Below are 53,876 nucleotides of genomic sequence, written 5' to 3'. Positions count from 1 at the left end.
GCAGGTTGCGACAATGGGGTCGACGTACAGGCTTCGTTGGATAGCAAGCCAACCGGGCAGCTTACAGGAACCTATCACGTTGAGCGGCGGTGTAACGGCTTAGGTGCTGCAGCGGTGGATTTCACCCCGCGTGGTCAGGGCGGTACCTATTATCTTCTGATTCGTGGTGGTGACGGCGACTCCAGTTATGCCGCAATCGACCACCTTGAGCTGTCTCCCTTCTGGAATAGCGATAACAGCGATATAAAGACCACCAATGACGGTCTCCTTAAATATCGCTGGGTAGCTCGTCTAACCAAAGAATCTGGTTGGCTTGACAATGCCACTGGCGTCGCGGAATTGCCAAATAGAACCAGCGTTATCTATGACGCTGAAAAGAACCGTTTTTTCCTGGAAAAAGATTGCGGTGATCATGGCCGCGACCTGGAGCACGCCTACCTTCACGTAGAAAACCGTTTAGTCCTGCATGACCTCAATCTGGCCATGGCCAAAGCCCGTAAGCGTATGCTCCATGACGCTAATCAGCGCTACATTGATCAGCGTGGTAATTATCAGGGAGCTTCTGGTGCCAACGGGCTCTCCAAAGGTCATCCCGATCGCAATCAGCATCTTCTCAATGTCGCCGCATTGATGATAAAGGATGCCGAAGAAAAAGTGCCAGAGCTCGCACCACTGGTCGCCGGGCAGCGACCGGCGGGTGCCAGGGGACAATACTATAAACAGGAACTTCCAGCGTACTTACAGGCCGCCGCAAGGGCTCATGCGCGTTGGTATATCGATGCAGCGGATATCCGTTTGGACTGGTTTCACGGGGCGTATCCAGAGGGAGAAGCTGCAATTCGTGAAGGCATGAAAAATTTACAAATCGCTTACCTTCGCCTTGCAAGTGAATAAGGCCACAGTGGCGCTTTGATTCCGTTTCCACTGCCGCTTAGCCGGTAATTAGCAACAATACGATATAGAGAGGGGATTATGAAAATTCGCAACCGCCAACTCGGACAGGGCATGACCGAATACATCATTATCGTAGCATTGATCGCAGTCGCTGCCATCGGTGTTTATCGTCTTTTCGGCGATACTCTGCGTAACCAGACTGCTGGTCTGGCCCAGGAAATGTCCGGTCAGGACAGCAGCCAGCAAGTCAGTAACGCTCAGCAAGCCGCCGGCAATGCTGCCTCCCAGGCTGGCGCAGAGAAAGACCTGAGCAACTACGGCGACGGTAACCGTAAGTAAGGGGAACCGCTAGCGTACCCGGTCTCGGGTGCGCTCTTTTCATTGTCGCTGGGGGAATCATGAAGCGCCTTCATCAGCGTGGACAGATGACTGTCTATGTGCTCGTGATGTTGTTCGCGGTGACTGCCGCAGTCTACTTCGTCTACGACGCCTATAATGTAAGTAACGAAAAAACCCGTCTTCAATCCACTGCAGACGCGGCAGCCTACAGTGTGGCGGCGGTAGAAGCTCGTAATCTCAATATCCAAGCCTATGGCAACCGCGCCATGATCGCCAATCACGTGGCGGTGGCACAAAGCGTGACTCTGGTTAGCTGGACGCGCTGGCTGCATAACACCACGCGTAATATCTCGCTGGTGACCAAATGGATTCCCTACCTGGGGCAAGCCATGACCGCCGTGGAAAGGATCCTTGATCGTAGCGCCAGTGCCATCGAGCGGGCCATGCGTTTCTCTGTGGCCGGGCTGGATTCCTTCATCGGGCTGATCTCAGGACTACAGGATTTCTACCATGTGCAGACATTGGCCATGGCCAAGCAGGTGTTCGAAGAGGTGGTTAGAGATAACGATCCCCAAGTGGACACCGCCTACACCATCTCGTCGCTGGCCTCGTTCGCTCACGCCCACGCCAACCTGGTAGGGCGCTATAACCCGGACCGGGCCTATCGGAACGGTCGCCGGCGCGCGGACCCGGACTCCCGGGCACGCAGCGACGAATTCCGCAATATCCTGCTCGACAGCCGCGACAACTTCACCACCCGCCGCAACAGTAACCTAGATGTGGTGAACTTCTTCGGACTGTTCGGTGTGGAGATTCGCAAACGCGGTGGCACCGAACTGGCGCGTAGCCGGGATAAGCGTGGCCCCTATTACACCTGGTCTGCCGTGGACACGCTGTCTGTGCACACCTGGGCGTTGACGCTATGGGGCAAGGAGCACGAGGAGATTCCTGTGGGCTGGGCGGGATCGCAGAGTGCGCCGTCCAACACCGGCCAACTCTATAAATTCCGTGATATTCATGGCGGCAAAGGCTATTGGAATGACAACAGCCGGGCCTCGCGTATCGCCGCCTGGGAGTATCGCCGCTCACGGGTGCAGCATGATTACAACGGTATGCGCCGCTTCAGCGCGCTGAAGAAGGACGGCGTGCTCAACGAGGGCCCCGGCATCATCATCACCCTCACCAAACCTGGCGGCGATGAAGGCGTGAAGACCGCTTCCGATGTGAGTGGCGCCCAGGATCGCATGAAGTTCGGCGGCGAGGAGGACTTCCTAAATGGCCGCATGGCCTCGATCTCCAAGGCCCGCGTGGAATTCCATTACCCCAACGATCTGTTTCCGCGCAGTGATGGCCGCCGTGAATACGGAAGCCTGTACAACCCGTACTGGCAGCCGTCGCTGGCGGCACTGTCGACCGCGGAAAGAATGTTGGCACTGGGAGAGCTGGGGCTATGAGGGCGGCGCGTCAAACGGGCCAGTCCATGGTCGGGTTCCTGGTCGCTTCCATGTTCATCCTGATACCGGCCTTTATCGGTCTGAGTTTTCTCGCAAAAACCGGTGACATGAAGTTCCGTGCCGATGAGGCCTCGCGCTATTCCGCTTGGGAAAAAACCGTCTGGGACGGTGGTGAGGGGCACGCAAAGGGGGACCTGGAGCTGGGCTGGGAGGTGCGCAACCGGGTGTTCGGCCGTGCCGAAGGGTTGGTCGATTCCCGGCATGACAAAACCCGCCAGGAAAACCAGGGTCTCGATGCCATGGCCTACACCACCTATGCCGAGCGGCGCGGGCGGGAAGTCATGCTTGCCGATCTTGCTGAAAGCAATTCCGGAGTGCAGGTAAATACCAGCCACCTTGCCTATGGCGGTGTGCTGGCGAGACTCAACAATCGTGCGGCGGATGTGCTTAAGTTGCGCGACGACGGCTACCAGAAAGCCTCGGTGGAGGTGGCGTTGACCAAGCCGAGCGCTGAATACCTGCCGGTGGAATCCTTCACCCTGAAGACCCGTTATGTGCTGCTCGATGACGCCTGGAGCGCGGCGGCGCCGGACATAGCTACGGAAAACATTCGCCGTACGGTGCCCACCTCCCTGCTCGACAACGACGTGATCCGCACCATGCAGAGTATCGTCGGTTTTGTTTTTGACGATCTCGATCCCAGAAACTTTGAACTGGGCAAGGTGGACGTGAGCGTTGCCCCCTGTCAGCGCCTCGCGCCCTACGAACGCGGCAACACTGACGCCCCGGATGCCTGTTAGGAGCCACCATGAAAGGTTTTCTGTTCGTGATGACGCTGTTGCTCACCGGCCCGGCCGCCGCCTCCGACTGGCCCGATGTGCCGGTCCCGGACGGCGTGAAGCGGGAATGGGTGGCTGACCAGATGGTGTTCAATGGCGTGGCGATGCGCATCTTCACTTTTAACTATCCGCACGACCTGGAAACGCTGAAGCATTTTTACGCCGACGCCTGGGATGCTAGAGGGCGTGATCACAAGCAAGCAAGCCAGGGAAAATGGTGGGTGCTGAGCAGCCTGCAGGGTGACTATTACACCACGGTGCAGATTACCGATCTGGGTGGTACCACCTATGCGCAGGTCGGGGTGAGCAGGATCGCCGATCTGCGCACTTCGGCCCCGCCTGGGGAAGGGGTGCCGGCGCTGCCCCGCAGTGAAGTGATCAACGACATTACCGCCGAGGATGCCGGGCGGCCATCACGCACCGTGATCCTGCGGAACCAGCACTCGGTGGGCAGCAACTACAACTACTATCTGAATCACTACCGTAGCCATCACTGGACGGCGGTGCACAAGAACCTGGATCAGTCGCGCCGTGGCGCGCGCATCAGCCTCGTCAAGGAAGACCGTGAAATGGATATCGTGATCAAGCGCCAGGGACGGGACGTCAACATCATGACCGTGGAGGTACATCGATGAAAAAACGTCAGCATGGCCAGGCCTATGTGGAGTACGTGGTGGGTGCGGTATTCGTGGTGGGCGCGTTGTTCGCGCCGGTGTTCGGTGGCGACAGTGCCATCGGACTGCTGATGCAGGCTTTCCAGGCCAATCAAGAGTCGTACATCTGGGCCATGTCGGTCCCTGGCTAACAGGTTTGTGAACGAATGAAGAAATACACCGCAATCATCATGCTGGTGGTGGCCATCGGTCTGGCGGTTCTCGCCGGCTGGTTGGGTCTCACCTATCTGGAGAACCGTGAAGCCTCGATCCGTAGTGAATTGGCCCGCCAAAAGGCGCCGGTAGAGATCGTGGTGGCGTCCAGGGATTTGTACCCCGGCGATCCTGTGGACGGTAACACCATGGCGATCCGTGAGATTCCACGCGAGTTCGTGCCGTCTGGCGCTATCAGCGTCAGTCAGTACGACAGCGTTTCCGGGCTGCGTCTGAAAATTCCGATGAAGGAAGGCACTGCGCTGATCTCCGCGTTCATTGCCGGCATGCAGGGCGTGGGCTCCTTCTCGGAACTGCTGCGCCCCGGCGAGCGCGCTATTACCGTCGACGCCAGCCCGGTGGCTTCATCGGAAAACCTGCTGCAGGCCGGTGACCACATCGACCTGCTCAGCGTGGTGGAAGAAGGCGATGTTTTCTACATGGAGGAGCTGCTCGACAACGTCACGGTGCTGGCCACCGGGCCGCGCACCATGGCGGACATGGGAGTCGGCGATGACGGCCAGCCTTATTCGTCGATCACCGTGGGGGTGCCGGTTGAGGACGTGGCGAAAATGCTGCGCGCTCGCGCCGCCGGTGAACTGAGTTTTCTGTTGCGGCATCCGGAGGACGAGAAGGCAGCCAACTATGGTCAGGATCAAGGTCGTTACGGCATTGAGGTGCTGGCTGGTGGTAAGGCCAACAACGGGCAGCTGAATGCCAACACCTACCGTGCCGGCGACCAGGAGCGCCGATACTGGAACAGACAGTCCGCCGGCCAGGGTCGGGTCTATCAGCTGGCGGAAGGCGCATGGGATACGGAGACGGTGAGTGATAGCAATGAGAACTAGCATCGTACTGGCACTGCTGATTGCCAGCCTGTGGGCGTCGCCGGCAGTTGCCGGCCCTAGTTATATGGACCTGTACGCCGGCGAAGCTCGCACCTTTTCCATGGGGACCATTACCCGCGTGGCGGTGGGTAACCCCGGCGTGCTCAATTACAAAGTGCTTGACGATGGCTCCCTGCTCCTGATCGGCGTTGCCGAAGGCGTGTCCAACGTATCGGTCTGGAAGCGTGGCGGCCGCAAGGACATCCTGGAGGTCACGGTCTCCAGCTTGCCGGTGGATCGTCAGCTCAGTGTCTCCAGGAAACTCGCCCACCTGTTCCAGGGCCTGGAGGTGGAACAGGTGGGAAGGTACGTGGTGTTCAAGGGGCGAGTGGAGCCGCAGTTCATCGATATCATCAAGGAAATCACTGACGAGATGCCAAACTCTATCAACATCGTGCGCGGCGACGGCTTCGAAGTTTCCGAGATGGTGCGCATGGATGTGAAAATCGTGGAGATTGGTCGCCAGGATCTGCAGCGCCTGGGTATCCGCTGGGATGATCAAATCGGTGGTCCGGCCTATGGCGTGCACTCCGCCGCCACGACCAACCCGATCTTCGGTGTCTACAGCAATGCCGAGAACGAGTTGCCCAGTCAGATTTCCGAAGCGCTGGAGAACGCCAACTACAACTTCGACAGTTACGACACCCTGCAGTACTTCGGCATCACCACCGGTATCGGCTCTACCATCGAAGCGTTGGCGGAGGTAGGTGATGCACGCATTCTATCGGCACCGCAGTTGGTAGCGCGCAGCGGCGAGGAGGCTGAATTTCGCTCCGGCGGTGATTATCCCATCCCGGTGATCAACCAGGACGGTTTTATCGATGTGACCTTCCGTGAGTACGGCATCATCCTGAATATCCTGCCGGTGGTATCTGGCGATGATATCAAAGCCTCGGTGGAAGCGGAGGTCAGTAACATTGATCTGTCTACCCAGGTGAATGGTGTACCGGGCGTACTGGTGCGCCGTGCCCTGACGACCATCAATGTGAAGGATCAGGACACCATCGTTATTTCCGGTCTGGTGTCCGGCAACCTGGCCAAGCAAACCCAGAAGGTGCCCTTCCTCGGTGACATCCCCATCCTTGGCAAGCTGTTCAGTTCCACCGAGGACCGGATCGATGAAAGCGAGGTGTTGATAATGGTGACCCCCCGCATCGTTGATGCCCAGGAAGAAAGCAACCAGGAACTGGTAAAGCGGGTGCGCGGTGAAGTGGAGTCGATTCGCAAGGATATGGAAATCGACTCTCTGTTGATGGAGTAAATGATGTTCAGCGTTCTGGTCAAAACCAAGAAGGGCACTTTAGTGGGCAGTTACACCTGCGAACAAGCGGAGTGCTTGCTCGGCAAGACCAAGGAAAGCCTGGTGGCTATGGCCGGCTGGAAGGTGGCTGATGTGCACGCACGACTGCAGTGTCGCGAGAACGGCCTTTACGTCGTCGATCAGGGCCATCGCACCGGCACCGGTGTTAACGGCCGTAAGGTGCAAGAGTACGGTCCTCTGGCCGAAGAGGATGTGGTCGAGATCAGCGATTACCGGCTTCACTGCCGACTGCTCAATACGCCTTCCGAGCTGCGCAAGCCGGCGGTCGGAGATACCCCGGCGGCGCTGGAATCGGTGTGCGCTGACAATATCTCGCAGCGTTACGAGCCGGATGAGACACCGCGTTCCCGGGAGTACGAGGCCCGAGTGACATATTGGCGTGAACGCATCCGCCGATCCCTGGTGGACTACATGGATCTGCGCCGCGTCAACGTGGCGGATATGAGTGACCAGGAATTGCGCAACTTCACCGCCGGTGCCATCGACAAGATCATCCGTGACCAGAACGATATCGACGCGGAAATCGATCAGGAAGAACTGGCCAGACAAGTGCTCGCCGAGGCCGTGGGGTTAGGGCCGCTGGAACCACTGCTTGCCGATGAAAGTATCTCCGAAATTATGGTCAACGCCCGAGATGAAATCTATTACGAACGCAACGGTCGGCTTAATCAGTCCCGCGTGACCTTCACCGATGACACCTCCGTCATCTCCGCTATCGAGCGGATCGTTTCGCCGCTGGGCCGGCGCATCGACGAAAGCTCGCCGATGGTGGATGCGCGATTGAAGGACGGGTCCCGGGTCAACGCGGTGATTCCACCGCTGGCGCTCAAGGGCCCGAATATCACCATCCGGAAGTTCATGAAGGAACGTCTCACGGCGCAACATATGCGTCAGTTCGGTTCCCTGAGCGCCGAGATGGTCGATTTCCTGGAGCTGGCGGTACGAAATCGCAAGAACGTGGTGATCTCCGGAGGGACCGGCTCGGGCAAGACTACCTTGCTCAACGTGTTGTCCAACTTCATTCCCGACAGCGAGCGCATCATCACCGTGGAAGACGCTGCGGAACTGAAGCTCTATCAACCTAACCTGGTCTCCCTGGAGGCGCGCCCCGCCAATCAGGAAGGGCGGGGCGCCATCAATATTCGTGATCTGGTGAGGAACTGCTTGCGGATGCGCCCGGACCGCATCGTGGTGGGCGAGTGCCGTGGCGGCGAGGCACTGGACATGCTTCAGGCCATGAACACCGGCCACGATGGCTCGCTGACCACCATTCACTCCAATTCGCCGCGCGACTGCATTTCGCGCCTGGAAGTGCTGGTGCTGATGTCCGGCATGGACTTGCCGGTACACGCCATCCGTGAACAGATCGCCTCGGCGGTGGACATTATTGTCCAGCAGACCCGTTTCGCCTGTGGCAGTCGCAAGGTCACCAGCATCGCCGAGGTTACCGGGCTGGAGGGCGGTGTAATCCAGCTTTCCGAGATCTACCGCTTCCAGCAGAAGGGCTACGACCAGGAAGGCCGGGTGCGCGGTGACTTCACCGCCACCGGCGCGATCCCGGATTTCGTCGAGGAGCTGCGCGAGCGCCACATCGACGTGGATATGAACCTGTTCCATAACCAGGCAGAGGCGCATGGCTTTTAGCATCCTTCTGTTTGCACTACTGCTGGCCGCCAGCGTTTTCCTGTTCGCGCTGATGGGCTACCGCCTGTTCACGCAGGCGGCGGTGCGTTATCAGGAGCGTTTCCGGGAAAATGCCGAGGCCAATCTCAAGGACCTTTTTATCTTCATTGATCCTCATAAGCTGTTCCTATTCAACCTGGGCATTTTGGTGGTGTCTGCGTTCCTGATCTGGGCGGTGTCCGGCAACCTACTGGTCAGTGTGCTGGTGGCGGCGGTTCTCGCCGCCTGCCCGCGCATGGTGTATTCCGTGCTGCGCGCCCGTCGCGAACGCAGCTTCAGCTATACCTTGCCCGACAGCATGGCTGCGGTGGCCTCGATGCTGCGCGCCGGCTCTAACTTGCAATCCGCTTTGGAGTTGATGGTCAAGGAGTCCTCCGGGCCGATTCGCCAGGAATTCGGCCTGCTGTTGAGGGAGCTGAAAATGGGGGTCGATTTCAATGAAGCCCTGGACAACATGCTCGAACGCATGCCCGGTGAGGACCTGCGCATGCTCACCGCCGGCATGAAAATCGCCAGGGAGGTGGGTGGCAGTCTGGCGGACGTACTGGCCCGTCTGGCCGAGACGCTGCGCCGGAAGCTGGAAATCGAAGGCAAGATCAAGGCTCTCACCGCCATGGGCAAGGCACAGGGCTATGTGATGGCGCTGCTGCCGCTGGCGGTGGGGTTCGCCATCGCGCAAATCGAACCGGAGGCCATGGACAAGCTGTTTACCACCATGGCCGGCTGGGCAGTATGCGCGGTGGTCGTGGTGCTTGAGCTGCTCGGGTTCTGGTTCATCAAGAAGATAGTGTCCATCGATGTTTGAGTCTGGAGCGCTTTACGCCATGGTCGCCGTGGGCCTCCTGCCGGTGGCCTTCCTCCTCTGCTTTCTGGCGATCAGGCGGGCACACAGCGAGGTGGAACGCGATGGCCGCGAATTCATGGACCCGTTGCCTTTGTCGTTGCGTTTGGTGTGGCCGCTGGTGGAATTCTTCGCCCATTATCTGGGTAGCCTGATGCGAGTGGAACAGATCGCGCGCTGCAACCGTTTGCTGGCGCAGTCCGGCCAGGGCTTCATGCTGAACGCTCAGCAGTTCCTCGGGGTGCAGATCGTCGCTAGTCTGGTTTTCATGTTCGATACCTGGTTGTGCCTGCTGATGCTCGACATCAGCGATCCGCTCTGGGTTTGTCTGGCGGGTTTGCTGGGCTTCGCGCTTCCCTATCTGAACGTTAGGGAACGACGCAAGAAGCGGCGCGTGGAAATCCTACGCCAACTGCCGGTGTTTCTGGATTACCTGGCCATGAGCATTCAGGCCGGCGCCAATTTCACCGGTGCAATCCGCCACTCCGTGGAGAAGGGCCCGACCGGCCCCATGAAGGCAGAGCTGAACAAGGTCATGCGTGATATTCGCGCCGGCATGGGCCGCTTCGACGCCCTGCGGCTAATGGCTGAACGGGTCGAGGTGGATGCGGTGCAGACCTTCGTCAATGCCGTGGTTCAGGCGGAGCGCACCGGTGCCAGTGTCGGCGACGTACTCAAGGGTCAGGCGGACCAGCGCCGTACGGAACGTTTCCAGCTCGCCGAAAAACTGGCCATGCAGGCGCCAGTAAAACTGATCCTGCCGCTGGTGGCGTTCATCTTTCCCACCACCTTTCTGATGATCGGTTTTCCCATCGCCATGAAGCTGTGGGAGGTGTTCCGATGAGAGTGCGCGTGGACGATCGCCCCACGCTGATATGCGCGGAAGCTGCCCGTCATTACCGGCGTCGCCTGGTGGGTCTTATCGGTCGCGCCCGGCTGGCGCCGGATCAGGCTCTGTGGATTCCGCACTGCCGTTCCATCCATATGTTTTTCATGCGCTTCGCCATCGATGCCGTTTTTCTCGACGCGCACGGTCGGGTGTTGCGCGTGCATGCCGGGCTTAAGCCTTGGCGTACCGCCACCGTCTGGCGTGCCCGTTCGGTGCTGGAGCTCGCCGTCGGCACCGCCGCCGACCTGGGAATCAAGGAGAACAGTCATGTACAGATTGTGGCCGACTCTAATGCTGACCGCGCTGCTCAGCGCCTGCGCCTCTAGCGCGCCGAACGCCGACGGCGAGAACAACACCGATAAGCTGCACCGCGCTGAGCAGGCCTACACGGATGGTCTGTTCGTGGAGGCGGAGGCCTACTACCGGGAGCTGGTCAACGATAACCCGGCGCTCTACCAGGGCTGGTTCCGTCTTGGCAACATCTATGCGCGCAGCAACCAGCTGGACGCCGCTATCACGATGTACGAGCGCTGCCTGGAGCTGGACCCCGACCAGGCCAGGGCCTGGTACAACCTGGCTCTGGTGCGCACCCGGCAGTCCCTGCGCACTCTGGCGGACGCGGAGCAGCGCTTCTCCGATCAGCCCGCGGATCAGCGCCGGCTCGGTGCCCTGCGTGAGAGGTTGGTGGACGCGCTCACCGCCGGTCAGGCGGAGGGTCGGTGATGATGGGCCGGCGCGCGCAACGGGGCCAGGCCCTGGCGGAGATGCTCATTACCTTCGCTTGGGGGGTGCCCTTGTTGCTGGCGATTCTGCAGCTTGGGCTGATGTACCGGGCCAAGGCGACGCTCAACGATGCCTCCTTCCGTGCCGCCCGCGCCGGGGCTTTGCATCACGCTTTTACCCGCGACATGAAGCAGGAGCTGGTACGCGGCATGCTGCCTACCTTGTATGCGGTGCCTCCGGGAGAATCGCCGAATCTGGCATCCTACACTGCCCGGCGCGAAGCGCTAAGCCGTATTTACGGTGTCGATGCTCACCCTATCGCCAAGGTGGAAGTGATTTCCCCCACGGCTGCCGACTTCCGGAAATTCTCCCGGTCGGCCTGGCGGCTTACCGGCGACTGCCGCCGACGCGGCTGTCCCAATGGTGGCGATTACCGGGAAGTGGACGCCGACGCCCGTTACTACGAGATTCCCAACGACAACCTGTCCCAGCGTCCGGCCATCCAGGTGGATGTCAATGGACGCAAGATCAATGTGCAGGATGCCAACCTGCTCAAGGTGCGCACGGTCTGGTGCCAGGAGATGAAAGTGCCGGGGATCAACAAGCTGGTGTGGGAAGCGGTGAATCTGAGCGGCCTGATCAACTCCGCCGACTGGCGCCGCTGCAGCCTGATGCGCGCCGCCGAGGGTGGCTACTACTTCCCGCTATCCAGTCACGCCGTGGTGCGTATGCAAACGCCAGTGCGTTGCGAAGGCAACCTGCTACGAAATACCAACTGCAAGAATCTGAGGTAAAGCATGATCAAGCGAATCCCCTCGGCGTTGGCGCTGATGGCCCTGGCCGGTTCCGCGAACGCCTTGCAGCCAGCGGCGCTGTTCAACCATGAAACGGTCATGGAGCAGACCTATCAGTCCCGGGCGGACACCGTGTTGCAAAGCGCGCCGTTGCGTTATCTCGATAGCGAGAAGCGCCAGGGCTATGCCTCCGGAGGCGAGGTCCAGGTGGTCGGGAGAATGCGTCGTTCGGTGCTTGATCATCCCCCTGCGGACAGCGACCTGAGCATCATCGACCATTACCGCGCCCGACTCACCGGCGCCGGCTACCGGATCACCTTCGAGTGTCACCGCGCCAACTGCGGCGACGCTGCCGGCTGGCGGTTGATGATGGGCAAGGGAGTGATTGGTCAAAACGATACCCAGCATTACTTGCTCGCTCATAAAGGCAAGCGTGCCGATCGTGGTGATTACGTGTCGGTGTATGTCAATGAAGTCGACGACTTGCCACGCAGCGTGGCGGTGAGCATGGAGAACGCGCACCTGACTGGGGTGCACTCCCTGGCCGCTGAACCCGGCGAGCAGCAATTGTTTTTCGGCCTCAACGACAGTCGGCTGACCCTTGCCGATTTGCTCCGCGTGGACCGGGTAGCCACAGCCCTGCGCGAGCAGGATGATCTGCGCGCCGGTGTCATCGGTTACGCGGACGGTACTGGCGACGAGGTCCGTGAAAGCAATCAGGACCTGGCTCAGGAACGCGCCGACCGAGTCGCCGCCTGGTTGTCCGAACATGGTGGTGCCGGGTGGGTCGCCAACCATGGTGGCCAGGTACAGGTGCCGCCACCGGGCGAGAAGGGCCGGCGCTGGCGCCGGGTGGATCTTGTCCTGGAGATTCACGAGGCAGAGAAAGAGGCCCTCGATACCCAAGCGGATGCCGCTCCGGCACCGTCCGGGGCCGAGCCGGCCAGCACCGACGAAGGCAACAACTTATCCCAAGGAGATCAAGACGATGAAACGGATCCCGTTTGACCGTGCAGCGGCTTGGACCGGTATTACGCTGGCTCTGACTGGCTTGCTTGCTGCCTGCGGAGGTAGTGGGGGTGGCGGTTCCAACCCCGGCGACGGCGCAGGCGGTCAAGATACCCTGCCGCGGTCTCTGTCTGAGGTGCCTGTCGCCACCTTTGACAGCGCGGAAACGGTGGCGCTGCTGGCGCCAGGCTCTGTCTATGGCAGCACCGTGGGTATGAGCGCTGCCGGGTTGTCGCTGTTTGGCGCCTTGGGTAATGCAGAAGACAGCCGGGTGTTGAGCACCCAGGCCTGCTCCGACGGTGGTCAGGTGGTTTTTCTCGGTCGCAGGGACGAAGATCTGCATTCACCTTACAACGGGGGTCTTTTCGACGTGGTTACCACCGACGACCGGAATTGTCAGGAAGGTGACCTGACGAGCCCCTCCGGTTTTGCGGAGACGAACACCGAAGGCGAGCGTCGCATCGGTTACCCGGTGAATGCCGATCCGGTCAAGGCCGATGTGTTTGCGGCCTATGAACTCTCCGGGGTCAGTCTGGAGGAGCCGTTCAGCGTGACTCTGCGTACCGAGAGCGGCTCCGGCCTGGAATGGTCCCGGTACTGGGATGGTCATGTGGAGCTCCGGCGCGGCGTTGGCCAGGATAGCCTACTGGGCGACGGCGGCGGTGCCACCCGGTTGTATCAGGTGAGCCGTATCCGTAGCGGTGGTAACGATGGCATCGGTTATGATCTGCAGACCGGTACCGGCGCTGATGACCGTTTCGAGATGAGCTTCCAGGCGATTACTGATCGCCCCGCCTCCGAGTACCGGGAAGAGCGCTACAGTGGCGTGTTCGGCTTGCGTTTTCTGGATGGTGACGGCCAGTCCATTGACGGCGCGTGCCCGGCAGGTCGTTATCGGGTGAGCACCGATGGTTTGACCGTGGACCTGGCCCGAGGTGAGAACGCAGAGTTCCTGCTGTTTGGCGATACCCAGTCAATTGTGTCCGGTGCCCTGACCATGGAAGACGAAGCAGGCAATACCGCCCAAGTAGTTTATGATGGTGTCGACGGTTCTGTGACGGTTACCCTGAACCAAGGGGTGGCCGAATCATTCACTTATCAAGCACTGAACGACGCTCTACTCGCGCGCTGTTATTCGGCACGGCGCTGATCCGGGGTGCCGTTCTGGCTTCATTCAGAGGGAGGCGCCCCAATGAGCATCTACGACTTTCAGGCCCACACACTGGGCGGCGAGGAAAAAAGTCTCGCCGATTTCCGCGGCAAGGTATTGCTGATCGTCAACACCGCCAGCAAGTGTGGCTTTACGCCCCAGTACAAGGGCCTGGAAGCCCTTTACGACACCTACAAGGATCAGGGGCTGGAGATCCTCGGCTTTCCCTGCAACCAGTTCGGCAAGCAGGAGCCGGGTGGAGCGGAGGAAATTGGCGCCTTCTGTGAAAAGAACTATGGCGTCAGCTTCACCATGTTCGACAAGATCGACGTGAATGGTGATGGCACCCATCCGCTCTATCAGTACCTCAAGCAGGAAGCCACCGGGGTGCTGGGCAGCAAGTCGATCAAGTGGAACTTCACCAAGTTCCTGATCAATCGCGATGGCAAGGTGCTCAAGCGTTACGCACCCACCGACAAGCCCGAGTCCCTGGAGAAGGACATCAAGGCGTTGCTGTAAGACGCCGATGACGTCCCTCTCTGCCTGACAGGCTGTTGAAAGACAGCCTGTCGAAAGGGCGGCCGGCCCCTATTCGTTTTTCTCTTTCTTGCCCTGGTCGTAATGCCATTTGATGGCGAAGAACATGCCCGTGCCGAACACGAGAACCTTGAACGTAACGAAGACGATCGGGACCCAATCCATTATTTCGACCCTTTCCCGTTGATTGCCAGGTGCTGTCACTTGAGGCGCCCCTGCTGAAAATACAGCTTGGCATCCTGGTCCCAGTCTAGGTCAGGCTAGCCGCCATCAACATTGGACACATGGTCCTAGGACATAATGTCCTGATGTTCTTGTCAGCCCTGTCTTTGGCGTTCAATCCCTTCAAAGAGCGCCATGCCGGCCAGCATGGCGGCCACGAAAATCACCGCCTTGAGGCTGCCGGTGCCCAGGGCCACCAGTGCCGGGCCGGGGCAGAAACCGGCCAGTCCCCAGCCGACGCCAAAACCCAGCGAGCCGAGTACCAGGCGCCGGTCGAGTTTGCGCTTGCCGGGGATCTGGATGCTGTCGCCCCACCAGGCGGTCTGTTTGTTGCGCGCCAGCGCAAAGCCGACACTGGCCACGGCAATGGCGCCCACCATCACCAGTGCCAGCGACGGGTCCCAGGCGCCGGCCAGATCAAGAAAGGCCAGGACCTTGGCCGGGTTGGCCATGCCGGCCAGCAACAGGCCGACGCCGAAGATCAGGCCGGTGACAAAGGCGGTCAGGGTTGCGCGGTTCACAGGGCACCTCCCAGCAGATGACGGATCACAAACACGGTGATGAAACCGCTGGCCATGAAGGCCAGGGTGGCGGTGATGGAGCGCGGCGACAGCCGGGAAATACCGCAGACACCATGGCCACTGGTGCAGCCGGCGCCATAACGGGTGCTGATGCCGACCAGCAGGCCGGCCACCACCAGCGTTGGCCAGTCAGCATCAATCACCAGCGGTGGCAGGGCGGTCACTGCCGCCCAGGCCAGCGGTGCGAGCACCATGCCCAGTACAAACGCGAGCCGCCAGTGACGGTCGCCCGGTGCCGGGCGCAGCAGGCCGCCGACGATGCCGCTGATGCCGGCAATACGGCCATTGGCATGGATGAACAGTGCTGCGGCCAGGCCGATCAGTGCGCCGCCGGCCAGGGCGCTCCAGGGGGTAAAGGCATTCCAGTCCAGTGTCATGTCAGGACTCCTCGTCACAGAACAGGGTGTAAAGCGTGGTCAGGATGGCCATGGCCCGGTGGTCGGCCACCCGGTAATACACCTGCTTGCCGTCGCGGCGCGGGGCGATCAGCCCTTCGCGGCGCAACACCCCCAGCTGCTGGGACAGGGATGGCTGGCGTATGCCGGTTCTGTCTTCCAGTTCGCCGACGCTGCGTTCGCCCTCGGTGAGCTGGCACAGCAGTAGCAGGCGGACCGGGTTGGACAGCGCCTTGAGCAGTTGGCTGGCGGCATCCGCGTTCTGGTGCAATAACTGCAGATCGTCGAGTTCCATGGCATCCATCAATATATAATATACTAAAATATATAATGAATGATAAACGACCACCGCGCAAGCGGTGGTGGGTCAATGGGCCGGGTTAGCCCGCGGCGGGGGTAAAGGGCAGAACGCCGTAGTAGACCGCGTAGAAGTGGCAGACGCTGCCGCCCACCACGAACAGGTGCCAGATGGCATGGTTGAAGGGGATGATGCGGTCGGCCAGGTAAAAGATCACGCCTACGGTGTAGGTAATGCCGCCGGCCAGTACCAGCCAGAAGCCCACGTCATTGAGCTTGGTGGTGAGATCGCCGGAGGCCACCAGAATCAGCCAGCCCATGGCCAGGTAAATGATCACCCGCAGGGCCTTGAAGCGGTGGCCGTAAAGGGCCTTGAGGCCGATGCCGGTGAGCGCCAGGGCCCAGATCACCGCGAACAGAATCCAGCCGGTGCCGCCGCGCAGGTTGACCAGCAGGAAGGGCGTATAGGTGCCGGCGATCAAGGCGTAGATGGCACAGTGATCGAGCATCTTGAAGGCGGCGCGCAGTTTCGGGTTGCGCAGACTGTGGTAAAGGGTGCTGGCGCTGTAGAGCAGGATCAGGGACGCGCCGAAGATGCTGACGCTGACAATCTTCCAGGGGTCGCCCTGCAGGCTGGCTGCCACCACCAGCACCACGGTGCCGGCGATACTGAGGGCGGCGCCGATGCCGTGGGTGAGGCCGTTGAGCACTTCCTCAAGCACGGAATAGGGTTGCGGGGGCGTATTGACAGTGGACATCGCGTTTCCTGTTGTGAGTAACGGGGCCTGATTCCGGGCCGATAGGTTAGCAAAGTGACCGGTGGTGGCCTTGTAACATTCAGTGTGGACCCGGGTCGGCGTCCAGCAGTTCAAGAAAACGATAGAGGGCCTGTTGCAGCAATCGGCGGTCATAGCTGCGCGAAAACAGCTGCATGCTGGCGCCCTGCAGCACCAGCCGGCTGAGCAGGGTATCGAGCCCGCTCTGGCTGTCCGGTGCCGGATGTTCGGTGACGCTGGCCATCATCCGTTGCGAGCCGGCATGGATCACCGGCAGTACCGTTTCCTGCAGGCGCGTATCACTGCGACTGGCCATCCACAGCTCCATGAGAATCAGCTGGGCCGGGTCGTCCGGATGCTCCGCCAGTTGCCGCAGCGTCGCCTTCATGGTCGCCAGTGGGCTGTCGCATTGCGGCATGCCGGCCAGCTGCTGCTCGAGCAGCTGCTCCACCAGCAGTGCTGCCAGGCCATAGCGGCCATCGGGAAAGTGGTGATGCAGCGCGCCGCGGCTGACACCGGCCCGCTGGCAAATCGTCAGCGCATGGGCGCCGGCCCAGCCTGATTCCACTATGCATTGTCGTGCCGCCTCCAGCAGTCGCTGGCGAGTGCTGCGCGTCCTGTCCGTCTGACGGGCCATGGTTCCCTCCGAAAACAAAGACTAGCAAAGGCCTTGCGACAGAACCATGGAATTGGGGACGGCAGAGATTTCGATCAAGGGGCGATTTGTCGGAGTGAACGGCAGGCCCCGCTTTTGTCGAGAAACAAACATGCATGTATGTTTATGCAAATTCACGACTAATCGGAAGGGACGATTCTATGCAGTTTGTCAGAGTGCTCCTGGGCGGGCTTCTGCTCATGGCGACCGGCTCCGCGCTGGCGCTCAACATTGTCATCACCAATGATGATGGCTACCAGACCACCAACATTCGCGCCCTGTATCAGGCGCTCAAGGCCCGTGGCGACCAGGTCATCATTAGTGCTCCCAAGGTTAACCAGAGCGGCAAGTCCGGCAGCATCAACTTTATTCGCCCCACGGAAGTGGGCAGTGACCCGGCGGATGCGGATATTCACTACGTGGATGGCACGCCGGTCATGTCCATGCTTTACGGTCTGGATGTGGTGGCCCAGCAGCGCTTTGGGGCCATGCCCGACCTGGTGATCTCCGGCCCCAATGAGGGCCACAACCTGGGGTATGCCACCACCATGTCCGGCACCGATGGCGCCGCCGTGGTCGCCCTGCACCGGGGTATCCCCGCCATTGCCGTCAGTGCCAGTGAAAACACCGCCGACAACGAAGCGCTGTCCGCGGCGGTGGCGACCATGGTGGTCAAGGTGATTGACCAGCTGGAAACTGACGGTCAGCTTTCCCTGGCCAAAGGCTATGGGCTGAACATGAATATCCCGGCGTTTGACGATGCCGCCCAGGCGCCCGGCCAGTTCGCCTTTTCGCGCATCTCGCAAATGAGTGACGTGAATCCGGTGTTCCGTGCCGACCTGTCCACCGATTTGATCGCCCAGTCCTATGCGCCGGGCATTCGCGGTGCCGGCATCAGCTTTTACTTCCCGGGCGTCAACTCGTTGCCCGAAGGCGTTAGCCTGCCGGTGGACGATGATCCGCTGGCCGAGACCCGGCTGGTCAACCAGGGCTTTATCACCCTGTCGGTGATCGACGGCGACTACAACGCCAAGCGCCATGCCGAAGAAGCGGCCCGCCTGCAGCTGCATGACCTGTTTGACGGGGAGGCTGCCGATGCGACGCCTTAGTACCCTGTTACTGGCCGGCCTGCTGGCCGCCTGTGGCGGCGGTGAGGTGTCGGCTCCGGATCTGGCCGAGGGCAGTTACACCGGGGCCGTGACCCTGGATGGCCAGCTCTACCGGTTCACGGCCTTTTATGATGCCGATGGCGGCGCCGAGGTATTGCTCAACGGCGAGCAGGAAAAGACCACGGCCCTGGCCCGTCGCTCCAGCCGCCTGTTCCCGTGGCAGGGTGTGGCCTTGCAGCAGGCCGTGCTGTTCGCCTCGCAACGGTCGGCCCGGTTGACCGCACTCAATGCGGACAGTCAGGCCGGTGACTACCGGACCCTGCTGGACGATACGCCGCTGTCGCTGACCCTGACCCGTGCCGGGCGTTTTGCCGGCCGCACCGAACAGGGCTGCCTGCTGGTAGGCCACTGGAAAACCCGTCCGCTGGCCGAGGCTCGCAAGGTCGGCCTGACCTTGCTGCATTGCGGTGAGCGTGACGGTCACTACCGGGGCGTGCTGTTTGCCGATCCTTACCAGGCGCCGGCGCTGCACCTGGTGGCGGATAACGGCACTGCCATCGTGGATCTGCTGCTGCAACCACAGGGTTGAGCCCCGCAGGGCTGTGGGCCGCGCGGCCCACGGCCTTTCCCATAGCTCCCGTCAATCAATCCGATAACGCTTTCTGGCCTTACCTCCCTGCGCCTCCGGTCGTAACGTAGATAGACATTCCGGGCCCGTCTCGGGGCATACGGATCACGACATCGTTTTCATCAGGACAAGGAGAGCGCCAATGATCGAGCACAACAAACAGGTGGCCGAAGCGTTGAGTACCCTGCTGGCGGAGAGCTACACCCTCTACCTCAAGACCCACAAATACCACTGGAACGTGACCGGCCCCATGTTCCACAGCCTGCATCTGCTGTTCGAACAGCAATACACCGAACTGGCACTGGCGGTGGATACCCTGGCCGAGCGCATCCGCGCGCTGGGTTTCAAGGCGCCGGGCAGCTACACCGAGTTTGCCAAGCTGTCCACGGTCAAGGATGCGGTGGGGGACCCGGCGGCCAGCGACATGATCAAGGAGCTGGCGGACGATCACCGTATTGTCGCCGAGCGGGCCAACCAGGTGTTGAAACTGGCCGGCGAACACGAGGATGAGGGGTCCGCCACCGTGGCCAGTGATCGTATCGAGATCCACGAGAAGGCCGCCTGGATGCTTTCGGCCCATCTTGGTTAATAGTTAAATCGTATCGCTGGCATAGGTGGGATTTACTTTATTGATAAATAGGGTTTCTCTATCATTGATAAAAATTCGAGAGGTTAAGTCTTTCGGAATCAATGACTCTCTACCCATTTAGACAAGGAGTGAATGCATGTTGAACAACCGCGAAGGCGAACGTGTTCCCCAGGTGACTTTCCGCACCCGTGAAGGCAATGAATGGAAAGATGTCAGCACCGATGACCTGTTCGGCGGCAAGACCGTGGTGGTCTTTGCCCTGCCGGGTGCCTTTACGCCCACTTGCTCCTCCACGCACCTGCCGCGCTACAACGAGCTGGCGCCGGTGCTGAAGGCCAACGGCGTGGATGACATTGTCTGCCTGTCCGTGAACGACGGCTTCGTGATGAACGCCTGGTCCGGTGACCAGGACGCCGCCAACATCCGCTTCATTCCGGATGGCAACGGTGAGTTCACCGACAAGATGGGCATGCTGGTGGACAAGCAGGATCTGGGCTTCGGCCCGCGCAGCTGGCGTTATTCCATGCTGGTGAAAGATGGCGTCATCGAGAAGATGTTCATCGAACCGGAAAAGCCGGGTGACCCCTTCGAGGTCTCCGATGCCGACACCATGCTGGCGCATATCAATGGCGAAGCGGCCCTGCCCAAGCGGGTAACGGTATTCACCAAGCCGGGATGCCCGCACTGCAGTCGTGCAAAATTGGCCCTGCGTGAAGCCGGCTACAGTTTCGAGGAAATCGAGCTCGGCAGCCGCGGCTTGAGCTACAGCACCCTGGCAGCGGTCACCGGTGCCGGCACCACCCCGCAGGTCTATATAGAAGGTCAGCGTATTGGCGGTGCCGATGAACTGGAAGAATGGCTAAAAGCCTCCTGATTGTTAACGCGCTCACACCGGCACAGGGAGGTGCCGATTAGTATCGGATTATCGTTATCCAGCTTCCCCCTTGGGTCGGCGCCCGCCGACCCTTCTTTTTTTCTGCTCCCGATCCCTGTCTCAGTGACCAAATAGCCAGCCGTGAATCAGGCGCCCGGGCATCAGCGTGAAGCTGCCGGCCAGCACAAAAGCGCCGATGTACAACATCATCATGATGCGCCGATGCGTGGCGATACGGCCCCGTCTGGCCGCCTGCCAGGCGGCGGGCACCGCATAGAGCGTCAGCAGGGAAAGCAGATGGATATAACCGAAATGGCCCAGCCATACCGGGCCGATGCTGGCGGGCATGCACAGGCTGATCACTGCCGTGAGCAACATCAGCACCATATAAAGGCGCCCCAGCTGCCGGTGCAGGGGGCCGCCCTTGGGGCGCACAAGCTGCACCGTGGCAATCAGAAAAGCGGGCAAAATGGTGGCCAGATGCAGGTAGGCAAGCGTCAAATAGTCCATGGAAAAACGGATCCCGGCATTTTTTTTACCCGCCAGTGACGGTCAGGGGGTAGCGGCAACACCTTGAATGGTCCGGTGTGCAGCGATTCGTGAAATAGTTCCGAATCGTTTAAAAAATAAACTTTGTGGTTATTAATTAACCGTTAAGCTGAGGCTTCTTAACTGTACTCCGTAACGCAGGAGTACACCCATGAAATTTTCCGCCCCGCCCAAAGAGGCGTTTTTCAACGCCATGGAAACGCCGCTGTCACTGCATGGCAAGCCGTTGCGCTGTCGTGTCTGGGAGGCTGGCGATGCCGGTTATCAACCGGCCGCGCACTTTATTCGCCGTTATTACCGGTTGGCCTATGGGGCGCGTCCGTGCATCGATGCCTCCCTGCTGGTGACCCTGGAAGATGACCAGCAGATCACCCGGGCCGCGGTGGGGTTGAACCCGGCGGCCCTGCGCCCGCTCTTTCTCGAACAGTACCTGGATAACCCCATCGAGCAGGCCGTCGGTGAACGGCACGGCGCTCCGGTGCCCCGTGAACGCATTGTGGAAGTGGCCAGTCTGGCCGCGGATGGCTCCGGTACCGGGCGGGTGCTGTTCGTGGCCCTGACCGAGGCCCTGTTCAATCAACGACTGGACTGGATTGCCTTCACCGCCACCGCCCAGGTACGCACCATGTTTGCGCGCCTGGGGCTGGCCCCGCAACGGCTGGCGGAGGCGGACCCGGCTCGTCTGGGCGAAGACGCCGGCTGCTGGGGTCGCTATTACCAGTTCCGCCCGCAGGTAATGATTGGCCATGTGCCGCCGGGGTACGCGGCGCTGACTGCCAGTGGCTGGCTCGGCACAGGGGGGCAGGGCTATGACGTGGTTGCTTGAAAGGTTGAGTGAGCACGCCCGCCAGCGCCCGCAGGTGACGGCCCTGGACGGTGAGCAGCCGCTGAGCTATGGCGAGTTGCTACCGGCCATCGAGGCCCTCGCCGCCCGACTGCTGGCGCGCCAGGTGCAGCGCCTTGCCCTGTGCGGTGACAACAGCCCGGCCTGGATTATTGCCGATCTGGCCGCCCAGCACGCCGGTTGTGTTGTGGTGCCGGTGCCCGGCTTCTTCAGCGCCGAGCAGGTCGCCCATCTGTATGCCCGTGCCGGTATCGATGCGGTTTACCATGCGGATACCGACACCCTGCAGGCCCATGACGGTGTGCCGGCCGGCATGCCGCCGGAAACCGCCAAGGTGACCTTTACCTCCGGCAGTACCGGTCAGCCCAAGGGTGTCTGCCTGACCCTGGACCACCAGCGCCGCACGGTGCTGGCCCTGGCCGAGCGGTTGGCGCCCCATGCCGGGGATCGCCACCTGTGCGTGCTGCCTTTTGCCACCCTGCTGGAAAACCTGGCAGGCATTTACCTGCCGCTGTGGCTGGGCGCCACCGTGGTGGTGCGGCCACTGGCCAGCCTGGGATTTACCGGGAGCTCCACCATGGACCCGTTTCGTCTGTTCCAGAGCCTCAATGAAACGCGCCCCGAGAGCCTGATTCTGGTGCCGGAACTGCTGCGCCTGCTGACCCTGATGGCCGGCAAGGGGCTGCCGGTGCCTGACAGCCTGCGCTATATCGCGGTGGGTGGCGGCAAGGTGGACCCGACCCTGCTGAGCCGGGCCCATGCGCTTGGCTTGCCTGTCTACGAAGGCTATGGCCTGTCCGAGTGTGGCTCGGTGGTGGCCCTCAATGTGCCCGGTGACAACCGTCCCGGCTGTGCCGGTCGACCATTGGGCCATGTGCAGCTGACCATCAGTGAGCGAGGCGAGATCCAGGTTCGCGACGGCGTGATGGCCGGCTACCTGGGTGAGCCGACGGCGGCGCGGACCTGGGGCACCGGTGATCTGGGCGTGCTCGACCATGATGGTTTTCTGCGCGTCAGTGGCCGGGCCAAGAATCTGCTGATCACCGCCTACGGCCGCAACGTCAATCCCGAATGGGTGGAAAGTGTGTTCCAGGCCTGCGACACCCTGCGCTCGGTGGTGGTGTTCGGCGATGGTGAGCCCAGCCTGTCCGCGGTGCTGGTGCCGCTGCCCGGTGTCGATGATGCGGCCCTGGCCGACACCGTCGCCCGGGTGAATGCCAGCCTGCCCGACTATGCCCGCGTCAGCCACTGGCTGCGGGTGGAAACCCCTTTCAGTGCCGATAACGGCCTGGCCACCGCCAACGGGCGGCCACGTCGTGAGGCCATTTTCCGTACCTATGGTGATGCCCTGCAGCAAGCCGGGCAGGCAACCCTGGCGTATTCCTGAGGTGAATTATGTTTTTTGATCTTCTACAGCAACAGACCGTCGAGGCCCGTAACCACGTGCTGGGGGCGCCGATCATGAAGGCCGTGCCGGAGGGCCGCTTCAATCTGGAAAGCTATGCCTACTTCCTGTCGCAGGCCTACCACCATGTGAAACACACGGTGCCGCTGATGATGGCCTGTGGCAGCCGCCTGCCTGCCCGGCTGGAATGGGTGCGCGAGGCGCTGGTGGAGTACATCGAAGACGAGTACGGCCACCAGGAGTGGATTCTCAATGACCTGGCGGCGCTGGGTGAGGATGCCGAGGCGGTGCGTCATGGCCACCCGGATCTGCCCATCGAGATGATGGTCGCCTGGCTTTATGACGCCATCGAGCGCGGCAACCCCATGGCCTTCTTTGGCATGGTCAATGTGCTGGAGGGCACCAGTATTGCCCTGGCCACGCCACTGGCCATGCAGGTGCAGGACAAGTTGCAGCTGCCGAAAAAGGCATTCAGTTACCTGCTCTCACACGGCGCCCTGGACCAGGAGCATTACCAGTTTTTCCAGTCACTGATGAACCGCATCGACGATGAGGATGATCGTCAGGCAGTGATCCACGCCAGCCGTGTGGTCTATCGACTTTACGGCGACATGCTGCACAGCATTCCACTGCCCGACCAGGAGCGCCGCCATGCACAAGTCGCCTGATCAGACCTGGCTGTTGTTGGGCGCCAGCGGTGGTATTGGCCGTGCGGTGCTGGATGGCCTGCTGGAAAGCGGTGCCCGGGTGCTGGTGGCCGGGCGTCAGCCGCAGCGGCTCACCGGCCAGTATCGCGAGGCGCGGCTGGTACCGGTGACGCTGGATCTGGAAAGCCCGCAGCTGGGCGCTGCCCTGCGTGAACTGGTGGCAAACGAAGGGCTGCCCGATGGCGTAATCCACTGCGCGGGCATCAATCATTTCCAGGCGGTGGATGCCAACCACGACGCCAGCCTGGACGCCATGCTCAACGTCAACCTGCGCAGTGCCATGGTGCTGGCGCGGGAGCTGACACCGGCCATGCGCCGGCGCGGCAGTGGCACCCTGGTGTTTGTCGGCTCCACCTTCGGCAGCATCGGCTTCCCCGGCTACAGCGCCTATTGCGCTACCAAGTTCGGCCTGCGCGGCTTTGTCGAAGCGTTGCGCCGCGAGCTGGCCGACAGCCCGCTGGTGATTCGCTATGTGGCGCCGCGCGCCACCCGTACCGCCATGAACGATGCCTCGGTCAACGCCATGAATGATGACCTGGGCAACCACATGGATAGCCCCGGGGTGGTGGCCAGTGCCATTTTGCGCGCCATCGAGGGGCGTCGCGCCAGTGTCTACCTGGGCTGGCCGGAAAGGCTCTTTGTTCGTCTTAACGCGCTGCTGCCCTGGCTGGTGGACAAGGCACTGCGCAAACAACTTCCCGTGATTCAACGTTACATGCACAAAGGAGTGCAGCCATGAAAAAAGGGCTTGTTTCCCTGTTCGCCAGCCTGGTGTTACTGCCCCTGCTGGCCCATGCCGATGCCCTGGATGATGCGGTGCTGGGGATTCAGCACCAGTGGGCACATATTCAGTATCAGCTGCCCGAGAACCAGCGCGAGAAGGCCTTTGAAGCGCTGGAAGGCAAGGCCGCTGCTCTGGTCAGCCAGTACCCGGACCGGGCGGAACCGAAAATCTGGGACGGTATCGTGCTCAGCACCTGGGCCGGCGCCAAGGGCGGGCTGGGCGCCCTGTCGCTGGTCAAGCGGGCCCGCAGCCAGTTCGAGGGCGCCATCGCCATCGACCCGGCCAGCATGGATGGCTCGGCACTGACCTCCCTGGGCAGCCTCTACTACCAGGTGCCCGGCTGGCCGATCGGCTTCGGCGATGACGACAAGGCCGGTGAGTTACTCACCCGCGCCCTGACCATCAACCCGGATGGCATCGACAGTAACTACTTCTACGCCGACTACCTGCTCGATCAGGGCGAGGAAACCAAAGCGCGGCAGTATTTCGAGAAGGCTCTGCAGGCCAGGCCCCGGCCCCAGCGCCCGGTGGCGGACGAGGGCCGCCGGCAGGACATTCACAAGAAACTGGCAACCCTGTCGTAACGCAAGCGTTACGCTCCTTCCTCTGGCCGGCTCTGCCGGCCTTTTTTATGGTTCATCGCGGATTAGGGGGAAATCGGCCTGGTCCTCCAACGTCGGACGTCGGACGCGATAGGCTGAAACCCCGAACCCCAAAAATCTTCACCGGCTCGTCCCTTGTGGCAATGCTGTTCACTTTAGATGTGTAAGCCCCTCTCCCCTTGCGGGAGAGGGGTTGGGGAGAGGGGCATAGGCGTGCGCATGCAGGAGGAGCCTCGAAATCTCAGTCCGCGCCAACTGTCGGGGTTGAGATTGGCGTCCGACCTCTGACGTCCGACCTTGTACGTTTTCCCGCAATTCCGCGATGAACCTTTTTTATGCCTGCCTTGCCGGCATTGCTTTACCGCTTACCCGACGCCGGCTTTTCGGCCACAATGTGCCCGCCTGATTCGATTCGACCTGAAGGAGTCACCATGTTGTTGGCCGTTGCGGCATTGCTGGCGGGACTGGCGTTGCTGGTCTGGAGTGCGGACAAGTTCATTGAAGGGGCGGCAGGGACCGCCAGCCATGCGGGTATGCCGCCGTTGCTGATCGGCATGGTGATTGTCGGCTTCGGTACCTCTGCGCCGGAGATGGTGGTTTCCGCGTTGGCGGCGCTGGACGGCAACCCCTCCCTGGCCCTGGGTAACGCCTATGGCTCCAACATTACCAACATTGCCCTGATCCTCGGGGTGGTGGCGGTGATCACGCCGGTGGCGATGAATTCCGCCATCCTCAAGAAGGAGCTGCCGATCCTGCTGCTGGTGACGCTGGTGGCCGGTTATCAACTGATCGACGGCGAGATTTCCCGGCTGGATGCCTGGGTGCTGATCGGCCTGCTGGCGATGCTGATGGGCTGGTCCATCTATGCGGCCATGACCGGCAAGGGCGATGTGCTGGCCGGCGAAGTGGAAAGTGACCTGGCCGAGCATCCGCTGCCGCTGGGCAAGTCGCTGTTCTGGCTGATTGTCGGGCTGGTGCTGCTGGTGGTGAGCTCGCGCATGCTGGTGTGGGGCGCGGTATTCATCGCTCAGAGCCTGGGGGTCAGTGACCTGGTCATCGGCCTGACTGTGGTAGCGGTGGGCACGTCGCTGCCGGAACTGGCGTCCAGTATCGCGGCGGTACGCAAGGGCGAGCACGATATTGCGCTGGGTAACGTGATAGGCTCGAACCTGTTCAACACGCTGGGCGTGGTGGGTATTGCCGCGGCCATCAAGCCGGTGGCGGTGGAAGCGGTGGCGTTGCATCGGGACTGGAGTCTGATGACAGTGTTGACCGTGAGTCTGATGGTAATGGGCTACGGCCTGTTTGGTCGCCGGGGCCATATTACCCGCGCCAACGGTGTGGTGCTGTTGCTGGTTTATCTGGCCTACACCGGTTATCTGATATCGACCATCGTGCGCGCCTGAGGCGCGCCCCTCGGGGGGACAGGGATGTACGCAAAACTGGAACAACGGGCCTTTCTGGCCATGCTGGTGCTGGTCAGCATCGTCTTCGCCTTTCTCATGCAGCCGTTCTGGGCGCCGATTTTCTGGGCCTGCGCCATCAGTGTGATTTTCTATCCGCTCAACAAGCGGCTGCTGCAACGCTGGCCGGCACGCCGCAATATCACCGCTCTTGTGACCCTGGTGCTTTGTGTGGTGCTGGTGGTGATTCCGGTGCTGGGGGTGGCCACCTCCTTCGTGACCGAGGGCGTGGCCCTGTTCCAGAAGGTGCAGAGTGGCCAGGTGGACCCGTCCAGCTATGTGGACAAGATTCGCCATGCTTTTCCGGCAGTGCAGTCGCTGGCGGACCGCTTTGATGTGGACCTGGACAATCTCAAGCAGCAGGCGGTGCAGGCGCTCACCGGTGCCGGCCAGTTTCTGGCCAAGCGGGCCCTGGCGGTGGGCCAGAATACCTTCCAGTTTTTCCTCAATCTGGGCTTGATGCTGTATCTGGCATTTTTCCTGATCCGTGATGGCGATGCCATGGTGGCCATGCTGATCCGGGCACTGCCACTGGGTGACGAGCGCGAGCGCCTGTTGTTTTCCAAGTTCGCCGAGGTGACCCGTGCCACCATCAAGGGCAACCTGCTGGTGGCCATGACCCAGGGCGCCCTGGGCGGGCTGATCTTCTGGATTCTGGGCATTCCCGGGCCGCTTTTGTGGGGCGTGGTGATGGCCGTGCTGTCGCTGATCCCGGCGGTGGGCGCCGGGCTGATCTGGCTGCCGGTTTCACTCTATCTGTACGCGGTGGGTGATGTGATGGAGGCCACGGTGCTGCTGTTGTTCGGCGTCTTCGTGATCGGCCTGGTGGATAACATCCTGCGCCCGGTGCTGGTGGGCCGTGACACCAAGCTGCCCGATTACGTGGTACTGTTTTCCACCCTGGGCGGGCTGGCCATGTTCGGCATCACCGGCTTTGCGGTGGGCCCGTTGCTGGCGGCCCTGTTTGTGGCATTCTGGCAAATCTTCATGCGCGAATTCAGCGATGAAGAAAACCGGGCGCCGGCGTTGTCAGAGTCCAGTGACGAATGAAGCAGGGAGTTGACCGATGATTATCCGCGTTCTGATGGCCGCCACCGTGGCCGGCCTGTCCACCTTCACCGGTTGTGAGGAAGACGACGGCGGTCTGTTCAGCGACAAGGCAACCCTGTATTTCCATAACCAGCTCACCCAGTACGCCGGCGGCAGCGTCGACGACGTGACCGTGGACCTGTTCGTGGATGACCTGAATACCCCGCGAATCAACGACCAGGAATACACCACCAGTGGCACGGTTTCCTCGGAAACCGTGGACCTGGATGACGATAGTCAAAGCATTGCCTTTGACGTCACCGGCCCGGCCGGCAGTACCCTGATCAACGGCCCGGTCAATTACCGCCTCACCAAGGGGGATGGCTATACCCTGGTGATGATGGGTGATACCAGCCTGGACAACCGCCAGCTGAAGCTTTTCCGCCAGGTGCCCATGGATACCGGCAACCAGGCCCGCATTCGTTTCATCAATACGCTTTCGCAGATTTCCGATGACGAACTGAGCGTGTCTTCCGGGGGCAGCGAGCTGGTCAACCAGCTGGAGTACGGTGATGCCAGCAGCTATGTCTCTCTCAATAACACCGGCACCCTGACCTTTACCATCACCGACCAGACCCAGGCCCTGGATCTGGATGACGTGAACTGCAACATCAGTAGTGGGCGCAGTTACGATGCCATCATCGCCTACCGCCGCTTCGACAGCGAAGATGACAACCTGGAGTTGTACTGTCAGCCGGTGGCTAACTAGCGCCGCCATATAACGGTACTATGGTGCTTTTCCGTTTTGCTGTCGGAGAGACTGCCCATGTTCCGTATTGCTTCCCTGTTGCTTGCCAGTGCCCTGGTTCTCGCCGGTTGCGGCGGTGATGATGGCGATGACGCCACCACCGGCCCGGCCACCCTTTATTTCCATAACCAGCTTGCCGCCAGCAGTGCCACCGACGTGTCGGTGAGCCTGTATGACAGTGACGGCAACCTGCTGCTGGGCCCAGCGGGCTATACCACCGGCAGCGCCGAGACCGCCGCTCCCACGGTCAGCAGTGACAGCGCCACCTCGCTGCTGGCCAGCAATGACAGCGGCGACCTGGTGACCCGTCGCCTCAATCTGCAGCCGGACAGTGCCTATACGCTGGTACTGATGGGGTCGGTCAGTGGCGCCACGGCGCCGTCGCTGGCGGCCTTTCAGCAGTTCAAGGCGGACCTGGGCAGCGATCAGATCGCGGTCAGCTTTATTCATGCGGCGCCGTCACTGGCCGATACCGTGCTCACCGTGGCCACCGATGTGAGTGTCGCCTATGGCAAGGCCACCCGTTATTACCAGGATGCGCCGGATGGTAGCGGCAACCTGAGCGTCACCGTCAAGGATGACAGCGACAAGACCCTGGCCACGCTGAGCTGCCCGGTGAAGGGTGGCAATACCTATGACGCCATCATCGCCCAGGCCGATTACGACGACAGCGACCTGGCCCTGTACTGCCAGAAGGTGGGCGGCTGATTATTTCAGTCGCACCTCACCCAGCGGCGGCGCCGTCAGGGGCTCCCCCTGGTAGGCGCTGACCGCCGGGAAACGGGGCAGGGGGAACCGCTGCCAGTCTTGCAGGGCGTCGGCGATACGTTGCTGGTCGCGGCCGACAAAGTTCCACCACAGCAGTACCGGCTGGGCCAGCGGCGTGCCCCCCAGCAGCATCACGTTGCTGTGCGCGTCCATCTCCAGGGTCAGGCTGTCACGGCCCGCTCCCAGGTAGAACAGCTCGCCGGCCTCCAGGGTTTGCCCGTCCATCACCACCCTGCCGGCATTGATACACAGGCCCAGTTCGAAGGTCTTGGGCACCGGCAGCGTGACCCGGCAGGCCTGCTCTGCCCGGATGTCGGTACCCACCAGCGGCGAGAACACCCGCGCCGGTGACCGCCGGCCTGCCAGCTCACCCACCACCAGCGTGATCCGGGCACCATCCTGCTGCCAGTGGGGCAGCTCGGCATGGTGGGCGAAGGCCGGCTCGGTATCTTCGTGTTCCGCCGGCAGGGCGATCCAGAACTGCAAACCATGCACCGGCCCGGCAAAGCCCGGCGGGCTTTCTTCCGAGTGGCAGATGCCATGGCCGGCGGTCATCAGGTTGAGCTGACCGGGACGGATTTCCTGCTGGTAACCCAGGCTGTCCTTGTGCAGCAGGGCGCCTTCGAACAGCCAGGTGACGGTCTGCAGGCCGATGTGCGGATGGGTGCCCACGTCCACACCATTGTCTGCTGCCAGGGTGGTGGGGCCGATATGATCGAGAAAACACCAGGGGCCGATCAGGCGCTGCGCGCGGCTGGGTAGATGCCGGATGATGGGCAGGCCGCTGCCGAGCACGCTCTTGCGCGACGGCACGGCCTTGAGTGTGGCGCTGCCGGCCTGGTTGGGGCAGGGCATGACCTCGCCGCTATCATTGGTATTACTCATGGCCGTCTCCATGGCATAGTCATTTGCATTCAGTATGTAAGTCGTCCATGACAAAAGGAAGCGATGGTATGGCACGCATCACCCTGCACAGCGACAGTGGTTACCACCAGCATATCCGGGTTCGCGATCATCATTGGGAAGCCGATGAAGGCCCGGCCCTGGGTGGCCAGGATCAGGGGCCCAATCCCTATGAGCTGTTCCTCTCCGGGCTGGGCGCCTGCACCGCTATTACCCTGCGCATGTACGCCGAACGCAAGGGCTGGGAACTGGGCGAGATGGACGTGGCGCTGCACTTTCACCGCGATGATGACGGCCATGAGCAGATCGACCGTACCCTGCGATGCAGTGCGCCCCTGAGCGAGGAGCAGCGCCAGCGCCTGCTCGAGATCGCCGCCAAAACCCCGGTCACCCTCACGGTCAAGCGCGGTACGCCGGTGGCCACGCAGTGGGCGGCGGACTAGCTGCCCGCCGACAGCGGACAAAAAAGCGGCGCATGGGCGGCCTTTTTGGCATACTCGCGCCTCTTTTGACTGCGTTGAGATCCGCCCATGTTCAAGGTTAACGAATACTTCGATGCCAAGGTGGCATCCATTGCCTTCCAGACCGAAAGCAAACCGGCCACCGTGGGCGTGATGGCCCCGGGCGACTATGAGTTCGGCACCAGTGAGCACGAAACCATGACCGTGGTCAGCGGCGCCCTGACGGTCAAGCTGCCGGGCAGTGACGACTGGCAGACCTTTGCCGCCGGTGCCACCTTCGAGGTGGAAGCCAACCAGCGCTTCCAGGTGAAAGTGGCCATCGATACCGCCTACCTGTGCCTGTACGGCTGAGCCCGAACGACTGTCCAGGCGGGCCAATCGCTTGTTGTGGCTGGCCCGCCGTGTTTGGCCCCTCTAGCATGAGCGCTTTGATCTGACAGAGCCACGCCATGCCTTTCTTTGCCACCCGTGACCAGCAACGTCTCCATGTCCGCATTGTCGGGCGCGGCCGCCCGGTGATGATGATCCACGGGCTGGGCATGCAGGGGCGCGACTGGTTACCCTTTGTGCTGCCCCACCGGCGGCGCTATCAATTCTTCCTGCCGGATTTGCGTGGCGCCGGCCGCAGTGGCGGGGTGCGGTTCAATCAGGCCGACGTGTTCCATAACCACATGCAGGACATGGAAGACCTGGTGGCTCATTTCGGGCTGCGCGACCTGGCCCTGGTGGGCTACTCGCTGGGTGGCACCACCAGCCTGCACTGGCGTCAGCAGGGAGACTTTTCGTCGGTGAACCGTTACCTGCATGTGGACCAGTCCCCCTGTATTGCCAATGGCCAGGGGTGGTCCCATGGCCTGTTCGGCGAGCGGCAGGCGGATTTCTTTGCCGAGCTGACCGCGCTGCTGACGGTGCTGAAAGCCTACCCCCACGCGGCCACGCCGGATCAGTTGCCGGCGGATATCCGCCGTGATGTGCTCGACCGGCTCACCGCCATTCTTTCCCGGGTGGCCGGCCAGCCGGCCCTGCACCGGGCCTGGCGGGCCACCGCCCTGGCGGCGCCCCTGTGGGGGCGGTTATTGCCGATCCGGCATCTCGATGATGTGCGCGCCTACCTGCAGGCCTACCTGACCCTGGGGCATGATTACCGGCAGGTGTTTGCCGACCGGTCGCTGCCGGTGACCGTGCTCGCCGGGGCCCACTCGCCACTTTACCCCCTGGCCGGGCAGCGTGACTTTGCCGAGCGCAGTGGCGCCCGCCTGCTGACCTTCGAGAAGTCCGGGCATCTGCCCCTGTTCCGCGAACCGGTGCGCTTTACCCGGGCATTGGGGCAGTTTTTGGCAGCCTGAAGGGCGAGGCGGCTGCACGGTTGCGGTGCATGGCGGAATGCTGTTTCGCAAAATGGCCAAGGGGCGCTAGACTGCGCATTTCACCAATGACCGTCAGGGACCAACGTGGTTGCCATTCATACCCGAGAACCCGCGCTGACATTGCGTGCCGGCAGTGAGGCGCTCACCCATCTGCGTGAACACGGCCTGCGCGCCGCCGATGTGGATATCATTCCCGGCGCCGCCGGTGGCCCCAAGGCGCTGGGGATCAGTGGCCTGGACCAGGCCGTGTTCGGTGACTTCCTGCCATCGGCGCCGCGCCGGCGTACCCTGATCGGCGCGTCCATCGGCAGCTGGCGCTTTGCCGCCGTGACCAGCCAGCAGCCTGTCACCGGCCTGCAGCGCCTGGCTGAGCTTTACACTTGCCAGCGTTTCCCCAAGGGCATCAGCCCCCGGGAGGTATCGCACCGTTGCGCGCAGATGCTCACCGAGCTGCTGGAAGACCGGGACCAGGCCATTCTCCATCACCCGGCGTACCGGCTGGTGGTGGTGGTGATCCGCAGTCGCGGCCTGATGGCCCGCAATGGCGGCCTGGGGCTGGGACTGGGGCTGGCCGGGGTGATCGGCACCAACCTGCTCAGCCGCCGGGCCACCGGTGCCTTCATGGAGCGGGGGCTGGTCTATGGTGGTGAGGCACCGTTGCCGCTGGGGCCGCTCAATGATTTCACCAGTCACCATATTCCGCTGCGCGCCGACAACCTGCGTGCCGCGCTGCTGGCCAGTGCCGCCATTCCCATGGTGCTGGAGGGGGTGACCGATTTCCCCGGGGCGCCGGATGGTGTCTACCGCGATGGCGGCATGCTCGATTACCACCTGGACCTGCCCTACCAGAGCGACGGGCTGGTGCTCTATCCGCATTTCACCGACCGGGTGATTCCCGGCTGGTTCGACAAGCCGTTGCGCTGGCGCAATGGCGACCCACGCCGGCTGCGGCGCATGCTGCTGGTGGCACCCTCACAGGCCTACCTGGACAGCCTGCCCCACGGCAAGCTGCCCGACCGCAGTGACTTCAAGCGTTATCTGGATGATGATGCCGGTCGCGAGGCCTACTGGCGCCGGGCGGTGGCCGAGAGTCGCCGGTTGGGCGACGAGTTTCTTGAGCTGCAGCACAGCGGCAAGTGGCGCGAGCGTTTGCAGCCGCTGTGACGACGGTTTCCAGGCATCCGTGTTAGTCTTGCGGGTTCCTTTTCGCAAGGAGCTGTCATGAAAGACGAACAGACGCACCTGCTGGAGTGGGTGGAATCGCCGTCGCGCTGGGCAATCACCCGGGCGCTGATTCACCAGTATCAGTGGTTCCATGTCAGCATGGGCCTGATCGGTAATACCACCTTCGTGATTGGCAGTGTCTTTTTCCTCTGGGAAGACTGGCAGCGCGCCGGTACCTGGCTGTTTATCATCGGCTCGGTGGGCATGTTGCTGGGCAGTATCGGCAGTGCCATTGTCACCTACGAGCGAGACCGGGGCCGTCAGCCCGGTGAAGTTCAACGTACCCGGGACCGTCAGTGAACCAGACCGCACCTCTCTCTCTGGCCCGCCGCCTCTGGCAGCAGACCTGGCCCATGACCCTGGGCGTCATGTCGCTGCTGGGCTTCTACCTGGTGGACAGCATTTTCGTGGCCCGTTTGGGCACCGCGCCGCTGGCCGCCCAGTCGTTCACCTTTCCGCTCGCCTTTCTGGTGATTGGCGTGCAGGTGGGCATCGGCATTGCCATCGCCGCCCTGATCTCGCGGGCCATTGGTGCCGGCCAGCAGCAACAGGCCAACCGGCTGGGGGCGCTGGTGCTCAGCGGTGGGGCGCTGCTGGTGGGAGGGCTGTTGCTGCTGCTGTGGCTGATCCAGTCGCCGGTGTTTTCCCTGCTTGGTGCCAGTGAGGCGATCCGCACCCTGATTCGCCCCTACTGGACGTTGCAGGCGGTGGCCATGTGGGTGGGGGCGCTGGTCTATTTCGGCTACAGCCTGTTCCGGGCCCACGGTAATACCCGTTTCCCGGGCCTGATGATGGTGTTCACCAGCCTGCTCAACCTGATCTTCGACCCGTTGCTGATTTTCGGTATTGGCGACTGGCCGGGCCTGGGGCTGACCGGTGCGGCGCTGGCTACCCTGCTGGCGTTTGCCATCGGCGCCCTGGTGCTGGTGTGGGCCCTGCGCGGGCGTGGCTGGGTGCAGCGTACCGGCATGCTGGCACAGATGCGCGAGTCCGCCTGGCCGTTCGCGCAGATCGCCGGGCCGGCCATGATCAGCCAGTTGATGCCGCCGCTGGCCGCCATGCTGGCCACCGCCCTGGTGGCCCGGGCCGGGGACCAGGCAGTGGCTGCCTGGGGCATGGCCAGCCGGCTGGAGAGCTTCACCATCGTGCTGGTGCTAGGCATGACCATGGCATTACCGCCCTGGCTCGGGCGTTGTTATGGCGCCGGCCACTGGGACGAGATCCGCCGCCTGATGAAGACCGGGGCGCTGATGGTGTTTGGCTGGCAGTTGCTGCTGGGGCTGGTGATGGCGGTGCTGGCCGGGCCACTGGCGCGTCTGCTGGTGGATAGCCCGCCGGTGCAGGACTACCTGGCCTCGCTGATTCGCTTTTTGCCACCCAGCTACAGTGTACTGGGCATCTGCATGCTGGTGGTGTCGGCCAGCAATGCGCTGGGCTGGCCGGTGCGGGCCATGGTGATTTCCTGCCTGCGCCTGTTTGCCTGTTATCTGCCATTGCTGTGGCTGGGTTACCGGCTGGGCGATTTTACCGGCCTGGCCATCGGCGCCGGGCTGGGCAATGTGCTGGCCGGCACCCTGGCCTGGCAAACCTACCGACGCGCGGTGGACGGGGAAATGGCGCGGGTCGCTCAGCAGGCCGCCGTTTAGTCGCCGGTGACAGGCATACGGGGCGTGGCAATCTAATCTGTTGCCCGGATCCGGCAAGCGTCGCCCGGCAGGGCGCGGTGCGAGCCCGGTGGCAGCCTGTCATTGAGACGAATCGTACAATCTGCCTTACCGAAATGCGGGCGGTGCTGAGAAATCCTGTCATTGTTGCACCCGCGCGGCTGTGATTAATTGCCCCGCAGTCCGATGCCCGCAAGGCCTGCCGCCGGGGCATGTTTCTTCCGTTGCAAAGGGGATGACCGATGAAAACCCGTATTACCGAATTGCTTGGCATCAAATACCCGATTGTTCAGGGCGGCATGCAGAACGTGGGCTACGCCGAACTGGCCAGCGCCGTGTCCAATGCCGGCGGCCTGGGCATCATCACCGGCCTGACCCAGCCCACGCCGGAAGACCTGGACAAGGAAATCAAGCGCTGCAAGGAGATGACCGACAAGCCCTTCGGCGTCAATCTGACCATTCTGCCGACCATCAAGCCGGTGCCCTACGAGGAATACGCGCGGGTCATCTGCGAGAACAACATTCCGGTGGTGGAAACCGCCGGCCGCAACCCGGAGCCCTTCATGCCGCTGTTCGAAGGCGCCGGCGTCAAGGTGGTCCACAAGTGCACGTCCGTGCGTCATGCCCTGAAAGCCGAGAAGGTCGGGGTGGCGGCCGTCTCCGTGGACGGTTTCGAGTGTGCCGGTCACCCGGGGGAAGACGATATCCCCAACCTGGTGTTGCTGCCCGCAGCGGCGCGGGTGCTGAAGATTCCCATGCTGGCGTCCGGCGGTATCGGCACCGGTGCCCAGATGGCCGCCTGTCTGGCCCTGGGCGCGGATGGCATCAACATGGGTACCCGTTTCCTGGCCTCCAGGGAAGCGCCGGTACACGAAAACATGAAGCGCGCCATCGCCGAGGCCTCCGAGCTGGATACCGCGTTGATCTTCCGCCCGCTGAAGAACACTGCGCGGGTGTTCAAGAACGCCGTGGCCACCCGGGTCAACGAGATCGAGCGTGAGAAAGGCCAGGACATGAAGTTCGAATACATCGTCGACCTGGTGGCCGGTGTCAAAGGCAAGGCGGCGCTGACCTCCGGGGAAATCGATGGCGGCATCTGGACCTCCGGTATTGTCCAGGGCCTGATCGACAGCTACCCCAGCTGCGCAGAAATCATTGATGACATCATCAGCGAATGTGTCGGCACCGTGAACCAGCGGCTGGCGGGGATGCTGGCGGAATAACACCGCCGGCCAGACAGAAAAACGGGGCGATCATCGCCCCGTTTTTTTGTCTGCCTGATGGCTAGCCCGTTCCGGCATCGCTGCCGCCGGGTTGCCGTGCCGGTGATGCCGGCTGAGCGGTGGCTTCGCGCTGCCATTCCGGCGGCTTCCACAGGTGCTTGAGCCGCTGGCCCAGCGGGCCGCGCCGGGCCATGTCGCGGAACATGTCCACGTACTCGTGGCACCAGTTGACCAGCAGGTTGTTGCTGTAGACCGGGCGGGTGATGCCGTATTCCACCGGCAGGTCGTCGCGCTCCGCCGTAAAGGTGCCGAACAGGCGATCAAAGACGATAAAGACACCGCCGTAGTTGGTGTCGATATAGTCCGGGTTGCGGCCATGGTGCACCCGGTGGTGGCTGGGTGTATTGAAGACGAATTCGATGGCCGGGTGCAGCTTCCCGACCAGGGTGGTGTGAATAAAGAACTGGTAAACCAGCGACAGGGCATAACAGACACCGATCCACACCGGGTTGAAGCCGATCAGGGCCAGCGGTACATAGAACAGCCAGCCGCCGTTGAAGATGTTGGTGGCGTTCTGACGCATGGCGGTGGAAAAGTTCATGCGCTCACTGGAGTGGTGGGTCACATGGGCCGCCCAGAACCAGCGCACCCGATGCGAAGTGCGGTGATACCAGTAAAAACAGAAATCGGTGAGCACCCACAGCAGCACGGCGGTGGCCCCGTTGAGCGGAATGTCCAGCACGCGGTGGTGATAGGCCAGTGCAAAGACCGGGAAGGAAATCAGCCCGGCGAACAGCAACTCGGTGGTCTGGTAGCCGGCCCCGAGCATGAAATTACGCACCGACTCGCGGGTATCCACCCGCACCGGGTCGTGGCGGATCTTCAGGTATTCCCACAGGAATACACCGATGAAAAAAGGCGTGGCGATCACGAAGATCAGCTGCCGCTCGTCCAGCGCCAGCCACGGGGATACCTGCTGCCACAGGGATGCCAGGCCGCTGTCGTTCCAGACCGCCTGAAACATGTCCATCAGTTGCATGACATTGTCTCCTTTTCTGATGGTGCCATTGTGGCCCAGGGTCGACGCCGTGTATTGACGATCCGTGCCGTATTTTTGACAATCTATGCCATCAGGACAAAAGGCTGAGAGAGGCGATCATGGCGACCACCATGCGGGTGACCGGGGCCTGGGTGCAGCTGCTCAGTGACTGGCTGGACCAGGAAAACCTGCCGGCCCCGGAATTGCGGACCCTGCTCGACAGCCGCGGCCCGGCGGATATCGTGCCGCTGGATCTGTGGCGCGAATGGCTGCACCGGGCGGTGGCGTTGCGCCCGCGCCAGCGGGTGCCGGGCCTGGCCATCGGGGCGCTGGTGCAGCCGCGCCATGTGGGCGTGCTGGGCTACCTGACGCTGACCTGCCAGACCCTGGGCGAGGCCATGCAGGCCTACCAGCGCTACGAAAGCCTGTTCTACGGGCGGGACATGGTGGAAGTGCTGGGCGAGGGTGACACCATGCTGATGCGCTGGCCGGCCTCGGTGGCCATCGGTGAGCTGGCTGACAGCGTGTCCATTGCTGCCATGATTACCTTCATCCGCCGGCTGGTGGATGACCCGCCGACGCCCTCCCGGGTCAGCTTCGTGTTTCCGGCCCCGGCGCCGGCGGCGCGCCAGGCCTATGAGGCGTTTTTTGGCTGCCCGGTGGAATTCGGCGCCGCTCACACCTGTGTGCGCTTCCCGCTCTGGTTTCTCGGTATCAGCCTGCCGCACAGCGACCCGAGCCTGCGCACCCTGCTGGATCGTCAGGCTGCGGCCCTGTTGCAGGCGTTGCCGGATTCCGACGGCTTCGACCGGGCCCTGCAGCAGACCATGGTGCGGCTACTGCCGGAAGGGGATATCAGTGTGGTGCGGGTGGCAGCCCAGCTGCATGTGTCGGTGCGCACGCTGCAACGGCGACTGGAGCGACGGCAGCTGACCTGGCAGGGGCTGCTCGATCGTACCCGCAGCCAGCTGGCCGACCATTACCTGGCGGACCCTTCCCTGACCCTGGCCGACATTGCCCTGCTGCTGGGCTACTCCGAACACAGTGCCTTTACCCGGGCCTACCGCAAATGGACCGGGCAAACGCCTGTGCAGCGGCGGCGTCAGCGTCGCTAGTCCGTTATACTCTGCGCTGCTGCACCCATTGCCGAAGAGAGTCCCATGCCCCTGTTACGTGCCAGTCTGATTGTTCTTTGCGCCCTGTTTCTGAGTGCCTGCCAGCGCACCCCGCTGCCGGATAACAAGCTCATCTATGCCGGCTACTGGACGGCGGACAACATGGTGCTGCTGATCACCCCCGCCGGGCAGGTGGAGTTCAAGCACCTGATCGGTGATGTGAACAAGACCATCGGCGGCCCCCTGAAGGAATTCGACGGTGACGATATCGTGGTCGGTTTTGCCTTCTTCACCAGCACCCTGCATGTCAGTGACGTGCCGCATCTGGATGGCGATCACTGGACCATGACCGTGGACGGCGTGACGCTCACCCGGGAGATTCCCGAAGGCGCGGTGAAAGCCACGCGTACCCTAAAGCCGGCGGAGCCGGCGCAGGAGTAACCGTCGGCCGGCGATCAACGGCAAAGCTGACCGTAATGGTAGGTCAGGTGGTCATCGATAAAGCTGGCGATAAAGAAATAGGAATGGTCATAGCCGGGCTGCATGCGCAGGGTCAGGGCCACGCCGGTATCCTCACAGGCGGCCTGCAGATCTTCCGGGCGTAGCTGGCCGTCGGTGTAGAAGTTGTCCGCGTCGCCCTGGTCCACCATCAGTGGCAGGGCGCTGCCCTGACGGCGGATCAGTTCACTGGCATCCCAGTCTTTCCAGCTTTCCCGGTCGTCGCCCAGGTAGCCACTGAAGGCCTTCTCGCCCCAGGGGCAGGCCACCGGGTGCGTGATCGGCGCAAAGGCCGACACCGAGGTGTAACGGTGCGGATTTTTCAGGGCACAGATCAGCGCCCCGTGGCCGCCCATGGAGTGGCCGCTGATGGCCTGGCGCCCGTTGAGCGGGAAGTGCTCGTTGACCAGCGCCGGCAGTTCCTCGGTGACGTAGTCGTACATGCGGTAATGCTGGCTCCAGGGAGCCTGGGTGGCATTCACATAGAAGCCGGCGCCGGAGCCGAAGTCATAGCTGTCATGCTCACCGGGCAGATCGGTGCCGCGCGGACTGGTGTCCGGGCATACCAGCGCCAGGCCCAGTTCCGCGGCGCGGCGTTGGGCGCCGGCCTTCTGCATGAAGTTTTCATCGGTACAGGTCAGGCCGGACAGCCACCATAGCAGCGGCACATCCTTTTGCTCCGCCGCCGGTGGCAGGTAGATGGCGAAGATCATCTCGCAGTTCAGCACCTTGCTGTGGTGCTTGTAGCGCTTCAGCCAGCCACCAAAGGATTTGGTGGCGGAAACCAGTTCTATGTCGGACATGAAAAACCTTCTGCAAAGCCGTTGTGGGAGCGCCGCTCGAGGCGCGAACTTGATTTTGGCGTCGGACGTCCGACGTCAGACGCTAAATCAGAACAAAATCACCGAGCGAATGCTCTTGCCTTCGTGCAGCAGATCAAAGGCGGTATTGATCTCTTCCAGGCCCATGGTGTGGGTGACAAATTCGTCGATCTTGATCTCACCGTTCATGTAGCGATCCACATAGCCGGGCAGTTCGGTGCGCCCTTTCACGCCGCCGAAGGCGGAACCCTTCCAGACCCGACCGGTGACCAGCTGGAACGGGCGGGTGGAGATTTCCTCGCCGGCGCCGGCCACGCCGATGATGATGGATTCGCCCCAGCCCTTGTGACAGCACTCCAGTGCCGAGCGCATCACGTTGACGTTGCCGATGCACTCGAAGGAATAGTCCACACCGCCGTCGGTGAGCTCGACGATCACATCCTGGATCGGGTCACTGTATTTTGTCGGGTTGATGAAGTCCGTGGCGCCGAACTGGCGAGCCATGGTTTCCTTGTCGTCGTTGATATCAATGGCAATGATGCGCTCGGCTTTGGCCATCACCGCACCCTGGATCACCGACAGGCCGATGCCCCCCAGGCCAAATACCGCCACCGTGGAACCGGGCTCCACCTTTGCGGTATTCATCACTGCACCGATGCCGGTGGTCACGCCACAGCCAAGCAGGCAGATCTTGTCCATGGGCGCCTCCTTGCTGACCTTGGCCAGGGAGATTTCCGGCACCACGGTGTACTCGGAGAAGGTGCTGGTGCCCATGTAGTGATGAATCATCTTGCCGTTCAGGGAAAAGCGGCTGGTGCTGTCCGGCATCAGGCCCTTGCCCTGGGTGGCGCGCACCGCCTGGCACAGGTTGGTCTTGCCGCTGAGGCAGAACTTGCACTGGCGGCACTCGGCGGTATAGAGCGGAATCACATGATCACCGGGTTTCAGGCTGGTCACGCCTTCGCCCACTTCCTGCACGATGCCGGCGCCCTCATGGCCGAAGATGGACGGGAACAGCCCTTCCGGGTCCTTGCCGGACAGGGTATAGGCATCGGTGTGACAGACGCCGGTGGCGACAATCTGCACCAGCACCTCACCGGCCTTGGGGCCGGCCACATCCACTTCTTCAATAACCAGGGGCTTGCCTGCTTCCCAGGCGACGGCGGCACGTGACTTCATGATGACTCCTGCAATAGGGGATTGGGGTTGGAAAGGTCCGCGGTCCGGCGGAGATCGGCTGGCGCCGATTTCCGCCCTGCGGGCCATCCCGGCATAACCATGGGGATTCACTATACGCAGACACGAATAGGGCGATAAGGCACAATATGGCAATAGATTGTTGCTACTGAGCAATAATGTGCCCTCTGTGGTGAACGCGCCTGATAAAGGTAAAAGGAACATGCAGCACTGGGACCGGATCGAAGCCTTTGTGGAAGTGGTGCGCCGCGGCTCCTTTGCCGATGCGGCCCGGCACCTGGGTGTATCCAGCTCCCATGTCAGCCGGCTGGTGGCACGGCTGGAAACCCAGCTGGGCACTCAGCTGTTGTACCGCACCACCCGGCGACTGACGCTCACCGATGCCGGTACCGTCTACTTCGAGCATTGCGGGCAGCTGTTTGACGGCTTCCAGGAAGCCCTCACCGCCATCAGTGACTACCAGCAACAGCCCAGCGGCGTGCTGCGCCTGACCTGTGCCACCACCTTCGGCGAGCGCTTTATCGCGCCTTTGGTGAACGACTTTCTCACCGATCACCCGCAACTGTCGGTGCAGATGGATTTCACCAACCGGCGGGTGGATATTGTCGATGAAGGCTTTGATGTGGCGATCCGCACCGGCGCCCTGCCGGACTCTTCACTGATCGCCCGCAAGCTGTGCCCGCGGCGCGAATACGTGGTGGGCTCGGCGGATTACTTCCAGCGCCATGCCCGCCCGCATACCCTGGGTGAGCTGAACCGGCACAACTGCCTGCAGGGTTCCGCCGAGCAGTGGACCTTTGACGTTGACAACCAGCACCGCCACTGGCGGGTGCAGGGCAACTGGCGCGCCAATTCCGGTGTGGCCCTGCTGGATGCCGCCCGCAAGGGCCTGGGGCTGGTACAGCTGCCGGATTATTACGTGGAAGACGATCTGGACAGTGGCCGTCTGGTTTCGGTGCTGGACCAGTACGCCTGCACCCACACCGCCGTGTGGGTGGTCTACCCGCGCCACCGGCATCTGTCGCCCAAGGTGCGCCAGTTCGTGGATTTTCTGGTCGACAGAATTTCCCGTTAGCGGGCAACACCGATTGCGGGTGCTGGCTGGCAAGCTCGCCCCTGCACAACACATGCGCTTTGATTCAAGGAGAAAACATGGTCACGGGAAGCTGTCTTTGTGGTGGTATCGCCTTCGAGATCGACGGCGAGCTGGCACCCATTCAGGTGTGCCATTGCCAGCAGTGTCGCAAGGCCCAGGGCACCGCGCTGGTGACCAATATCCCGGTGAGTACGGATCACTTGCGCTGGCTGCGCGGGGAATCTCTGCTCAAGGGCTTTGCTTCCTCGCCGGGCAAGCAGCGTGTTTTCTGTCAGGAGTGTGGCTCGCCGGTGCTCAGCCGCAAGGACAGCCTGCCGGGGGTGGTGCGCATTCGTGCCGGCTTGCTCAATGAGCCGCTGACGGTGCGGCCGGCCTTTCATGCCTATGTGGAGGATGCCTGCAACTGGTGGGCGATTGAGGATGATCTGCCCCGGTTTGCACAGGGCGCCAAGTAGGCAGAGAAGATGGCCCCGGCGAAAACCGGGGCCGGGTGGCTTATTCGCCCTTGACCAGCGTGCAGGACTGGCTGAACAGGCCCAGCACGGTGTTGCTGCGGTAGTCCACGTTGGCCACCTTGGTGATGCCACCCTGTTCCTTGGCGGCGGTGATGGAGGCGTCGCCGCCGGCCACCAGGCCGAGGATGTTGGTGGCGCAGGCCTTGCCGGTCTTGCTGGCTGCGGCATTGTCGGAGGCGGTGACCGGGCCGGACACATCGGTGAAGAACAGGCCGTTGCCCACCGGGCTGACGGCGGTGGCGCAGCCGCCCAGAGCGGCCAGCAGGGTCCCTGTCGCAAGCAATTTAATCATTTTCATATCAGACAACCTTGTTTGATTTTAGGAATGGCCTCCGTCCGGGAGGCGGGCGCATTGTAAAATAGTTGTCACAAGGTTGGCAGGGCTCAAACGAGGGGGTACCGGAGGGTCCCCCCTGTTTGTGGGGCGGGGGTCAGGCCAGTGCGGCCTTCAGGGCTTCGATCTCATGGGCATCGCCGTTGCGCGCGGCGAACGCCTGCCAGCTGTCGGCGGCGTTACTCTTGAGCACGTCGGCGACCCGTGCCACTTCGCTGTCCGGCAGGTGACCGAACAGGCCCAGCAGGTTGCTGTCATGGGCGTGGTTGAGGGCCGCGTCCAGACTTTGCGGCTGGCGCTCGGTGAGCACATCCAGGGCCGGTGCCAGGTGGGCCTGGTCCAGCAGCGGCAGCAGGGTCAGCAGCTCGTCCCAGCTGTTTTCCGCCGCCACCGTGGTGATCAGGCTTTCCATGATGGCCGGCTCGCGCAGCTTCTCCAGGTTGACCACGTTCTGTTGGTGTTTGCTGTCCATGGCGTTGACCGCCTGCAGCAGGTTGGTCCACAGGCGCTGTTCGCTGGCCACCTCGATAATGTGACTCAGTGCGGTGTCGCCCTGCTCGGCCACCAGATTGCCCATGCGCCCGCGCAGTTCGGTATTGAGATAGCCGTTGAGCGACAGCACCGCCGGCCACAGTTCGTGGTCGGTGGCCGCCTTGAGGGTGGCGCGCTGCTGGCTTTCGCTGAGCAGGCCCATCAGTGCGTCCAGCTTGCTCTTGTCTTCCAGGTAGAGGGCAATCTTCACCATCGCCTCGCCGTCCTCGATGCTGGCGGACACCTGCTTGAGGGCGGAAGGCTGGATCACGCCGACAAAGCGCGCCAGGGTGATGTGTTCATTCATGGCCAGCAGGGTGCGGGCCACGGTGGCAACGATCTTGTCGGGCATGGCGGCCAGCAGGCTGCGTGAGTGCTTCGGCTCCAGGTGGATGCAGAGCTTGGCCATGAAATCTTCCGGCAGCTTGTCGGCCAGTTTGATGGCACGCTCCGGTGGCAGTTCCGAGGCGATACCGGCGGCCAGTACCGAGCCCAGCACGGTGGTGGCCAGTTTGGCGCTGGCACCGGTGGGCACCAGTTTGCTGATGCCGGCCAGGCGCTGGTAGCTGTCCTGGTGCTGTTCGTAAAAGAAGCCGGAAACGCTGGCGCGGAAGGCGGCCATGGCGCTGATGTCCTGGCCGTCAAGAAAATCCAGGCTGCCTTCTTCAGCTTCCAGCAAGCGGCTGAGTTTGAGCAGTTCGGCTTGAGTTTCGATATGCATGATGGGCTCCTAACCGAACAGCATTTTCTTCACCGGGCGGCGGAAGGGCCCGGGTACCACGTTCAGCGCATTGTTCATGGCTTTTTCCACGCGACGGTCCTTGGTCTGCATGGCAGCCAGTACCGCATCGGCCAGTTTGCTGGCCTGCTCGGCGGGCAAGGACTCGATAAAGGCCAGAGCGTCGGCTGGCAGGCCCTTGTTTTTCAGGGATTGGATTGAATCAGACATACTTCCTCCGATTTGGGTGGCACTACTATGCCAGCAAATCGCTGATCTGCCTGTTGCCGAAAAGACCAAAAAGGCGGGCGCAGAGGAAAGCGGCCAGGGCTGGCCGCAGTTAACCCGTGAATTCTTGCTGTTCAGTGATCATGCCGATGCTGATGGCGCCGGGGCCGATGTTGACGCCGCCGGTGAGTCCCATGTTGCTGATCAGCAGCTCCACGTCGTGCTTTTCGGCGGTGGCCTTGAGTTTGTCGAAGCCGGGCATCTGGTAGACCGCATCCGCATCGCCGGCATAGCTGACGCAGACAATGGGTGACAGCAGCCCCTGGCCGATGCAGAAGCAGGCATGCTCGAACATGCGCTCCACCGCCAGATCAAAGCCGCGCACCTTGGCCACCGGGAAGGTCTGATCCTGGCGGGCGCAGAGGATCGGTTTGATATCCAGGGCCGAGCCCATCAGGGCCCCCATGAAGCCGACGCTCTTGTCGCCTTTCTTGCGGGCACGCTTGTGGACGTAGTAGAGGTCAGGCACCACCGCATAGCCGGTGGTCTTGGGTGTCAGGTCCGCCACCCGCTGGCGGATGTCACCCACGCGCATGCCGCTCTTGATCAGGCGGATGGTCTCCGCCGCCAGCACGCCCTGGCCGGCGAACAGGGTCTGGCTGTCGCTGACGCGCACGGCGAAGGGGCCTTCGATACCGGCTTTCTGTCGCAGGGGTTTGTATTCACTGAGAATGGCGTGGGCCGCCTCCAGCGCATTGTCGAAAATCGGACTGCGGCTCTTGGGTACCGTCTGCACCAGGGCGTAATCGAAATCCAGCACCACCTTGTCCAGGAACAGGGACTTTATCTGTTCCACGGTCAGCGGTGCCGATTCCGCGTCGTGGCTCTTGTCCAGGCTGTGGCGCTGGTAGAACTCCTGAATCCGCTGGGGATCCCGGGTGTCCACGAAGATTTCCTTGCCGATGCGGATGGATACCGGCATCACCAGAATATTGTTCTCGTCGATGAAGGATTTGGGCAGATCGCAACCCGAGTCCACAACCAGACCGATTCTCATTGTTATGCCGTTCTCGTTGGAATTGAGACTTCAGTCTAAGTTAGCAGGCGCCGGGGGTGGCGCCTTTTTGCGTATGCATATGTATTAAGATTGTTATGGAATGGCCGGATTGCGTGCTTTCTAGCGGATATGGCTGCCCACGCTGACGATTTTCAGGGCGTTGGTGCCACCGTGGGCGCGCACATAATCGCCCTTGGTGATCAGCACATGGTCACCGTTTTCCACCACGCCGGCATCCTTGAGGATATCCACCGCCCGCTGGTTGACGCTGTCATTGGGCAGTGCCTGGCTGTCAAAGGCCACCGTCTGGACGCCCCGCAGGATGGCCACCCGCCGCTGGGTGCGCGGGTGCGGCGTGAAGGCGAAGATCGGCAGCCCCGAGCGCACCCGTGACATCAGCCGCGGCGTGTTGCCGCTTTCGGTCATGGCGATGATGGCCTTGACCCCGGGCATGTGATTGGCGGCAAACATGGCGGCCAGGGCGATGGTTTCGTCGATGCGTGCCACCGGTTGCTCCAGGCGGGTGTCCGAGCGGCGCTCCTGATAGGTGCGCTCGGCGCCACGGATGATGCGGTCCATGGCCGTGACGGTGGCCACCGGGTAGTCGCCCACGGCGGTTTCCGCCGACAGCATCACCGCATCGGTGCCGTCCAGTACCGCGTTGGCCACATCGGACACCTCCGCCCGGGTGGGCTGGGGGCTGTGAATCATCGATTCCATCATCTGCGTGGCGGTGATCACGAAACGCTGCAGCGCCCGGGCCCGGCGGATGATGTGTTTCTGTACGCCGACCAGTTCCGCATCGCCGATTTCCACCGCCAGGTCGCCGCGCGCCACCATGACCCCGTCGGAGGCCTGGATGATGCCGTCCAGGGTGGCGTCGTCGGCCACCGCCTCGGCCCGCTCGATCTTGGCCACCACGCCGCCTTCGCCGCCGGCCTCCCGGTAATGGCGGCGGGCATCTTCCACATCGGCGGCGTCGCGGGGGAAGGACAGGGCGAGAAAATCCACGTCCATTTCGGCGGCGGTGACGATGTCTTGCAAATCCTTGTCGGTGAGGGCCTTGGCGCTGAGGCCGCCGCCCTTGCGGTTGATGCCCTTGTTGTTGGAGAGTGTGCCGCCGGTCAGCACGGTGCACTGCACCTGGTGCTCACTAACCGCGGTGACGCGCAATTCGATCAGGCCGTCATCCAGCAGCAGCACGTCACCGGTCTGGCAATCGCGGGTCAGCTGCGGGTAACTGATACCCACGCCGTGCTGGTCACCGCTGTTTTCGTCGCGCTGGATATCCAGGGTAAAGGGCTCGCCCTCCCTCAGGGTTACCGGGCCATCGGCAAAGCGGGCAATACGGATCTTGGGGCCCTGCAGGTCGGCCAGGATGGCCACATGGCGCTGACGGTTTTCCGCCGCCTCGCGGATACGGCGCGCTACGGCCTTGTGGTCGTCGGCACTGCCATGGGAAAAATTGAGCCGGAACACATTAACGCCGGCTTCGATCAGGGCATCCAGCATGTCGGCGGGGGCGGATGCCGGGCCAACGGTGGCAACAATCTTGGTGCGTCGGAACATTCGCAAACTTTCCTGTCAGTGTTTGCTGCAGGATAGCACGCGAGATCGCTGCCGGGATGACAGCGCCCGTCAATGCGGGCGCCGAGATTGCCGAGAACGGTTAATGCAGCATGGCCATGGAGCAGCTCTGCGCCTCGCTCAGACGCAGGAAGTCGCCCATGCCCATCTTGATCACTTCCGTGTGGGTGCCGGCATTGAAGGCCAGCCAGTCATGCTTGATCAGGGTGTCATCCACATAGACCTTCATGCCGTACAGGTTGCCAAAGGGCGGCTCGCCGCCCAGCTCGCAGAGCGGAAAGCGATCGGCAAACTGCTCTTCGGTGGCCAGCGTCACGGTCTGCGCTTGCAGGGATTGAGCCATGCGCTCCGGGTCCAGGTAGATATGCGCCGGCAACACCGCCATGACCATTTCCCCGTCCACATTGACGATCACGGCCTTGGCCATGTACTCGCCGGGGATATGACTGGCCTGGGCCACCTCGGCGGCGGTCATCGCCGGTGGGTGGTTGTAGCAGTGGTAATACACATCGTTATTGTCGAGAAAATCCGCCAGGGCGCGGGCAGGCATGATACACCTCCTCGGGACCGGAGCCGGGTGGGGCGCCGTAACCCGTTATCGAAGTCTTGTTTAAAAGAGTAGTGGAGAGGTTCGCCGATCGAGAAATACCAAGAGTGCATAAAGGAAATAATTTAATTTTATATGCACGAGAGTACAGATAACTGTTGTGAGCTAAGGGTTTGGCGAGGCGAACGCCGGAAGATGACACCATATTTTGTAGGAGATTTGCCATAGCGGACTTGGTTGTGAAATGTGTCACATCTGGTTGCTGGTCCTGGCAGGGTGTAGGTGTCTATGATCCGCGGCTTTTACGATAAGCAAAAGGAAAATGACATGCTTAGATTTTTTGGGGCCCTTCTTTTTTCTCTGGTTCTTGCTGCATGCGGTGGTGGGGGCGGTGGTTCCTCCAGCAATAACGATTCCGGTAACGATGGTGCGAAAAAAAGTGCCACCAAGTATCTTCCTGAAGGCGCCAGCAAACCCACCAGCGAGCAGGCTGGATGGATCTCAGGCGTGTATGATGCGGAAACCGGCAGTGATAATGATGAGATTTATTATTACATCGATGAAGAAGGCGTTGTTCACACCTACGATTACATGAATGACGGCGTTGATTCTTCCGGTAACTGTTATGCCGTAGCAGCAAATGGAAAAGCCAACTATCAGCTGGAAGGAAAGCAGCTGTACTGGGTGGAAAGCAAGCAGGAGTTTGCGGTCAATCTGGTTGATGATGTGAAGACGGTTGTCACCCTCGGTGTTGATGGCAACCATGATATTGACAAGCTGGTTCTGGCGGGATCGTTTTCCGGTAGCACCGGGCTGTTCATGAAGCTTTCCAGCATTAACGGCAAAGAGGTCAATATCAATCTTGCCCTGCGGGCGGCGCCGGTATCCTCTCCGACCATTACTGACATCAAGAGCGCTCTTTGTGAGTAACGATGCCAGGATGAATCTTTAAAAAAGAGGGCCATTAGGCCCTCTTTTTTTTGTCTGGATATCTCTCTCACAGGCCCAGATTATCCAGAATGCGCAGATTGGGGCCGGCCTGGTTCATGGTGTAGAAGTGCAGGCCGGGAGCGCCCATGGCCAGCAGACGTTCACACAGGCGGGTGACCACTTCCTCGCCGTAGGCTTTCACCGCGGCCTCGTCATCCTTGATGTCGTTGAGCTTGCTGCGTAGCCAGCGCGGCACGTCGGCGCCGCAGTTGTCGGAAAAGCGCAGCAGGTTGGCGACGTTGAGAATCGGCATGATGCCCGGATAGACCGGCGCCTGGCAGCCGATTTTCTGCAGCGCATCCAGGTAGTAGCCGTAGGCATCAGCATTGTAGAAGTACTGGGTCAGGCCACTGTTGGCACCAGCATCCACCTTGCGCTTGAAGTGGGCAATGTCGTCTTCGAAGCTGCGTGCCTGGGGGTGCATTTCCGGGTAGGCGGCCACTTCCAGGGTGAAGTGATCGCCGGTTTCCTCGCGGATCAGCGCGACCAGTTCATCAGCGTACTTGAGTTCGCTCTGGGCATAGCCCATGCCGGAGGGCAGGTCGCCGCGCAGGGCGACGATACGGGTAACGCCGGCGGCTTTGTAGCCATTGACCAGTTCCATGATTTCTTCACGGCTCTGGCCGATGCAGCTCAGGTGCGGTGCGGTGTCGGCGTGCTGTTCGCGCAGCTTGCCGACCATGTCACGGGTGTTGTCACGGGTGGAGCCGCCGGCACCAAAGGTGCAGGAAAAGAATTCCGGTTTTTTCACCAGCAACTTCTGCTGGGTGGCCAGCAGTTTTTCTTTCCCCTGGTCGGTCTTGGGGGGGAAGAATTCAAAACTGATTCGTTTCATGGGAATGCCTCGCGTTGCGAGGCGTCGGACGACGGACGTCTGACGCCTGACGCTGGCCCGCGGAGCGAGCCAAGTGACTTCTTTGTTACGACGCTGTGCCGGAGGTCTGCTGCTTTTGGCATCCGACTTCCGACGTCAGACGTACGACTTAATACTTGTAATGCTCGGGCTTGTAGGGGCCGTCCACCTTGACGCCGATGTAGTCGGCCTGTTCCTGGGTGAGTTTGGTGATCACGCCACCGAAGCCCTGCACCATATAGCGGGCCACTTCTTCGTCCAGGTGCTTGGGCAGCACTTCCACCTTGAGCATTTTTTCCTTCACGGTGTCGGAGTGCTTGGCGAAACCCTGATCAAACAGGTACATCTGCGCCAGCACCTGGTTGGCGAAGGAGCCGTCCATGATGCGGCTGGGGTGGCCGGTGGCGTTGCCCAGGTTGACCAGGCGGCCTTCGGAGAGCAGCAACAGGAAGTCACCGGCGGCCTTGTCACGCCACACCTTGTGTACCTGCGGCTTCACTTCTTCCCATTCCCAGGTCTTGCGCATGAAGGCGGTGTCCACTTCGTTGTCGAAGTGACCGATGTTGCAGACCACGGCGCCTTTCTTGATGGCCTTGAGCATGTTGGCATCACAGACATTGAAGTTGCCGGTGGTGGTCACCAGCAGGTCGGTGTTGCCCAGCAGCTCGGTATTGATGGATGCGGCGGTGCCGTCGTTGATGCCATCCTTGTACTGGCTGACCACTTCAAAGCCGTCCATGCAGGCCTGCATGGCGCAGATCGGGTCGGCTTCGGTGACCTTCACGATCATGCCTTCCTGACGCAGGGACTGGGCGGAGCCCTTGCCCACGTCGCCGTAACCGATCACCAGTGCTTTCTTGCCGGACAGCAGGTGGTCGGTGCCGCGTTTGATGGCGTCGTTGAGCGAGTGACGGCAGCCATATTTGTTATCGTTCTTGCTCTTGGTGACGGAGTCGTTCACGTTCACCGCCGGCACTTTCAGGGTGCCTTTCTTGAGCATTTCGTAGAGACGGTGCACGCCGGTGGTGGTCTCTTCGGTGATGCCGTGGATGTTGTCCAGCATCTGCGGGTAGGTCTCATGGATGTAGCCGGTCAGGTCGCCGCCGTCATCCAGGATCATGTTGGCATCCCACAGCTCGCCATTACCGTCGCGGCAGGTCTGCTCGATACACCACATGTACTCGTCTTCGGTTTCGCCCTTCCAGGCAAAGACCGGTGTGCCGGCGGCGGCGATGGCGGCGGCCGCATGGTCCTGGGTGGAGAAAATATTGCACGAGGACCAGCGCACTTCAGCACCCAGGGCCTGCAGGGTCTCGATCAGCACGGCGGTCTGGATGGTCATGTGGATGCAGCCGATAATGCGGGCGCCTTTCAGCGGCTGCTCGGCACGGTACTTCTCGCGGATGGCGATCAGTGCCGGCATTTCCGTTTCAGCGATATCGATTTCAGAGCGGCCGTAGGCGGCCAGGGAAATATCCGCGACTTTATAGTCGGTGAAAGTATCCGCTTTCGCGTTCATGGTTTTCTCCGTTGGGGGTCGGACGTCGGAGGTCGGACGTCTGACGCTAAAAGCTTTTATGCACTTTTCAGTGCCTGGATCAGGTTGTTGAGCATGGCGTAAATGTGATCAACATCCTGGCTGAGTTTCTCAAGTTCCTCGTGAAAGGCGAGTCGGCTTGAGAGAAAGAGTTGAGTTTCCAACTCCTGAAGTGAGCCTCTGGCCATGTGCAGGAAGCGAACAAAATCTTTGTCGGTTCCTCGACCTGATCCTTCAGCAATATTTGATGCGATACTCACAGAGGCTCTGCGCATCTGCTGACTCAACCCGTAGCGTTCTTCATCAGGAAAGTTCCGGGTGATCAGGTAAACCTTTTCAGCCAATTCCATGGCGTCCTGCCATACATTGAGGCGCTGATATTTTCGAGACACGTCAGGACCTCCCTGTCCCAAGCGTCCGACGTCAGACTGCTGACGTCCGACAGATTTTTTTACAGTGCCTTGGCCAGCTCGGCAGCCTTGTCGGTTTTCTCCCAGCTGAAGCCTTCGCGGCCGAAGTGGCCGTAGCTGGCGGTGGGCCGGTAGATCGGCTTGCGCAGGTCCAGCATTTCGATGATGCCGCGCGGGCGCAGGTCAAAGTGTTCGCGCACCAGCGTCACGATGGCCTCGTCGCTGATCTTGCCGGTGCCAAAGGTGTTGATGGAGATGGAGGTGGGCTCGGCCACGCCGATGGCGTAGCTCACCTGGATCTCGCACTTGCTGGCCAGGCCGGCGGCGACAATGTTCTTGGCCACATAGCGACCGGCGTAGGCCGCGGAGCGGTCCACCTTGGACGGGTCCTTGCCGGAGAAGGCGCCACCACCGTGGCGAGCCATGCCGCCGTAGGTGTCGACGATGATCTTGCGCCCGGTCAGGCCGCAGTCACCCATAGGGCCGCCGATCACGAAGATGCCGGTGGGGTTCACGTGATAGAGGGTGTCCTTGTGCAGCCATTCTTCCGGCAGCACCGGCTTGATGATTTCTTCCATCACCGCTTCGCGCAGGTCCGCCAGCTGGATGTCCGGGGCGTGCTGGGTGGAAAGTACCACCGCATCCACCGCCACCGGTTTGCCATTGTCGTAGCGCAGGGTCACCTGGCTCTTGGCGTCCGGGCGCAGCCAGGGCAGGGTGCCGTTCTTGCGCAGCTCGGCCTGACGCTCCACCAGGCGGTGGGAGTAGTACACCGGTGCCGGCATCAGGGTGTCGGTTTCGTTGGTGGCAAAACCGAACATCAGGCCCTGGTCACCGGCGCCCATTTCCTTGTTCTCGGCTTCGTCCACGCCAATGGCAATGTCGGCGGACTGCTTGCCGATACCGTTGAGCACCGCACAGCTGGCACCGTCGAAGCCCTTGTCGGAGCTGTCGTAGCCGATATCGAGAATCACCTGGCGAACGATGTCTTCCAGTTCCACATAGGTGCTGGTGCGCACTTCGCCGGCGACGATGGCCATGCCGGTTTTCACCAGGGTTTCCACCGCCACGCGGGCGTGGGGATCATCCTTGATGATCGCATCCAGAACGGCGTCCGAGATCTGGTCAGCCATTTTGTCCGGATGACCTTCGGACACGGACTCGGAAGTAAAGATGGAATATTCACTCATTTCTGGAGTGCTCCCTTAAGTGGGGTTGAAACAATTACGGCACGCGGCGGAAGCTGCGTACCTGCACCTGAAAACCATTGCGCAGGGCCAGAAACTGGCTTTCCTGCAGTTCAAGACCGGCACGGCCGGCCCAATCCACCAGATCGGCTTCATCGAAGCCGAGCCAGACATCACCACAGGCCTCATGGGCCCAGTGCTGATCGTGTCGACACAGGTCGGTGATCAGCAGGGTGCCACCCTCGTTCAGCTGCCGCGCCGCGGCGCGCAGGGCGCTGGCGGGGGACGGCAGATGATGCAGCACCATGTTCAGCACCACGGCATCCACCGTAGGCAGGGTGCTGGCGCTGGCCGGCCACTCACCCAGTATCAGTTGCACATTTGACTGTTTGGCGACCGCCTGCTGGGCGCGTTCCAGCATGGCGTCGGCGTTATCCAGGCCGATCACGGTAGCAAAGTGGCCCGCCAGTTCTTTCAGGAAGCGGCCATCGCCGGGGCCGATTTCCAGTGCCGCCTTGCCGTCCGGGCAGGCCCGCAGCAGCAGCTCGCAAGCCTGTTCCGCGTACTGGTCGTAATCGGCGATCAGCTCCGGCTGCTCATCCAGCTGCTCGGCGTGGCGATCGAAAAACGCCCGGCTCTGTGCGGCCCGCTGCTGCTGCACCTGGGCCAGCCGCTCGGCCACTTCGCCATCCAGGTCGCCTTCGTCCAGTTCATCCAGCAGCGCACCGTGCATGGCGCCTTCCACGCTGTCGGCTTGGGGCAGGCGACGGCGGTAGAAGATGGAATTGCCTTCCCGGCGCTTCTCCACCAGCCCGCCCTGGGCCAGCACCTTGAGGTGGTGGCTCATGCCGGATTGCTTGATGGCCATGATGTCGCACAGCTCCAGCACCCCGAAGCTACTCTGGCCCAGCACCTGCAACACTTGCAGACGCAACGGATCGCCGGCGGCCTTGAGAAAGCCCGCCAGGTGATCGGTGATCTCCGCTGGAGCCGGTGCCTGTGCATTCATGGGGGTGGATTCTAGCGCAATCGAAAACTAAATCAAAATAAATTGATATAGGTGGCCGGCGCTTGCGCGCTGGCCGCTCTGCGGTCGGGAAAAGGGTTCGATGCCTCAAGGGGGAGGGTTACAGCCTGGGCAGTGGTGCTTGTCGAGAATGAGGGTGCCGCAGGTTTTGCATAGTTGCTCGGATAGCTGGACAGCCAAGGTAATAATGCCCTGCTGAAAGTCATCACTCTGGTGACAATAAAAACGCAATGAGCCAAGCTTTTCTTTGATCTGTAAAGCCACAATCTGTGGTCCGTCGCCATGGTCGGTATGGAATTGAAGGCAGCGGCAAAGAGAGTCAATTAGCGGAAACCAGCCATCGCCACAGCTAGGGGTGGAGAGTTGCCATTGCGCAAAGATCTTTTTATGGCGTGAGAGTAGTTGGGCTTGTAGTTCGGGCCTCATGATGAATCGCC

General features: G+C 61.6%; 64 protein-coding genes (1 of these 64 running past the window's edge). 42 read left to right on the top strand and 22 right to left on the bottom strand.

Going from position 1 to position 53,876, the window contains the following annotated elements:
- From A11A3_RS11715 to A11A3_RS11640, 17 genes are all read left to right on the top strand, one after another.
- Window positions 1-894 carry the 3' portion of a hypothetical protein gene (locus A11A3_RS11715; RefSeq protein WP_008929517.1) on the top strand. The gene continues 42 nt to the left of window position 1, outside the view, so the window shows 894 of its 936 coding nt (coding positions 43-936); its start codon lies off the left edge, out of view; the stop codon is at window positions 892-894.
- Window positions 895-972: 78 nt separating this feature from the next.
- A complete protein-coding gene (locus tag A11A3_RS18075; RefSeq protein WP_008929516.1) occupies window positions 973-1,233 on the top strand; it encodes a Flp family type IVb pilin in 261 nt (86 codons plus the stop codon).
- A 59-nt stretch (window positions 1,234-1,292) separates the two neighbouring features.
- A complete protein-coding gene (locus A11A3_RS11705) occupies window positions 1,293-2,687 on the top strand; it encodes a pilus assembly protein TadG-related protein (protein WP_008929515.1) in 1,395 nt (464 codons plus the stop codon).
- Entirely contained in the window at window positions 2,684-3,487 is an 804-nt protein-coding gene (locus A11A3_RS11700; RefSeq protein ID WP_008929514.1) for a hypothetical protein, read from the top strand. The genes A11A3_RS11705 and A11A3_RS11700 overlap by 4 nt, the downstream gene beginning before the upstream one ends.
- Before the next feature lie 8 nt (window positions 3,488-3,495).
- Window positions 3,496-4,161: a hypothetical protein gene (locus tag A11A3_RS11695; protein WP_008929513.1), complete on the top strand. Its 666-nt coding sequence runs from the start codon at window positions 3,496-3,498 to the stop codon at window positions 4,159-4,161.
- On the top strand, window positions 4,158-4,331 hold the full coding sequence (locus A11A3_RS17760; protein WP_157375641.1) for a hypothetical protein: 174 nt from the start codon (window positions 4,158-4,160) through the stop codon (window positions 4,329-4,331). Before A11A3_RS11695 ends, A11A3_RS17760 begins: the two co-directional genes overlap by 4 nt.
- Before the next feature lie 15 nt (window positions 4,332-4,346).
- Window positions 4,347-5,240: a Flp pilus assembly protein CpaB gene (gene cpaB, locus A11A3_RS11690; RefSeq protein WP_008929512.1), complete on the top strand. Its 894-nt coding sequence runs from the start codon at window positions 4,347-4,349 to the stop codon at window positions 5,238-5,240.
- Window positions 5,230-6,540, top strand: a complete 1,311-nt coding sequence (locus tag A11A3_RS11685; RefSeq protein WP_008929511.1) for a type II and III secretion system protein family protein — start codon at window positions 5,230-5,232, stop codon at window positions 6,538-6,540. The genes cpaB and A11A3_RS11685 overlap by 11 nt, the downstream gene beginning before the upstream one ends.
- On the top strand, window positions 6,541-8,244 hold the full coding sequence (locus tag A11A3_RS11680; RefSeq protein WP_008929510.1) for a TadA family conjugal transfer-associated ATPase: 1,704 nt from the start codon (window positions 6,541-6,543) through the stop codon (window positions 8,242-8,244).
- Window positions 8,234-9,088: a type II secretion system F family protein gene (locus tag A11A3_RS11675; protein WP_008929509.1), complete on the top strand. Its 855-nt coding sequence runs from the start codon at window positions 8,234-8,236 to the stop codon at window positions 9,086-9,088. The genes A11A3_RS11680 and A11A3_RS11675 overlap by 11 nt, the downstream gene beginning before the upstream one ends.
- Window positions 9,081-9,968, top strand: coding sequence for a type II secretion system F family protein (locus tag A11A3_RS11670; RefSeq protein WP_157375639.1), 888 nt, complete (start codon window positions 9,081-9,083; stop codon window positions 9,966-9,968). The genes A11A3_RS11675 and A11A3_RS11670 overlap by 8 nt, the downstream gene beginning before the upstream one ends.
- An 8-nt stretch (window positions 9,969-9,976) precedes the next feature.
- Window positions 9,977-10,339 (top strand): DUF192 domain-containing protein, encoded by a 363-nt coding sequence (locus tag A11A3_RS11665; RefSeq protein ID WP_162136917.1) that lies wholly within the window; start codon window positions 9,977-9,979, stop codon window positions 10,337-10,339.
- Entirely contained in the window at window positions 10,281-10,736 is a 456-nt protein-coding gene (locus tag A11A3_RS17265; protein ID WP_083851752.1) for a tetratricopeptide repeat protein, read from the top strand. Before A11A3_RS11665 ends, A11A3_RS17265 begins: the two co-directional genes overlap by 59 nt.
- A complete protein-coding gene (locus A11A3_RS11655) occupies window positions 10,736-11,530 on the top strand; it encodes a hypothetical protein (RefSeq protein WP_008929505.1) in 795 nt (264 codons plus the stop codon). The genes A11A3_RS17265 and A11A3_RS11655 overlap by 1 nt, the downstream gene beginning before the upstream one ends.
- Before the next feature lie 3 nt (window positions 11,531-11,533).
- A complete protein-coding gene (locus tag A11A3_RS11650) occupies window positions 11,534-12,538 on the top strand; it encodes an OmpA family protein (RefSeq protein WP_008929504.1) in 1,005 nt (334 codons plus the stop codon).
- A gap of 136 nt (window positions 12,539-12,674) precedes the next feature.
- Entirely contained in the window at window positions 12,675-13,688 is a 1,014-nt protein-coding gene (locus tag A11A3_RS11645) for a hypothetical protein (RefSeq protein WP_157375635.1), read from the top strand.
- A gap of 42 nt (window positions 13,689-13,730) precedes the next feature.
- Window positions 13,731-14,207 carry a glutathione peroxidase gene (locus tag A11A3_RS11640; protein WP_008929502.1) on the top strand — a complete coding sequence of 159 codons (477 nt, stop codon included), beginning with the start codon at window positions 13,731-13,733 and terminating at the stop codon, window positions 14,205-14,207.
- 335 nt (window positions 14,208-14,542) lie between these two features.
- On the opposite strand, the gene A11A3_RS11635 is transcribed toward A11A3_RS11640, so the two are convergent.
- The 5 genes from A11A3_RS11635 to A11A3_RS11615 form a co-directional block, all read right to left on the bottom strand.
- Entirely contained in the window at window positions 14,543-14,968 is a 426-nt protein-coding gene (locus A11A3_RS11635) for a DUF6691 family protein (protein ID WP_008929500.1), read from the bottom strand.
- Window positions 14,965-15,405, bottom strand: a complete 441-nt coding sequence (locus A11A3_RS11630) for a YeeE/YedE family protein (RefSeq protein WP_008929499.1) — start codon at window positions 15,403-15,405, stop codon at window positions 14,965-14,967. The genes A11A3_RS11635 and A11A3_RS11630 overlap by 4 nt, the downstream gene beginning before the upstream one ends.
- Before the next feature lies 1 nt (window position 15,406).
- Entirely contained in the window at window positions 15,407-15,718 is a 312-nt protein-coding gene (locus A11A3_RS11625) for an ArsR/SmtB family transcription factor (RefSeq protein WP_008929498.1), read from the bottom strand.
- Window positions 15,719-15,803: 85 nt separating this feature from the next.
- A complete protein-coding gene (trhA, locus tag A11A3_RS11620; RefSeq protein ID WP_008929497.1) occupies window positions 15,804-16,478 on the bottom strand; it encodes a PAQR family membrane homeostasis protein TrhA in 675 nt (224 codons plus the stop codon).
- Window positions 16,479-16,557: 79 nt separating this feature from the next.
- Window positions 16,558-17,133: a TetR/AcrR family transcriptional regulator gene (locus tag A11A3_RS11615; protein ID WP_083851751.1), complete on the bottom strand. Its 576-nt coding sequence runs from the start codon at window positions 17,131-17,133 to the stop codon at window positions 16,558-16,560.
- 218 nt (window positions 17,134-17,351) lie between these two features.
- On the opposite strand from A11A3_RS11615, the gene surE reads away from it, so the two are divergent.
- From surE to A11A3_RS11595, 4 genes are all read left to right on the top strand, one after another.
- Window positions 17,352-18,260 carry a 5'/3'-nucleotidase SurE gene (surE, locus tag A11A3_RS11610; protein WP_162136916.1) on the top strand — a complete coding sequence of 303 codons (909 nt, stop codon included), beginning with the start codon at window positions 17,352-17,354 and terminating at the stop codon, window positions 18,258-18,260.
- Window positions 18,247-18,849 (top strand): hypothetical protein, encoded by a 603-nt coding sequence (locus tag A11A3_RS11605; protein ID WP_008929494.1) that lies wholly within the window; start codon window positions 18,247-18,249, stop codon window positions 18,847-18,849. Before surE ends, A11A3_RS11605 begins: the two co-directional genes overlap by 14 nt.
- 181 nt (window positions 18,850-19,030) lie before the next feature.
- A complete protein-coding gene (locus A11A3_RS11600) occupies window positions 19,031-19,477 on the top strand; it encodes a Dps family protein (RefSeq protein WP_008929493.1) in 447 nt (148 codons plus the stop codon).
- Window positions 19,478-19,613: 136 nt separating this feature from the next.
- Window positions 19,614-20,351: a glutathione peroxidase gene (locus A11A3_RS11595; protein ID WP_008929492.1), complete on the top strand. Its 738-nt coding sequence runs from the start codon at window positions 19,614-19,616 to the stop codon at window positions 20,349-20,351.
- A gap of 120 nt (window positions 20,352-20,471) precedes the next feature.
- On the opposite strand, the gene A11A3_RS11590 is transcribed toward A11A3_RS11595, so the two are convergent.
- On the bottom strand, window positions 20,472-20,861 hold the full coding sequence (locus tag A11A3_RS11590; protein WP_008929491.1) for a DUF2306 domain-containing protein: 390 nt from the start codon (window positions 20,859-20,861) through the stop codon (window positions 20,472-20,474).
- Between the two features lie 190 nt (window positions 20,862-21,051).
- Here A11A3_RS11590 and A11A3_RS11585 point away from each other — a divergent pair, with 190 nt between their 5' ends.
- The 9 genes from A11A3_RS11585 (at window position 21,052) to A11A3_RS11545 (ending at window position 29,250) form a co-directional block, all read left to right on the top strand.
- Window positions 21,052-21,726, top strand: coding sequence for a thermostable hemolysin (locus A11A3_RS11585; protein ID WP_008929490.1), 675 nt, complete (start codon window positions 21,052-21,054; stop codon window positions 21,724-21,726).
- On the top strand, window positions 21,710-23,131 hold the full coding sequence (locus A11A3_RS11580) for an AMP-binding protein (RefSeq protein WP_040297104.1): 1,422 nt from the start codon (window positions 21,710-21,712) through the stop codon (window positions 23,129-23,131). Before A11A3_RS11585 ends, A11A3_RS11580 begins: the two co-directional genes overlap by 17 nt.
- Before the next feature lie 8 nt (window positions 23,132-23,139).
- Window positions 23,140-23,817 carry an iron-containing redox enzyme family protein gene (locus A11A3_RS11575; RefSeq protein ID WP_008929488.1) on the top strand — a complete coding sequence of 226 codons (678 nt, stop codon included), beginning with the start codon at window positions 23,140-23,142 and terminating at the stop codon, window positions 23,815-23,817.
- Window positions 23,801-24,595: an SDR family oxidoreductase gene (locus A11A3_RS11570; RefSeq protein ID WP_008929487.1), complete on the top strand. Its 795-nt coding sequence runs from the start codon at window positions 23,801-23,803 to the stop codon at window positions 24,593-24,595. Before A11A3_RS11575 ends, A11A3_RS11570 begins: the two co-directional genes overlap by 17 nt.
- The gene (locus tag A11A3_RS11565) at window positions 24,592-25,224 is read left to right on the top strand and encodes a tetratricopeptide repeat protein (protein ID WP_008929486.1); all 633 of its coding nucleotides are present in this window, start codon (window positions 24,592-24,594) and stop codon (window positions 25,222-25,224) included. Before A11A3_RS11570 ends, A11A3_RS11565 begins: the two co-directional genes overlap by 4 nt.
- Window positions 25,225-25,673: 449 nt before the next feature.
- Window positions 25,674-26,648, top strand: a complete 975-nt coding sequence (locus A11A3_RS11560; RefSeq protein WP_008929485.1) for a calcium/sodium antiporter — start codon at window positions 25,674-25,676, stop codon at window positions 26,646-26,648.
- A 24-nt stretch (window positions 26,649-26,672) separates the two neighbouring features.
- On the top strand, window positions 26,673-27,755 hold the full coding sequence (locus tag A11A3_RS11555) for an AI-2E family transporter (RefSeq protein WP_008929484.1): 1,083 nt from the start codon (window positions 26,673-26,675) through the stop codon (window positions 27,753-27,755).
- A gap of 16 nt (window positions 27,756-27,771) precedes the next feature.
- Window positions 27,772-28,503: a DUF4397 domain-containing protein gene (locus A11A3_RS11550; RefSeq protein WP_008929483.1), complete on the top strand. Its 732-nt coding sequence runs from the start codon at window positions 27,772-27,774 to the stop codon at window positions 28,501-28,503.
- A gap of 57 nt (window positions 28,504-28,560) precedes the next feature.
- Window positions 28,561-29,250 (top strand): DUF4397 domain-containing protein, encoded by a 690-nt coding sequence (locus A11A3_RS11545; RefSeq protein ID WP_008929482.1) that lies wholly within the window; start codon window positions 28,561-28,563, stop codon window positions 29,248-29,250.
- Here A11A3_RS11545 and A11A3_RS11540 read toward each other — a convergent pair whose 3' ends face one another.
- Window positions 29,251-30,195: a pirin family protein gene (locus tag A11A3_RS11540; RefSeq protein ID WP_008929481.1), complete on the bottom strand. Its 945-nt coding sequence runs from the start codon at window positions 30,193-30,195 to the stop codon at window positions 29,251-29,253.
- A 68-nt stretch (window positions 30,196-30,263) separates the two neighbouring features.
- On the opposite strand from A11A3_RS11540, the gene A11A3_RS11535 reads away from it, so the two are divergent.
- The 7 genes from A11A3_RS11535 to A11A3_RS11505 all read left to right on the top strand — a co-directional run bounded on the left by A11A3_RS11535 (window position 30,264) and on the right by A11A3_RS11505 (window position 36,152).
- Entirely contained in the window at window positions 30,264-30,656 is a 393-nt protein-coding gene (locus tag A11A3_RS11535; protein ID WP_008929480.1) for an OsmC family protein, read from the top strand.
- 87 nt (window positions 30,657-30,743) lie between these two features.
- Complete coding sequence (ppnP, locus tag A11A3_RS11530; protein ID WP_008929479.1) at window positions 30,744-31,025, top strand: pyrimidine/purine nucleoside phosphorylase; 282 nt, start codon at window positions 30,744-30,746, stop codon at window positions 31,023-31,025.
- A gap of 98 nt (window positions 31,026-31,123) precedes the next feature.
- The gene (locus A11A3_RS11525; RefSeq protein ID WP_008929478.1) at window positions 31,124-32,020 is read left to right on the top strand and encodes an alpha/beta fold hydrolase; all 897 of its coding nucleotides are present in this window, start codon (window positions 31,124-31,126) and stop codon (window positions 32,018-32,020) included.
- A 105-nt stretch (window positions 32,021-32,125) separates the two neighbouring features.
- Window positions 32,126-33,205 (top strand): hypothetical protein, encoded by a 1,080-nt coding sequence (locus tag A11A3_RS11520; RefSeq protein WP_008929477.1) that lies wholly within the window; start codon window positions 32,126-32,128, stop codon window positions 33,203-33,205.
- Window positions 33,206-33,262: 57 nt separating this feature from the next.
- A complete protein-coding gene (locus tag A11A3_RS11515) occupies window positions 33,263-33,565 on the top strand; it encodes a YrhK family protein (RefSeq protein ID WP_008929476.1) in 303 nt (100 codons plus the stop codon).
- A 53-nt stretch (window positions 33,566-33,618) separates the two neighbouring features.
- Complete coding sequence (locus A11A3_RS11510; protein ID WP_051011806.1) at window positions 33,619-34,911, top strand: MATE family efflux transporter; 1,293 nt, start codon at window positions 33,619-33,621, stop codon at window positions 34,909-34,911.
- Between the two features lie 260 nt (window positions 34,912-35,171).
- Window positions 35,172-36,152, top strand: a complete 981-nt coding sequence (locus A11A3_RS11505) for an NAD(P)H-dependent flavin oxidoreductase (RefSeq protein WP_008929474.1) — start codon at window positions 35,172-35,174, stop codon at window positions 36,150-36,152.
- A gap of 61 nt (window positions 36,153-36,213) precedes the next feature.
- On the opposite strand, the gene A11A3_RS11500 is transcribed toward A11A3_RS11505, so the two are convergent.
- Window positions 36,214-37,191 carry a sterol desaturase family protein gene (locus tag A11A3_RS11500; RefSeq protein WP_008929473.1) on the bottom strand — a complete coding sequence of 326 codons (978 nt, stop codon included), beginning with the start codon at window positions 37,189-37,191 and terminating at the stop codon, window positions 36,214-36,216.
- A gap of 119 nt (window positions 37,192-37,310) precedes the next feature.
- Between A11A3_RS11500 and A11A3_RS11495 the strand changes: the two genes are divergently transcribed.
- Both A11A3_RS11495 and A11A3_RS11490 read left to right on the top strand, forming a co-directional pair.
- Window positions 37,311-38,306, top strand: coding sequence for a helix-turn-helix domain-containing protein (locus A11A3_RS11495; RefSeq protein WP_008929472.1), 996 nt, complete (start codon window positions 37,311-37,313; stop codon window positions 38,304-38,306).
- Between the two features lie 45 nt (window positions 38,307-38,351).
- Window positions 38,352-38,747: a hypothetical protein gene (locus A11A3_RS11490; RefSeq protein ID WP_008929471.1), complete on the top strand. Its 396-nt coding sequence runs from the start codon at window positions 38,352-38,354 to the stop codon at window positions 38,745-38,747.
- A gap of 14 nt (window positions 38,748-38,761) precedes the next feature.
- On the opposite strand, the gene fghA is transcribed toward A11A3_RS11490, so the two are convergent.
- Both fghA and A11A3_RS11480 read right to left on the bottom strand, forming a co-directional pair.
- A complete protein-coding gene (gene fghA / locus A11A3_RS11485; RefSeq protein ID WP_008929470.1) occupies window positions 38,762-39,607 on the bottom strand; it encodes an S-formylglutathione hydrolase in 846 nt (281 codons plus the stop codon).
- 87 nt (window positions 39,608-39,694) lie between these two features.
- Entirely contained in the window at window positions 39,695-40,804 is a 1,110-nt protein-coding gene (locus A11A3_RS11480) for an S-(hydroxymethyl)glutathione dehydrogenase/class III alcohol dehydrogenase (protein WP_008929469.1), read from the bottom strand.
- Between the two features lie 220 nt (window positions 40,805-41,024).
- On the opposite strand from A11A3_RS11480, the gene A11A3_RS11475 reads away from it, so the two are divergent.
- A complete protein-coding gene (locus A11A3_RS11475; protein WP_008929468.1) occupies window positions 41,025-41,897 on the top strand; it encodes a LysR family transcriptional regulator in 873 nt (290 codons plus the stop codon).
- Window positions 41,898-41,974: 77 nt separating this feature from the next.
- Window positions 41,975-42,373, top strand: coding sequence for a GFA family protein (locus tag A11A3_RS11470; protein WP_008929467.1), 399 nt, complete (start codon window positions 41,975-41,977; stop codon window positions 42,371-42,373).
- 40 nt (window positions 42,374-42,413) lie between these two features.
- Here the strand turns inward: A11A3_RS11470 and A11A3_RS11465 are convergent, their stop codons facing one another.
- From A11A3_RS11465 to A11A3_RS11440, 6 genes are all read right to left on the bottom strand, one after another.
- Window positions 42,414-42,731, bottom strand: coding sequence for a TRL-like family protein (locus A11A3_RS11465; RefSeq protein WP_008929466.1), 318 nt, complete (start codon window positions 42,729-42,731; stop codon window positions 42,414-42,416).
- 133 nt (window positions 42,732-42,864) lie between these two features.
- Window positions 42,865-44,019: a hypothetical protein gene (locus tag A11A3_RS11460; protein WP_008929465.1), complete on the bottom strand. Its 1,155-nt coding sequence runs from the start codon at window positions 44,017-44,019 to the stop codon at window positions 42,865-42,867.
- 9 nt (window positions 44,020-44,028) lie between these two features.
- The gene (locus A11A3_RS11455) at window positions 44,029-44,247 is read right to left on the bottom strand and encodes a hypothetical protein (RefSeq protein WP_008929464.1); all 219 of its coding nucleotides are present in this window, start codon (window positions 44,245-44,247) and stop codon (window positions 44,029-44,031) included.
- Window positions 44,248-44,356: 109 nt separating this feature from the next.
- Complete coding sequence (locus A11A3_RS11450; protein WP_008929463.1) at window positions 44,357-45,301, bottom strand: DegV family protein; 945 nt, start codon at window positions 45,299-45,301, stop codon at window positions 44,357-44,359.
- Window positions 45,302-45,421: 120 nt separating this feature from the next.
- A complete protein-coding gene (gene pyk / locus A11A3_RS11445; protein ID WP_008929462.1) occupies window positions 45,422-46,870 on the bottom strand; it encodes a pyruvate kinase in 1,449 nt (482 codons plus the stop codon).
- A gap of 100 nt (window positions 46,871-46,970) precedes the next feature.
- Window positions 46,971-47,438 carry an aminoacyl-tRNA deacylase gene (locus tag A11A3_RS11440; protein WP_008929461.1) on the bottom strand — a complete coding sequence of 156 codons (468 nt, stop codon included), beginning with the start codon at window positions 47,436-47,438 and terminating at the stop codon, window positions 46,971-46,973.
- A gap of 324 nt (window positions 47,439-47,762) precedes the next feature.
- On the opposite strand from A11A3_RS11440, the gene A11A3_RS11435 reads away from it, so the two are divergent.
- Complete coding sequence (locus tag A11A3_RS11435) at window positions 47,763-48,365, top strand: hypothetical protein (RefSeq protein WP_157375630.1); 603 nt, start codon at window positions 47,763-47,765, stop codon at window positions 48,363-48,365.
- Window positions 48,366-48,432: 67 nt separating this feature from the next.
- On the opposite strand, the gene metF is transcribed toward A11A3_RS11435, so the two are convergent.
- From metF to A11A3_RS18070, 6 genes are all read right to left on the bottom strand, one after another.
- On the bottom strand, window positions 48,433-49,260 hold the full coding sequence (gene metF, locus A11A3_RS11430) for a methylenetetrahydrofolate reductase [NAD(P)H] (protein ID WP_008929459.1): 828 nt from the start codon (window positions 49,258-49,260) through the stop codon (window positions 48,433-48,435).
- Between the two features lie 148 nt (window positions 49,261-49,408).
- Entirely contained in the window at window positions 49,409-50,797 is a 1,389-nt protein-coding gene (gene ahcY, locus A11A3_RS11425) for an adenosylhomocysteinase (protein ID WP_008929458.1), read from the bottom strand.
- A gap of 56 nt (window positions 50,798-50,853) precedes the next feature.
- Window positions 50,854-51,207, bottom strand: coding sequence for a four helix bundle protein (locus A11A3_RS11420; RefSeq protein WP_008929457.1), 354 nt, complete (start codon window positions 51,205-51,207; stop codon window positions 50,854-50,856).
- Between the two features lie 59 nt (window positions 51,208-51,266).
- Entirely contained in the window at window positions 51,267-52,415 is a 1,149-nt protein-coding gene (metK, locus tag A11A3_RS11415; protein WP_008929456.1) for a methionine adenosyltransferase, read from the bottom strand.
- A 34-nt stretch (window positions 52,416-52,449) separates the two neighbouring features.
- A complete protein-coding gene (locus A11A3_RS11410) occupies window positions 52,450-53,421 on the bottom strand; it encodes a metalloregulator ArsR/SmtB family transcription factor (protein ID WP_008929455.1) in 972 nt (323 codons plus the stop codon).
- Window positions 53,422-53,526: 105 nt separating this feature from the next.
- A partial coding sequence (locus A11A3_RS18070) for a hypothetical protein (RefSeq protein ID WP_008929454.1) occupies window positions 53,527-53,876 on the bottom strand: 350 nt, incomplete at its 5' end.

The sequence above is a fragment of the Alcanivorax hongdengensis A-11-3 genome (genome assembly GCF_000300995.1).
GTDB classification, from domain to species: Bacteria; Pseudomonadota; Gammaproteobacteria; order Pseudomonadales; family Alcanivoracaceae; genus Alcanivorax; species Alcanivorax hongdengensis.
The sequence above is the reverse complement of the archived record's forward strand: the minus strand, read 5'-3'. Positions and strand labels throughout refer to the sequence as shown.

Excerpts from the sequence above, each read along its gene's own strand:
- A11A3_RS18075 (WP_008929516.1), top strand. The coding sequence starts at position 973 with ATGAAAATTCGCAACCGCCAACTCGGACAGGGCATGACCGAATACATC.
- A11A3_RS11705 (WP_008929515.1), top strand. The coding sequence starts at position 1,293 with ATGAAGCGCCTTCATCAGCGTGGACAGATGACTGTCTATGTGCTCGTG.
- A11A3_RS11700 (WP_008929514.1), top strand. The coding sequence starts at position 2,684 with ATGAGGGCGGCGCGTCAAACGGGCCAGTCCATGGTCGGGTTCCTGGTC.
- A11A3_RS11695 (WP_008929513.1), top strand. The coding sequence starts at position 3,496 with ATGAAAGGTTTTCTGTTCGTGATGACGCTGTTGCTCACCGGCCCGGCC.
- A11A3_RS17760 (WP_157375641.1), top strand. The coding sequence starts at position 4,158 with ATGAAAAAACGTCAGCATGGCCAGGCCTATGTGGAGTACGTGGTGGGT.
- cpaB (WP_008929512.1), top strand. The coding sequence starts at position 4,347 with ATGAAGAAATACACCGCAATCATCATGCTGGTGGTGGCCATCGGTCTG.
- A11A3_RS11685 (WP_008929511.1), top strand. The coding sequence starts at position 5,230 with ATGAGAACTAGCATCGTACTGGCACTGCTGATTGCCAGCCTGTGGGCG.
- A11A3_RS11680 (WP_008929510.1), top strand. The coding sequence starts at position 6,541 with ATGATGTTCAGCGTTCTGGTCAAAACCAAGAAGGGCACTTTAGTGGGC.
- A11A3_RS11675 (WP_008929509.1), top strand. The coding sequence starts at position 8,234 with ATGGCTTTTAGCATCCTTCTGTTTGCACTACTGCTGGCCGCCAGCGTT.
- A11A3_RS11670 (WP_157375639.1), top strand. The coding sequence starts at position 9,081 with ATGTTTGAGTCTGGAGCGCTTTACGCCATGGTCGCCGTGGGCCTCCTG.
- A11A3_RS17265 (WP_083851752.1), top strand. The coding sequence starts at position 10,281 with ATGTACAGATTGTGGCCGACTCTAATGCTGACCGCGCTGCTCAGCGCC.
- A11A3_RS11655 (WP_008929505.1), top strand. The coding sequence starts at position 10,736 with ATGATGGGCCGGCGCGCGCAACGGGGCCAGGCCCTGGCGGAGATGCTC.
- A11A3_RS11650 (WP_008929504.1), top strand. The coding sequence starts at position 11,534 with ATGATCAAGCGAATCCCCTCGGCGTTGGCGCTGATGGCCCTGGCCGGT.
- A11A3_RS11640 (WP_008929502.1), top strand. The coding sequence starts at position 13,731 with ATGAGCATCTACGACTTTCAGGCCCACACACTGGGCGGCGAGGAAAAA.
- A11A3_RS11630 (WP_008929499.1), bottom strand. The coding sequence starts at position 15,405 with ATGACACTGGACTGGAATGCCTTTACCCCCTGGAGCGCCCTGGCCGGC.
- A11A3_RS11625 (WP_008929498.1), bottom strand. The coding sequence starts at position 15,718 with ATGGAACTCGACGATCTGCAGTTATTGCACCAGAACGCGGATGCCGCC.
- trhA (WP_008929497.1), bottom strand. The coding sequence starts at position 16,478 with ATGTCCACTGTCAATACGCCCCCGCAACCCTATTCCGTGCTTGAGGAA.
- A11A3_RS11615 (WP_083851751.1), bottom strand. The coding sequence starts at position 17,133 with ATGGCCCGTCAGACGGACAGGACGCGCAGCACTCGCCAGCGACTGCTG.
- surE (WP_162136916.1), top strand. The coding sequence starts at position 17,352 with ATGGCGACCGGCTCCGCGCTGGCGCTCAACATTGTCATCACCAATGAT.
- A11A3_RS11605 (WP_008929494.1), top strand. The coding sequence starts at position 18,247 with ATGCGACGCCTTAGTACCCTGTTACTGGCCGGCCTGCTGGCCGCCTGT.
- A11A3_RS11600 (WP_008929493.1), top strand. The coding sequence starts at position 19,031 with ATGATCGAGCACAACAAACAGGTGGCCGAAGCGTTGAGTACCCTGCTG.
- A11A3_RS11595 (WP_008929492.1), top strand. The coding sequence starts at position 19,614 with ATGTTGAACAACCGCGAAGGCGAACGTGTTCCCCAGGTGACTTTCCGC.
- A11A3_RS11590 (WP_008929491.1), bottom strand. The coding sequence starts at position 20,861 with ATGGACTATTTGACGCTTGCCTACCTGCATCTGGCCACCATTTTGCCC.
- A11A3_RS11585 (WP_008929490.1), top strand. The coding sequence starts at position 21,052 with ATGAAATTTTCCGCCCCGCCCAAAGAGGCGTTTTTCAACGCCATGGAA.
- A11A3_RS11580 (WP_040297104.1), top strand. The coding sequence starts at position 21,710 with ATGACGTGGTTGCTTGAAAGGTTGAGTGAGCACGCCCGCCAGCGCCCG.
- A11A3_RS11575 (WP_008929488.1), top strand. The coding sequence starts at position 23,140 with ATGTTTTTTGATCTTCTACAGCAACAGACCGTCGAGGCCCGTAACCAC.
- A11A3_RS11570 (WP_008929487.1), top strand. The coding sequence starts at position 23,801 with ATGCACAAGTCGCCTGATCAGACCTGGCTGTTGTTGGGCGCCAGCGGT.
- A11A3_RS11565 (WP_008929486.1), top strand. The coding sequence starts at position 24,592 with ATGAAAAAAGGGCTTGTTTCCCTGTTCGCCAGCCTGGTGTTACTGCCC.
- A11A3_RS11560 (WP_008929485.1), top strand. The coding sequence starts at position 25,674 with ATGTTGTTGGCCGTTGCGGCATTGCTGGCGGGACTGGCGTTGCTGGTC.
- A11A3_RS11555 (WP_008929484.1), top strand. The coding sequence starts at position 26,673 with ATGTACGCAAAACTGGAACAACGGGCCTTTCTGGCCATGCTGGTGCTG.
- A11A3_RS11550 (WP_008929483.1), top strand. The coding sequence starts at position 27,772 with ATGATTATCCGCGTTCTGATGGCCGCCACCGTGGCCGGCCTGTCCACC.
- A11A3_RS11545 (WP_008929482.1), top strand. The coding sequence starts at position 28,561 with ATGTTCCGTATTGCTTCCCTGTTGCTTGCCAGTGCCCTGGTTCTCGCC.
- A11A3_RS11540 (WP_008929481.1), bottom strand. The coding sequence starts at position 30,195 with ATGAGTAATACCAATGATAGCGGCGAGGTCATGCCCTGCCCCAACCAG.
- A11A3_RS11535 (WP_008929480.1), top strand. The coding sequence starts at position 30,264 with ATGGCACGCATCACCCTGCACAGCGACAGTGGTTACCACCAGCATATC.
- ppnP (WP_008929479.1), top strand. The coding sequence starts at position 30,744 with ATGTTCAAGGTTAACGAATACTTCGATGCCAAGGTGGCATCCATTGCC.
- A11A3_RS11525 (WP_008929478.1), top strand. The coding sequence starts at position 31,124 with ATGCCTTTCTTTGCCACCCGTGACCAGCAACGTCTCCATGTCCGCATT.
- A11A3_RS11515 (WP_008929476.1), top strand. The coding sequence starts at position 33,263 with ATGAAAGACGAACAGACGCACCTGCTGGAGTGGGTGGAATCGCCGTCG.
- A11A3_RS11510 (WP_051011806.1), top strand. The coding sequence starts at position 33,619 with ATGACCCTGGGCGTCATGTCGCTGCTGGGCTTCTACCTGGTGGACAGC.
- A11A3_RS11505 (WP_008929474.1), top strand. The coding sequence starts at position 35,172 with ATGAAAACCCGTATTACCGAATTGCTTGGCATCAAATACCCGATTGTT.
- A11A3_RS11500 (WP_008929473.1), bottom strand. The coding sequence starts at position 37,191 with ATGCAACTGATGGACATGTTTCAGGCGGTCTGGAACGACAGCGGCCTG.
- A11A3_RS11495 (WP_008929472.1), top strand. The coding sequence starts at position 37,311 with ATGGCGACCACCATGCGGGTGACCGGGGCCTGGGTGCAGCTGCTCAGT.
- A11A3_RS11490 (WP_008929471.1), top strand. The coding sequence starts at position 38,352 with ATGCCCCTGTTACGTGCCAGTCTGATTGTTCTTTGCGCCCTGTTTCTG.
- fghA (WP_008929470.1), bottom strand. The coding sequence starts at position 39,607 with ATGTCCGACATAGAACTGGTTTCCGCCACCAAATCCTTTGGTGGCTGG.
- A11A3_RS11480 (WP_008929469.1), bottom strand. The coding sequence starts at position 40,804 with ATGAAGTCACGTGCCGCCGTCGCCTGGGAAGCAGGCAAGCCCCTGGTT.
- A11A3_RS11475 (WP_008929468.1), top strand. The coding sequence starts at position 41,025 with ATGCAGCACTGGGACCGGATCGAAGCCTTTGTGGAAGTGGTGCGCCGC.
- A11A3_RS11470 (WP_008929467.1), top strand. The coding sequence starts at position 41,975 with ATGGTCACGGGAAGCTGTCTTTGTGGTGGTATCGCCTTCGAGATCGAC.
- A11A3_RS11465 (WP_008929466.1), bottom strand. The coding sequence starts at position 42,731 with ATGAAAATGATTAAATTGCTTGCGACAGGGACCCTGCTGGCCGCTCTG.
- A11A3_RS11460 (WP_008929465.1), bottom strand. The coding sequence starts at position 44,019 with ATGCATATCGAAACTCAAGCCGAACTGCTCAAACTCAGCCGCTTGCTG.
- A11A3_RS11455 (WP_008929464.1), bottom strand. The coding sequence starts at position 44,247 with ATGTCTGATTCAATCCAATCCCTGAAAAACAAGGGCCTGCCAGCCGAC.
- A11A3_RS11450 (WP_008929463.1), bottom strand. The coding sequence starts at position 45,301 with ATGAGAATCGGTCTGGTTGTGGACTCGGGTTGCGATCTGCCCAAATCC.
- pyk (WP_008929462.1), bottom strand. The coding sequence starts at position 46,870 with ATGTTCCGACGCACCAAGATTGTTGCCACCGTTGGCCCGGCATCCGCC.
- A11A3_RS11440 (WP_008929461.1), bottom strand. The coding sequence starts at position 47,438 with ATGCCTGCCCGCGCCCTGGCGGATTTTCTCGACAATAACGATGTGTAT.
- A11A3_RS11435 (WP_157375630.1), top strand. The coding sequence starts at position 47,763 with ATGCTTAGATTTTTTGGGGCCCTTCTTTTTTCTCTGGTTCTTGCTGCA.
- metF (WP_008929459.1), bottom strand. The coding sequence starts at position 49,260 with ATGAAACGAATCAGTTTTGAATTCTTCCCCCCCAAGACCGACCAGGGG.
- ahcY (WP_008929458.1), bottom strand. The coding sequence starts at position 50,797 with ATGAACGCGAAAGCGGATACTTTCACCGACTATAAAGTCGCGGATATT.
- metK (WP_008929456.1), bottom strand. The coding sequence starts at position 52,415 with ATGAGTGAATATTCCATCTTTACTTCCGAGTCCGTGTCCGAAGGTCAT.
- A11A3_RS11410 (WP_008929455.1), bottom strand. The coding sequence starts at position 53,421 with ATGAATGCACAGGCACCGGCTCCAGCGGAGATCACCGATCACCTGGCG.